The sequence below is a fragment of the Ruegeria sp. YTSA105 genome (assembly GCF_059610225.1).
Genome location: NZ_JBXWNE010000022.1, coordinates 1 through 43,574, shown reverse-complemented (window position 1 = coordinate 43,574; position 43,574 = coordinate 1). Strand labels below are relative to the sequence as shown.

Here is a 43,574-nt window from a genome sequence, read left to right as displayed (position 1 = left end):
CCAAAGGTATTCCTCTCGGCCATCGCTCTCGCTGCTACAGTCCTATTCTGGCTGTAAATCAATGAGTCTGGAGCCTAACCGAGACTGTGATTGCTTTTTTTGCGGGAGTAGCGAAAGTCTGCTTTCCGCCCATCAGATTACCTTCGCAGATGCAGCGCCGATTGAACGCTTGCTGCGAACGGCGGGTAGGTTCGCATCAACGAAACTGCAAATTACTGTTTTGAAGGTCCGCTTTGAGCTGCTAGCGGCCTATCGTGCTTGCTGCAGAGAATGGCAACACTGAACCCAAGGTGTTCATGTTGCAATAGGAATGAGCGGCGGCGACAAAATCAGGGTACAGACATCAACGTTGTGAGCAGCGGTTCGTTTTGACCATGCGACGTACTGATGTCACGCAGCGAACGTAGCTCCACCGCGATCTTAGAAATCGTTAGGCTTCTTGGTCGCTTTGTCTGCAAATTCAGGCGATGTTCAATGTCCCGAATTGGTTTTCGCTATACTGCAAAGCAGATCAACATGTTGATCCAACCAATCTTCGTCCAGTGCCTCGTGACGTATGAGTTTGCGGAAATAAGGTGCAGCGACTGCTAGTTCTATGAGTTGGTCAACCGGGACGTCGGCGGTGATCTCACCGCGGCCTATTGCGGCTGCAAATACTGCTTCAACACTTGCGAACCTGTCTTTCATAAATTCAGTGATCACCAACCGCGCTTCTGCATCGGTGGACGCAGCAGCGACAACTTGAGGCGCGATTTGACCCCATGGTGTGTCATTCAAAGCTCCCATCAGTACTCCGAGTAACCAGCGCAGATCAGATCGCAGCGGGCCATCGGTTTGGGGTGGTATGTTCGGCGGTGTTGCGATGCGCCTGAATGCTGCATCACGCAGACTGCGCGCATCTGGCCAGTGCCTGTAAAGTGTGCTGCGCGAAATGCCCGTTGCCTTCGAAACTGCGCCATGAGTTACGTGCAGCACGCCCTCATCCATTAGTATCTTTTGCGCGGCATCAAGCGCGGTCTGTCGTGTGGCGATCAGCCTAGGATCTTCTTTCAATCGTCCCTCCTATAGAACACCTTGTTGCATAGTAGAACATTTTGTTCTAAAAGTATGGTCGGTCAAAACCTAAATCCCACAAACACGTCTTGTCAAAACGGGAGCGTATCAATGTTCAAAGTGGCAGCAACCCCGCTGGTGGTACTCTTATCGATGGGCGCGACAACCGCATTGTCCGAGAGTGGCACTTACGAGTTGGATCCTGGACACAGCCAGGTATTGTTCAGCTACAACCACATCGGGTTCTCAGAAACATATGGAATGTTCTCAGGTTTTAGCGGTGAGATTGAGTTCGACGAAGATGATCCGTCTGCGTCATCTGTCACAGTGTCTATGCCTGTAAAATCCATGATCACGGGCTGGGATGCCCGTTTGCAACACTTCATGTCCGATGACTTTTTTAGCGCGAGTGACGGTGACGTGGTCACATTCGCCTCAACCAACATTGAAGTGACCGGGGACAACACCGCGAATATTTCTGGCGACCTGACCATGAATGGCATCACCAAACCTGTTGTCCTGGAAACAACGCTTAACAAGTCAGCGCCATACCCGTTTGGCCCAAAAGAGGGCACGCCAACCTTGGGGCTGGCAGCCACGGCGACTATCGTGCGGTCTGAATTCGGACTTGGGGCGTTTGCACCTGCGGTGAGCGACGAAATAGAGCTCTTGATCAATATCGAAGCGTTAAAGGCTGAATGATGTGTGCAAGTGCGCTGATACTGCACGGAGTGCTCTTTCTTAACTTTTGACGGGGTCGCCAACAATATGGATATTTTCCCGAAAATATTTGCTGTTGTCGCAGTAGCGGCGGTCACGAGCCCTTTGGCATATGCGCAAGAGTACGCGTTCCCAGAGCGCACCTCGCCCCGCCCTGAAACGACAAGCGGCGTACCGCATACTCAGATAGGTGTCGAAATTGATGCCGATTTGGCCCGGCTATTGCTGGAGCGAGTTGCGCAATTCCCAGGGGTCACACTTGGCCCCACACGCATATCACTACCTGGCGCGACTGGCTTTCAGCTTGATCCCGACATGTTGTTGTCTCGACCGAGCTCTATCGTCGGTGGGTTTGAGTTTGCGCATTTGCATCCTGACGGCAGTTTGCACGCTTCGCTCGACCCAGCATTGGCGCGAAAAGCAATTGAGGCTGGCTGGGCCGTAGCTCACCCTTGGGCCGATCAACGCCCCGGATGGAGCGGCTTTGTCATGATCTATACTCCAACCACACCAGAAGAGTTGGAAGTCGTCATCGATCTGGTCGAAAGTTCGTACACCTTCATCACCGGCAACACCTTGGGTTAAAACTGTTTTTCCCGAAAGTGTGCGGTGGCGCCTGTTTTCTGTCAGAGAGCAGTTTCAGCCACCTTGTTTCTCGCAGTCATTTTTTCTTAAATTGTCGCCGTGGCGAATGCTCGATACCTTCAAGCCATTCACACTAATGGTAGCTGCCGTCCGCTTGTTAGATTTTGCAAAGCTCGGAGTGGAAGTTCCGCTTCGGGCTGCGACCAACTAATTGAACTGATCGCAGAGAATGGCGTATCTGCGCCCAAAGCGACCATTCCGGTATCTAATTACAAAGTGGGTGTTCATGTCTTTGGGCTCACTTCACGGGTTTTTCGGTGAACCGGCGAACTGCGAGGACCGAAGCAGCATAATCCCCCAATGAAATCCCTCTGAAAGCAAAAGCCGCCGGTTTATTGCGTGCTCGGACGTCGACTTTGCCAGCGACCAATTCCGTCAAGTCGCCAGCAATTTGCTCGTATGGCAACATCGGCTTGTCGCTTTCCAGCTCCTGCAAACGGTCGTCGACAATTACCGTTTTGAAACCAATCATGTGCGCCGGCACCCACGGGATGCACGCATCAGTTATGGTGGCGAAGGCAGTCGGCTTCAGCCATCGGGCATCCAAGAAGGGTTCAATGGAGTAGTCCAACGTTATCGATGTCGCTATCAGATCGGCATCACTCAAAGCGTCCTTGGCATCGGCGCATGTTTCAGCTTCGAGACCCATGCCCAGAGCATAACGACAAAGCTTGTCGGCATTCTCTTTACCACGCCCGAACACGCGGATTCGTTTCAAGGGAAACAGTTCTGAAAACGCAGCTAGATGGGAGTGAGCCTGCACGCCCGCGCCCACAAAAGCTACCGTCTCGGCATGAGGGTCAGCAAGCCGTCGCGCTGCCACCACTGACAGAGCCGCAGTTCTGATTGCCGTAATCCAATTCGCTCCCAAGACCGCGCGAAGTAGTCCGGTTTGCGCATCCATAACCATGATGGCACCGTTTATCGCGGGAAGACCCCTCGCCGGGTTTTCCGGACACACTGTAACCTGCTTGGTCACGATGAATCCATCATCTCCCATAGCCAAAGTAGACATTGCGTAGCGCCCATCGCCGGGCAAGATGACTGTCTTGGGAGAAGTGTGAAGCTTTCCGTCTGCCTTGGCTATTAAAGCAGCCTCGATGGCATCGGCAACTTCCGAAGGTTGAATGCCTAAACCCCCGAGGTCGTCGTCAGACAGGTAAATTAAGGCGTTCTCAGAAGTCACAGAGTCCCTCACTTAAGCAATTTGGCTTTTTGACTGAATACATTGTCTTCGGCAGTTCTTCCTATCGGTTTACCTTCACAGAAGTATTTTGGCTGTAACTTTTGATCGCCCTATCCAATGCGCAAAAAAAATGCGCCTTCATTTTTCTGAAAATGTGAACCTAGCCGAACGCCTGATTTGTCCATTAGGCCGACTTTGTGCGGTCTGAACCAACCCGATGACCTACTGAGATCGTCAGACGACAGGTTCGGGCCCATTGGTAGTTAAAGTTGCGAATTGTTCAAACGACACTTTGCAGATCAGATTCCGGGCGACTTCAGGTCGGGATCACAATCCGACACACCAACCCACCCAGCGATTCAGAGCGGTCCAGATCTAGTCTGGCATCGTAGGCTTTCAGTAAGTCGACCGCGATCGCCAGCCCAAGCCCGCTGCCAACGACCGAGGTGTCCAGTCGTCCACCGGATCGCAAGGCTTCGCGGTGGGCGTCTTCTGGAATTCCGGGACCGTCATCCTCGATACTGATTTCGATACATTTCTGCTTACGTTTCGCGGTCAGCCGTACCGCGCTTCGACACCATTTGACCGCATTGTCCAGAAGGTTGCCCAAAATCTCTTCTATGTCCTGCGTATCCATGCGCACCCAAAGACCCGGATCGCCATCGATCTGCAGTGATTTACCTTCGCGGTCCGCCATGGCCGAGAAAAGCCGCGCCAGGCGCTCGATGGAGTTAGACAGATCGGTCCGCGAATGGGTCAGGTCCGCAGCGTTCAAAGCCCGCAGCCTGGCCAGAGATCGACCAAGTTGAGCATCGATCCTGTCCAGCGCCTCTTGTGCGGTATCTGTCACCGCTCCGGTGTCGGACAATGTCACAAGTTCATTGCGCAATATGGCTGTAGGAGTTTTCAATGCGTGTGCCAGATCTGCGGCCTGGCGGCGCGAACCCGAGACGATCTCGCGGTTCCGACGCAACAGCTGGTTCAGGTCCTCGACCAATGGCGAGACCTCTTCGGGGTAATCTGTTGGCCTAAGGTCTTCATCCTGATCCCAGCGATGGGCCACATCCGTACGCAGCTTTCGCAATGGTCCCAGAACAACTGAAATCAGAAACAACGAGCCGGCTAAACCGATCAGGCCAACTAGGCCAAACACCGGCAGCAGGCTTTTCTGCGCCGCGCGCCGCTCGGCCACGAGCTGAGCCTGACTTTCGGCGACGCTGACGCCCCATACCGTGCCATCTTCATAAGTGATCTTCTGAAAAGCGCTGCGCAGCACTTCATTCTCCGGACCGCTTGTGTCCCAGAGTGTGGGGATGTCAGGAATACCGGGGGGTTCCGCGATGACCTCATCAAACAGCGAGCGAGAGGTGAAGACCACACCGTCGGCGCTTCTGACCTGCCAGTATCGTCCGGAATATGGGGTGCCATAAGCCGGGTCAAATATCAGATCCCGTAGGGCATCCGGGTTTTCGGTTGTGACATTCAGCCCGACAACCAGCTGTGTGTGACGATCCAGCAGCGCAGAGTCGAACCGGTTGGACACCCGAGCATCAATGTATGAGAAAACCGCCAGTGTACCTACGCCCACAGACACTGCCCCAGATGCAATTCCCCCCAGCAATGCCCGTTGTCGCAGCGATAACATCAGGCCGAATCGATCATATATCCACGACCCCGAACCGTTGTGATCAGGTCAGTGCCGAGTTTCTTGCGCAGACGGGTAACAAATACGGCGATGGTGTTCGAATCCCGGTCTCCATCGTATTCATAGATATGCTCTGAAAGTTCTGATCGTGAAATCATCCGACCAGAATTATGCGCCAGATAAGTCAGCACCGCGATTTCTTGAGCAGTCAGGTCAACCGGCACGCCATCGGCTGTCACCCGGCCGTTACGGGTATCCAGAATGACGTTTCCCATTTCAATCACGGGATTCAGCTGTCCACTTTGCCGTCGCAGGATGGCGCGAACACGCGCGGCCAGTTCGGGCATGTGGAACGGTTTGGTCATATAGTCATCTGCGCCCGCATCCAGGCCGTCGACCCTTTCGCTCCAGCCATCGCGGGCAGTCAGAATCAGCACCGGTGTTTTGACACCCTCGTTGCGCCATTCGCGCAGAATCGAAATGCCGTCGCGCTCTGGAAGGCCGAGGTCAAGGATGATCATGTCATATGGTTCGGTCGCACCCAGATGCAGGGCGTCGAGCCCACTATTGGCGACATCCACAACGCGGCCTTCTGCGTTCAGGAGTTTTTTGATCTGTTCGCAGAGGTGCGGTTCGTCTTCTGCCAGCAATACTCTCATACTTAGGGACTATAGGCGAGCGAATGGAAGTATAACCATTACTTTTTGCCCCCGCCGTTACCTCCGCCATTACCACCGGAGTTACCACCGCCGTTACCGCCGCCGTTGCCACCGGAATTACCACCACCGTTACCACCGGAATTACCGCCACCATTGCCACCGGAGTTACCGCCGCTATTGCCTTTGTTTGCAGATTTCCCCTGCGAAGTGCCCTTGCCGGAATTACCCGGCGCAGCGCGGGCAGCTTCAGAAATCTGGCGGCCAACGACGGATCGGTTGGAGACAACAACACCCGTCTGAGCGTTGACGATGACACTGACGATTCTACCATCCGGTTTCTTGACGAGAATACGGTAATATAGCCTGTCAGCCTGAAAGGCGCGCGCGTCAACTGGCGTTCCACCAAAAGCCTTTTCAACGCCTTTGATTACTTTTTTCAAACGAATGGCACTGCCTGAGGTTGTCGCCTTGCGCAACTCGGATTGCGTCAACTCACGTGCAGAAGCCTGTCCCTCTCCGGGGTGGAGAAAGGCAAGTAGACAGGCAATGGCAATAAGCTTTTTCATCCTTGTCACTCATTACTGCGAAAACGCCGGCTCAATCTACCGATTTCTATGTGAACCTACGGTGAACAGCCAGTTACGCGTGGGTTCAACGATGATGGGTTTAGATCAGGGGTGTCGGACTCTGTTTTCGACACCCAGTTTTTGCGTCTGCTCGCCGCTGATTACCGTGACAGACGAGAATCGCACCTGACGAACGAGGACCATTATGAACACCAAACCGATCAACCTGCTAAAAGCCTCTGCTATTGCCATCGCCCTGCTGGGCTCGACCGCGATTGTCGGAGCTGTCGCGTTTCCTGATGCTGCTTATGCCAAAGGGGGCAACGGCGGCGGTAACGGAAACGGCGGCGGCAATGGCAACGGCGGTGGAAACGGCAATGGTGGTGGAAACGGTAATGGCGGATCTGGTGCGTCCATTAGCGATAGTGATAAAGCGGCCGGAAAATCTAACCGGAAATCTTCCAACGCTGGTAAGTCAAAGTCATCGGGAAAAAACAAGTTTTCCTTGAAAGACCTGTTTGGGGGCAAAAAGACCAAAGCCAAAACCGCAGCCGTAAAGACCGTACGCAAAAGTCAACCAGTGGATCAGGTGACCAAAGCAATTCGCCCCGCCCCGAAACCGAAAGGGTACAAGATGGCGGATCTGCTGGGCGTGCACCCATCTGAACTAGGCGCACTGAACGCCGCCAACGCTAATGAGAATGCTCTCAAGAACGCCTCTCCTAATTCCCGTGTGGGCCGCATCGCCGCATTTCGTGACGCGGTTCTGGCCGGAGATGAATTGCGTGAGGAGCTTGCGGAAACACAGGCAAAGCTGGATGGCATGACCCCGCCGGACCGCCCGGTCTCTGAGATCGAAGAGGACCTTGATGCGGCTCTGACAGATGTTCAGGAGAAGCAGGATCGCGTGAACGAGCTTGAGGACGCTCTTGCCGATGCCGGGGGCACAGATCCGGATATAGAAGCAGAGCTTAAGGACGCCAATGACGAACTTCAGGGAGCCCTCGATACGGCCGAAGACCTAGGCGCCGAACGGCAGGCTGCGGTCGACTACAACGATACGGTGGCAGAAGTCGATGCGCTGACTGAGGCTGTAGAAAATCAACCGCAGACCGAGCGTGAAGCGTTGGAGGCTGCCGCCAACAAGCCTGTGACGGATGAGGTCGAAGCTGCCGTAAAAACTCTGCTTGGTCTTGATAGCTGATTGCTGATTGTCCAATCAATCACCAGGTCAAATAGACCCGAGCCAGCAGGCATAACAACATCACAAATAAAAAAACCCGCTCCGATCCGGAGCGGGTTTCACTACATCCCAGACAACACCACGTGACTTGGGATATACGCAGACGTTCTGTTGAGAGATCAGACGCCTCGTTTCGCCTCTTTTAGCCGCTCTTTGTTGAATAGTTCAGACAGTGCATTTTCGATAGGAGGGAAGCGACCGTTGCTCGAATTCGTGATGCTTGACAATTCACCGCCTGAGACGGTGCGCGAGGATTGCATTGCTGTAGGAATGCTAGGCGCACCCTCATTGGCAGTATTGATCATGCTGTTCCCCTTCAGTGCATCCGGGCACGCATTGATCGGCCCTGAGTAAGGAAGTATGAACGATAACGGTTGAACACTCTGAGAATACATTGTTCACGTTCGGTTAATGTTGTTGCGTATGAGTGGACAAACTGGGGGGCATTGACCGCCATATAAGAAAATGCTGCCATTTTGGTTTTATTTCCCGATCGCAGCTTTGTCCGTATAGCCACTGTCCAAAGCTCCATAACACTGCATCTTGGATTAAGAGTCTGCTTCAAGTGCATTGCCGCCGTTTGTAGGGCTTGTTGATGCAAGCGCGGCGAAGGTCTGCCGTGTGGCCTTACTGCCAAGCAGCCTGTGGCACGGCGATTAGAGGCCATCGGTCTGGATGCACGTTGTCAACAAGATTGGGCGGCAACTTTATTGGGATTCGCGCGGCAATTCACTGGGAATACACAGAGCAGGCAGAAAAAGGCCTGAAAAGGGCGTTGGATCGTGAAGAACACCACAAACGGAAGCAAAATCGCGAGTATCAATCTCATCTTAAATTACCTTCTGATAGTTAGACCGCTATGTTCTCACGAACATGGGCGTTGTTGCATATCTCTCGCAGCGAGGGATTCACAACGCGAATCCATAAGGTTAAACGGTGTGGGTGAGTAAGCCATCTTCCGCCCGTTAACGCGTCACGTATTGGTCCGACTACAATGCTGCGCCTAAGGAGCGCGGCTCACTTCTTGTCTGGCTGGACAAGGACATGACCTGGCTCGCGGCGCACGAAGGTCGGCCTTGTCACAGCCGGTCTTTTCGAATGCGACGATTCAATTCTGCCTGTCGACCAAAGTGCTATTCAAGCTGCCGCTGAGACAGACAGCGGGGGTGACCGCCGGCGTTGATCAGCTTCGTTTCGTAGCCGGCTTCTCTGACTACATCGTTGATAAAATACGCAATCTTAGCCGTTTGGTCTTCTAGGGTACCGTAGGCAATCAGCACAGTCATTCCGATCCTTCTGCAAATCGGTTCGAAAAACGCACCAACTATGTCGAAACTGCTCGTTTCGGCCCTTGATCCCAATCAAAAGTGCCTGTCTTGCCAAGTTATTTGGGCGCGGGTGAGGCACCCGTTGGCTGGCTTATGCGGTTTTGGAAAGCGCGAAAGCTACAGTTAACCAGAATGCACTGCGTATGGTCATTGCGCCGACCGTTCGCCATTCAAACGGCGTTCCACTAAGTGCCACTAGTATCAGAACAACGAACACCAATAGCGTAGATAAGCCAAGCAACCAGGCAATTCGTTGTGCCCAGATTGTGGATTTATGGAGCGCGAAAGCGCCTAGCAAATAGATAAATCCAGCCAGAAAATTGAACCATAGCACGAATGTCACTGCATCTCCGACTGCAGCTCTGGCAGCAGCACCCCCAAACAGGGCTGTTCCTCCTGAGAAAATGGTCAGGAGACCAAAGAGTACTGCGGCTATCGTAACTGGGCGAACCCAAGGCGGAGAGGAAGGCATCGTTGTTTTCCTCAGAAATAAGATTGAATCTCATGTCGTGGGCAATCTGCCAACCTTGCCAAACGAACTGAAACGCACGTCCCTAATAGCAATTCTTCTCGCCATTTCCCTTGATCTTTATCATTGGGCTTAACTTGATACCCTGTTAAAAATGCAGCGTCTGCGCGAGGTTTTTCGCAATAATTATGCGCTGTCGCCCCTTTGGGATGACTCGTTTGCAACTCCTAACATTTCTTAAAGTTGGTTCGGTTACCGTGTATCTTCTGGAAATAGACGGACGACTACGCTCGAACCTGCAGTGAAAAGTGTTGATTTGAGTCAAAGTTAACTACTTCAAGCTCGCCCATACTAACCCCTCACTAAGGAGGGAGTGCAACATGTTCAAAAAGATCGTAGTTGGCTTGGATGGATCTGAGGCGTCAGAAGCAGCTCTGCGCGTTGCCTGTGATATTTCAAGCAAATATGGCTCCCAGATTCACCTTGTTCATACACCTCAGCCCCAAACCGTGGCGTTCGCAATGGGCGCATTGGCTGGCTATCACGCCGTCACGACAATGCCTTCAGACGAAGAGGTGCAGCAGGCAGCAAACAAGATTATTTCCTCTGGTAGAGAGATCGCCGAAGAGTACAATCAGACGGTTTCGCAAACGTATACCCAACGCGGTGATCCCGTAGACCAGATCATCGCATGTGCCGAGCAATGCACAGCTGACCTGATTGTGACGGGCCGCCGTGGATTGGGAAGCATTAGTAACCTAATTCAAGGGAGCACCTCTCTAGGCATCAGTCGGAATGCCACTTGTGCTGTTTTAACCGTTGCCTGAATTTCAAACTTGGCCCCAATCGGCGCTAAACGATGAGGATCGAAAAGTTCTGCGTTGAGATCTCGCGAAAGCGGAAGCTGAAGTAGACCTCATGGGTACCTATGGCCATGACCGCGCGCCAAACTGTGTTAGGTGGAACTATCCGAACTCAGAGGGAACAGATAGGCTTCCGGTTTTGTTTGCGCGTTAGTTCAAAGTCAGAAGACAGGCTTAAACTACCTGCTACGTAAACTCGTGCCAACTCTGGAGCGCCACATGAACCCCCCGGCCCTGTTCGATGCTCATAAACCCGCTGAAATTGCAACGTTAGTTGAGACTGCCGGGGTCGCAAAGGCAAAGCTGCCACTAGCACCCATGTTCGTTCTTGCGATGCTGGCTGGAGCATTCATAGGGTTTGGCGCAGCGGCCTATACGATGGCGGTCGCGGGGGCAGACAGCGCTTCAGGGCCGATCCGCGTTCTGGGAGGAGCAGTGTTTTCCCTGGGCCTTATCCTGGTGATCGCAGGTGGTGCAGAATTATTCACCGGCAATGTCCTGATGGTGATAGCAGCGGTCGATCGCAAGATACCGCTGCGGCTGCTTTTCCGAAGCTGGGGCATCGTCTACGTTGGTAACTTCGTGGGTGCCGTTGGGCTTGCATTGGCCTTCGCCCTGACCGGCTTGCTTGATGGGCCGATGGGTAGCACTGCCATAAGGGTAGCCGATGCCAAAGCGGGGTTGGAACCGATGGAGGCTTTCGCCCGCGGCGCATTGTGCAATGGGCTGGTTTGCCTTGCCGTATGGCTGTCCTTCGCCGCCCGCAGCGTCGCTGGAAAAATTCTAGCGGTCTTGTGGCCCGTCTCAGCATTTGTGCTGCTGGGGCTCGAGCATTCGATTGCGAACATGTATTTCTTCCCGCAGGGCTGGGCTGCGGGAGCAACTGTGCCGGTTTTCGCAGCGGCGGCCAATCTGCTATGGGTCACTCTGGGTAACATTGTCGGCGGGGCGGGAGGAGTTGCCTTGGCCTACTGGTTTGCTTATCTTGGCGGAACAAATCGGTAAGATCTGTTTCTTCGATTTCAGCACCCGCCGGAGAGAAATGATCGGAAACAGTTGGTTCTGAAGGCGTTGTCTAATAACGCACTGGCTGAAGACGACGCCGGAAATTGGGCCGCTCATTTCCACTGTGCAAGTCGTCCTCTCGATCCTGATCTGAATCCTTCGCGAACATCTAATTTTATTGATCCCTGTCAAGATTGGCAAAGGTACGATGTGATACAGTTGAGGCTGAAATTGGGGGGCTATCATGGAAGAAATAGTCGAGATTGGACGAACATTCGTTCAGGCAATGCGTGATCGCAGAGGTCTTGCAAACGTTGGTGAAATGTATGCCGAAAACGCTCAATCTATTGAGGCGGTTGTACCTCCGGTTCGACAGTTTCGCATCACCAAGGGCCGGGATGCTATAAAGGGAAAAAGAGAGGACTGGCTGGCAGCTCATGAAATCGTCGAATTCGACGTGGATGGCCCCTATGTTCATCCCCCAAACCGCTTCGGTGTACGATATAAGGTCAACGTAACGCAGAAGGCTACAGGGCAACACATGACCTTGAGCGAGATCGCAGTTTATTCGGTAGCAGATGGGAAAATTGTACTTGAAGAGTTCTTCATGTTGCCGAAGTAGGAACGACAGCCAGCAACGCTGACGCAGTGTTGGTCTTATCTACACGTTGGAAGCGTGACTCGTAAAAGCTTTGACACGACAGATGGACAACTGGGCATTTATTTCGACTACGGGATGCTTGCCCTTGCGCATCATTGCGACCAATTCGGCGCAGCTGTCATAGAGAGTCACACCCCGAAAGCCTCATTGGGCCATGGATGTGGGCCAACCACCAGACCTGTGCCTCAATTTCGTACCCGAAAAGCACTTGGACTTTCATCAGATAGAACCTGTTTGATCCAACTCAAGGCATCACGTCGAGAGCGAGCTAAATTAGAATAGAAAATTAACTAATGTGCGCGGGGCCATGAGAAAGAACGTACGCGCAATTCTGATCGCCATAGCGCTCCTACTTGCAGGTGCAGCTGTTTATTTTTTCGTCGCAGAAGACAGTGATGAATTGCCGGCTGGGTTTGTACAGGGCAATGGGCGGATCGAGGCTGAACAAGTAGAAATCGCTCCAACCTTTGCCGGGCGCGTTGCTCGGGTCATGGCAGCAGAGGGCAGCCTGGTTGCTTCGGGTGAACTGCTGGTTGAAATGGATACAGATGAATTATCTGCAGCCCTTGACCGTGCCAGTGCCGAGGTTGCGCTGGCGCGCCAAACCAAGGCCGAAGCCGAAGCCGTGGTCATCCAGCGAGAAAGCCAGCAGCGTCGCGCTTCGCAGGAGCTTGACCGGGCCAAGGCGTTGCTGGCCGGTCAGAATATCTCGATGACTGTCTTTGAGGATCGTGAAACCGCGTTTCAGGTTGCGGATGCCGTGCTGGGCGCGGCCAAGGCCCGGGTTGCAACGGCGGATAGCCAGATTGCCGCCGCAGAGGCCGAGGTGCGCCGGATTGCGGCACAAATAGAGGATGGTTCTCTCATCGCTCCCATGCCGGGGCGTATTCTGTATCGACTGGCCGAGCCCGGCGAGGTCGTTGGAGCGGGCGAACCGATCTTGACGTTACTCAGTTTGGAAAACGTCTATATGGAGGTCTTCCTGCCTGCACGCGAAGCGGGACTATTGCCCATCGGTGCCGAGGCGCGCATCGTGCTTGATGCGTTGCCGGAATTTGCCATCCCAGCAACCGTAACCTTCGTCTCTCCCGAAGCTCAATTCACTCCCAAGCAGGTAGAAACTTTGAGCGAACGGGAGCAGCTGGTTTTTCGCGTTCGGGTTCGCATTCCCAGGGATTTGGTTACGGCGCGGATTGAGCATGTGAAGACCGGCCTTCGCGGCATTGCAGCGATCCGACTTACTTCCGATGGCGCGTGGCCAGACGATCTGGATAGACGAATTCCACCCGAGCTGTTCGAATGAGCGCCGAGGGGGGCTCATCTGGTTTCTGCATCAACGGTGTCACACACACGTACCGACAGCATGTTGCGTTGGATAACCTTTCGCTGGTTCTGCCAACTGGCCAGCTTATCGGATTGATCGGGCCGGACGGGGTTGGCAAGTCAACGCTGCTGGGATTGATTACCGGCGCAAAGCAACTTCAGTCCGGGGAAATTGATGTTCTCGGGGGATCGATAGGTGACCGCGCGCACCGTCACCGCGTGTGCCCGGCGATCGCATTTATGCCGCAGGGGTTGGGCCGCAACTTATACGCGGAACTGTCTGTGCGTGAGAATCTCGAGTTCTTTTCACGTCTTTTCGGACAGGGGCAACAGGAACGTGAAATCAGGATCGCGGCCTTGCTGTCAGCGACCGGACTTGCGCCCTTTTCGGACCGGCTTATGGGCAAACTTTCGGGCGGAATGAAGCAGAAACTTGGACTGTGTTGTGCGCTGATCCACGACCCTAAGTTTCTGGTACTGGACGAACCGACGACCGGAATTGATCCCCTGTCGCGGCGCCAATTCTGGGCGCTGATAGACGCGGTCCGAGAAGAAACGCCCGGTCTCTCCATTCTGGTTTCAACGGCCTATATGGAGGAAGCCGAACAATTCGATTTTATCGTAGCGATGGATGCCGGTCGGGTGATATTTCACGGCCCCCCTGCCAAGCTGAAGGGTAAAGCCCGGGATCTTGAAACATCTTACAGGCAACTACAGGCACGAGGGGAACCCCGGTTTGTGTCGAACAAGGTACCTATGCATCATCAAGGTGCAGACCCGGTGATCACGGCGCGTGGGTTGACCCGGCGCTTTGGCGATTTTACTGCCGTCGACAACGTCGAATTCTCGATCCACCGAGGCGAAATCTTTGGCTTCCTCGGATCAAACGGCTGCGGCAAGTCAACCACCATGAAAATGCTGACAGGTCTTCTGCCAGCAAGTGAGGGAGAGGCGCTGCTGTTCGGCAGACCGGTGGATGCGCGCGATCTAAGGATGCGCCGCGAGATCGGGTATATGAGCCAGGCATTCTCGCTTTATGGCGAGCTGACCGTTCAACAAAACCTCCAGTTGCACGCCCGCATCTTTGCGATCAAGGATCGTGTGGAACGCATCGATGAATTGGCCGAACGTTTCGGCCTGAAGGCACATATGGGCACGCTGGCGTCGGCGCTTCCGCTGGGTATCAAGCAGCGTCTTTCCCTTGCCGTCGCCGTGATCCACCGGCCTCGGGTGTTGATCCTGGATGAACCAACCTCGGGCGTGGACCCCGAGGCGCGCGACTCGTTTTGGGCGCTGTTAATCGAGCTGTCGCGAGACGATGATGTAACGATTTTCGTCTCGACACATTTCATGACCGAAGCGGAGCGCTGTGATCGCGTTTCTTTCATGCATGCAGGCCAGGTATTAGCTGAAGGTACACCAGATGAGTTGATCGCAACGGCGCAGTCGGACAGTCTGGAAAGTGCGTTCATCGCTGTCCTGGAGGCGGTCGAGCCGCCCGCGCCGGTAGCAGCACCCAATGTTTCGGTTGATGCTGTCAACGCGGGCGCTGCCGGAAGTATCGGGCGCATACTGGCCTATGCACGGCGCGAGACAACCGAGGTTCTGCGCGATCGCGTCCGTTTGGCTTTTGCTTTCCTTGGCTCGGTGATCCTGATGTTGGTCTTTTGCTATGGGATCACTCTGGACATAGAAGACCTGGATTTCGCGGTACTCGACCTGTCTCAAACGCCTGAGAGTCGTACCTATATCGCCGAGATTTCTGGTTCGCGCTATTTCAACCCCACGGCGCCACTGGCCAGTTTTGAAGACGGCCGCGAGCTGTTGGCCAAAGGAGACATCTCGCTGGTTGTCGAACTCCCACCCGATTTTGGTCGCAATCTGCGCGCCGGCGAGCCAACTGAAGTCTTGGCAATTGTGGACGGTGCGATACCGTTCAAGGGTGAGACAATAGAGGGCTATGTGGCCGGGCTTCACAGTACGTTTCTGGAAGTAATGGCCCGCCAAAGTGGCGAGCAGTCGGTCGAAATCGCCCGCATCGAACCGCGCTTCCGATACAATCAAAGCTTTGAAAGTATCGCTGCAATGGCCCCTGCCATGCCTGCGATCCTGTTGATAATGCTGCCGGCCGTTTTGATGGCAGTTAGTGTCGCGCGGGAGAAAGAGTTGGGCACGATCACCAATTTCTACGCAACGCCAACGACGCGGCTCGAATTTCTGGTTGGCAAACAGATCCCCTACATCGCGATAGCGTTCGTCAATTTCCTACTTTTGGCAGCGATGACGATCTTCATTTTTGGCGTGCCCCTAAAAGGAAATCCGGTGCCTCTTGCAATTGGTGCTTTCCTATATGTTTGGGCAACCACATCTTATGGACTGCTTATTGCGACCATAACGTCGAGCCAGGTGGCCGCAACTTTTGCCACCGCTATCGCGTCGGTGGTGCCGACCATTCAATTCTCCGGGCTGCTACAACCGATCTCGACGTTGGAAGGCGGCGCCCAGACGATTGGATCGCTTTGGCCTTCATCCTATTTCCTGCATCTAAACGTCGGCGCGTTCACCAAAGGTCTTAGCTGGGATGCACTTGCCCCCGACCTTCTGGCCCTAGCCTGTTTCGGGCCCGCGCTAACCTTGATCGCTGCACTGTTACTCCGAGCGCAGGAGACGTGAATGCAACGATTGTCCCGCATATTCTGGCTTGGTTTGAAAGAAATGATGAGCCTTCGGCGCGACTGGGTGATGATGGCGCTGCTTGTCTGGTCATTCACGCTGGCGCCCGTAATGGAGGCTACGGGCGTTTCAAACTCGGTCAACAATGCATCCATTGCATTTGCCGACGAGGATGGCTCGCCTCTTTCACGCTCGCTTGCCTCAGCGTTTTTTCCGCCTGAATTCCAGCCCGTTGTCCAGATCGCACCGGGCACCGGGGCCGAAAAGATGGATGCAGGGCATTTCCTGTTTGTAGTCGCAGTACCACCAGGGTTCGAGAAAGATGTTCGAGCCGGGCGCGCGCCGGAAATTCAGGTTTTGATCGATGCGACAGCGATGGAGCAGGCCGGAATTGGAGCGAACTACATCATCAATATCTTGAGTGCCGAGATCCGGCGCTTTGCCATCGGTGCAGAATTTTTAGACCCGCCGCCCATCGATATCATTGTGCGCAGCGCATTTAATCCAAACCGCGACACTGTTCGTTTCGCCGGTATCGTCGCGTTGATCGGCCAGATCATGTGGCTGACCACAATCCTTACCGGTGCTGCCATGATCCGTGAGCGCGAGCATGGAACAATCGAACACCTGCTGGCGATGCCGCTTACCCCATTTGACATTGCGGTCGCCAAGATCTGGGCAAACGCGGCGGTGGTTCTGGTAGCGACCGCCCTATCGCTGACCTTTGTTATGCAAGACTTCCTGGGGATCAGCATCGCGGGATCGAAGGTGTTGTTTTTATTTGGCACAGTTCTCTTTCTCTTCACGGCGACGGCGCTTGGGGTGTTTCTTGCGACGATTGCGCGCTCAATGGCTCAATTCGCACTTTTGGTTATGCTGACGGTGCTTCCAATGTTGATGCTGTCAGGAGGAGAGACGCCAATCGAAGGGCAGCCCGGCTGGCTTCAGATTGGAACATCTATCCTCCCATCCCGTCACTACATGTCAGCCAGTCAGTCCATCATTTTCAAAGGTGCCGGGATCGAGACGGTCTGGGCAGAGTTTGTATGGATGGCGTGCTTGGGCGCGATCCTTCTGGCAACAAGTCTGCTGCTTTTTAGACGCTCGGTTGCACAAGAGACCTAAATAAGTTTTTGCACCTGAGCCAAACTAGGCGGCTGACAGAACACCCGCTTGCGTAAGATCAAGGTCTCATCCAAGTAAGCAAATTTGAAGCGCACGCACGTTCACCAAGATCGGGTCAACATGTACAGAAGGCTGGTCGGTCGGTGATTGGACTTCTCCTGATGGCATCACCTACTTGCAATTAACTCGACGGTAACAATTAACCGCCGGAGAACCGCTTCCGGGCATACTCTGAATGTGTGCTTTATTGCCAAACGTGGAAGTTTCGAGTTTGCCCATGATAGAGTGGGTATAGCGCTATTAAACAGAGATGGGCCATGCGGACACCGGACCAAAGCGACACAGGAGTTGATACCGGTAATGTCCGCGCATTCCTGGAGAGCTTGACTGGCCCGTCCCGCGGGACCGTAGTCTGGCTTGCCGACAACGCTGTGTCGGCCTCGGTCAGTCCGGACCGTACCTTGAGGCTGAGACCGAAAGAAGATGTGCCAGCTTATGACGAAGACATTGCGACTCTTCAGTGGTCAGATGACGGTTACACGTTAAACGCGTTGTCTGATCGGAATATCTGGGTCAACGGTCACAAGGTCGCTTCGGCTGACCTCAGGCACGGTGACATGATCGAATTCGGCGAAAAAGGCCCGATGTCCCGCTACAGGGTATGCGAACACTCATTCCCTGCACATCGCACGGTCGAGGATATCCTAAGCGACGCGTACGCATATGCGAGAACAAGCCGTCGACCCTTTCCAAGGAAAATTTCCGGTGCACTGCGCGACAGTGGGCGTCGGCTAACATCACAAACCACAATTCTCTTCAGGATCACCGTTATTGGCGCAATCCTTCTGATCGCCGTATTTGGGTATTTACTGTTTCAGAACGACAGGAAGCTGGCGGACAGCCTGGAACGAGAATCCCGAAAGATCGAAGCAGTTGCCGTTATGCTGGCACAGACCCGGGAAGACTCGTTGACGCCAGAGGATTTGGGTGCACTCAAAGACGCATTCGAGAGTCAGGTGCTGTCCACTGAGCAGCGTCTTGGCACGCTGGAGGAACGCGCAGGCGCATCAACGCGGATTATCACAGCCTCTACGCGTTCCGTCGCGTTCGTCCAGGGCGCCTATGGATTGCGGCAGATCAAAAGCGGGAAATTGCTGCGGCATGTGGTTGGCCCCGATGGAAAGAATCTGCAAACGCCATTTGGACAACCGTGGCTCGAACCAGATGCGATGGGCGAACCTGCTGAGTTTCAGTTTACTGGAACCGGGTTTCTTCTACAGGACCCGCCTCTGTTGGTGACCAACCGTCATGTTGCCTTGCCCTGGACGACTGGCGACCGTGCACAAGCCCTTCAGGCCGCAGCGCTGGAGGCCGAGATGCTGAGTTTGCTGGTCTATTTGCCTGATCAAACTGTGCCAATTAAGGCTGTCTTGCATAAAGCAAGCGAAACCGCAGATCTGGCGCTTCTCTCTATCGACGCCACACGCGTTCGGGGTCTTGGGCTGTTACTTGCAGATGAGCCACCGCGAGCGGGAGAGGAAGTTTTCCTGCTTGGATATCCAACCGGCCTGAAGGCTCTTATCGCGCAGGCCGGTCCGGGCTTTCTGAAAACGCTAGAGAATAAAGGCGCCGTGGATTTCTGGACAATTGCGACCCATCTTTCGGAACAAAATAAAATCCGACCCCTGGCCAGCCGGGGAATCGTAGCCCAGACCAGTCCCGGCGCCATTGTTTATGATGCAGAGACCACATCTGGAGGAAGCGGGGGACCTGCGTTGAACCGAAACGGTAAGGTGGTTGCGATCAACGCCGCGATCTTACCCGAGTTTGGTGGTTCGAATATTGGCGTTCCGGTGTCGCACCTCAAGACACTTCTCAATGAAAGCGACTGATCCGCGTATTCATTCGCCTGTCCGATATGGTGAATTTTGCACAAGAAAAACCATAATCAGTGGGACTATGACAGAGATCAGGCCCACGGTAATCAGCAAATTCCCCAAGTGGCTATAGTCAGCGATGGATGCAACTGTACCCGTTCTGGGTTCGGTCACGACACGAGTCACGACAAATACCTGGTTTAGGTATTTTGTGCCCAAGCTGCTTGCCGACAATGCCATGTTGGTGAAAGACGCCATGACAGCAAAAAAGGTCGCCTTGAGATGTGTCGGGGCGTTACGTGCGATCCAGGCCAGCATCGGGACCATCGCGATCTGACCCAGCGGTGACTCGACGGCTGTGTCGAGTATGGCGATGAATCTTGCATCCACAACCCCGCCTGTGTGCGCGGCCGTCCATTCATGCACTCCGTAGTATAAAGCAAGGTTAGGCAGGGCCAGCACTCCGGCGGCAATGGTGAGCAGTACCACCACCTGCGCGATGGAACGACTGGCCATAAACGGTCTGAGGATGATCAGGCCAAGCAGCGCTAGTAGTGAGGTCAGGAGCGCCAGAATTGCCAGAAACTGTTCGTCGAACCCAAGCTCGTCGATTTCGAACCAGGTCAATCCCGGACCAGGCAACGGGACCGCGCGAAAAACGAAAATGATTGTCGCCGTCCCGATCAGAACCTTGGCCTGTTTCGACTCCAGTTCCCTTAGCAGCCGTGACATGAGATAGAGAATGACCGTGAGCGAAACCGCAAAAACAGTCTCTTGCGCAAAGGCGAAATTTGCGGTTCCCAACACAACGCTGAGTACAACAAACGCGAGACCTCCCAGCAGTATTGGCCACCTTACTTCGGTGGCTTGATCCGGTTTGTGTAGAAGGTGCCCAAGACTAACGAGGCGACGCTGTATCAGAGCATGAAGAACCACTCCGCTGATCGACAGTAAGGGGACAACCAGAGCGACGAGATAGACCTGACCGTAGAGAACCAAACGATCGCTTTTCTCCAGATCCTCCGCGCCCGAAAAAATCCAGATGTTAACCGCTGCGACTCCCGCAAACCCGGATATGATCGCAATCCTGCCCAGGGTCTGCATGGTAGTGTGGCGGGCACGAACTTCTTCATGCGTAAACGCGAACCCATCTTGGTTGGTTTGTGGTACCGCTTCGACCGTCATGGCATCTGCCACGACGTCCTGAATGGCATAACCAGAAGGTGCCAGGATCAAGGCAACGACATACCAATGCTCAGGCAGCATGACCCCGGCCATCTGGGCAGGCGCGGACACAAGTCCATACATGATAAGCAACGAGGCCGTGATAAGAGACGCGCCAACCAATATCAGCAGCGATTTCCAACGCCAGAACAGATCCACCAGATGCCCAAGCGGCATTTTCAAAATCCAGGGCAATCCGGCCCAAAATGCCAAGCCCGCCACGAAAGCAGCAGATAGATTCAGATAGTCCTTGAGGAAAAACGCGCCAACGACGGATGTCAGTCCCGAAACTCCGGCCGCGAAGTACACCATCAACGGTGGCATGTAGGACCATTGTAATTGCGCGACCAGATCAACGAATGTCCGGTGCCACCAGTCAGAGAGCCGCCTTCCAAGTGTAGGTCGATCAGTGTTCATATGTCATTCGGATCCCGTTCTGGCGACCTAACGCCGTCGGATTTTCTCTCAAAGAAACCCGGCGCCAAAAAGCAGGGTGCTGGTCAGAACACCAAGGATTGGCACGACAAGAGGTACGTGGAAATGTTGTCGGGTTGAATCCGGTTTCAACTTCAAAAAGATCAGCGAGAAATTGACTAGCACAAACACCCCCAAGACGATCTGAGATGTGCGTTCTGCTAGGGTGCCGATCGGCAGTGTTTGGGTCAGTAGAAGGATTAGCACCACAACCAGCAGGGTTGCGACGACTGGTGTCTGGGTTACCTGCGGGACACTCGCCAGTATTTTCGGCAGATGATCCCGGTCGGCAAGACCGTAGATTACCCGCGACGCCATTATCATCTGGATCAGGACGCCATTGACTGTTGCAACGACTGCGACTGCGGCAAACCCCTGTTTGATTACTTCGGGTGCATTTGAAAAAACCAAAGCAAGCGGGGCAGTCGACGTCGACAAGGTATCGATAGGAACAACAAGCAGGACCGTAATTGAGGTCGCCAGATACAGACCCGTCGCCAGAACGAGCGTCAGCAGAATTGCCTTAGGAATTGTGCGAACTGGGTCTTTTACTTCTTCGGCGACGTTTGCCATGTCCTCGAATCCAACAAAGGCAAAGAAAGCCAGAAGCGACGCCGCAAAAATGCCCCGCCAAGCGTTGATCTCAAAACCTGGAATCGTCTCGCTGAACGCATAGCCTTGCGGATCCTGCACGGACATGCCCCAGCCAATCACAAACAGAAGCCCCGAAATCTCGATGATCGTGATCACTGCCGCCACAAATACTGATTGCGCGATGCCCCAGAGTGCAATCAGTCCCATAACCGACACGATGCCGATCGTAAGCAACGTGGTGCCAAGGTTGGTCAGGGTGTGAAGATAGGAGGCCGCTCCAATCGCAACGGCCGAAGCCGATATCACTCCCGAAGCAGCGACGGCGAGACCCACCAACACGGCAATCCAGTTTCTTTGAAACCCAGCTTCGACGTATGCCGCTTCTCCCGCGCTTACGGGATAACGGGTTGCGAGTTCGGCGTACGACAAAGCCGTCAGCGAAACGACGAGCGCTGCAATGAGAAACGAAACAGCGGCGTAAGGACCAGCGACCTCGGCGGTGGCACCGACAAGCACATAGATTCCCGCACCAACGGTGACACCTAGTCCGTAAAGCGTAAGCAACGGGGCAGTAAGCGCGCGTCGGAGTTTAGGTGTCGGTGGATCGGCCGTATGCATTGGCTTCACTCCTCAATGAACAAACGCCTGTGTACCGAGCTACAGCGCGGTTAAGTACACCAGTCACTAACGAGGGGCTCGCCACCATTCATTCCGAGCCCCTGCGGTGGAATTTCCACGCTTTTGCAATTCCGCTTATCACCATGTTTGATTTGGATGCAGGCGATGAACGGCAATCCCGCTGAAACATTCATGCTTTACTATGTAATGTACCTTTTTGAATTGATCTATGTCATTGGTCGCCAAGAACCGACCAGCCAAGCGGAACCGACTGCAGTGTACTTACTTTCGTCGCAGTTTTTCCCAGCTGGTACTCAAAGGCTGAATATGAGCGAGATCAATGAAGCGTTCGCTCAATACCGCGTAGTCTAAACGCGAAATGCTGACGTTCGAGGAGGAACAAATGCCAATTTATCGCGGACTTCTTTTGTCAATATTTGCTGCAAGTGCTGCACTGGCGCAGGATATTGACCTTCAAAACGGGCACAATCTCTACAGAACCTATTGCTGGCAATGCCATGGTTTCGAGGCCACTGGAGATGGTCCAATGGCGGAGATGCTGGCAATAAGGACGCCTGATCTGACCAGGCTTGCGGCCCAAAACGACGGTGTTTTTCCGATTGAGGAGGTGGCGCGTCAAATTGATGGTCGCGCACCATTGCTCGCGCATGGCGGAGAAATGCCCATTTTTGGACCAGCTTTGGATTCGGACCAAAAAGTTGCGCTGACCATGCCTGACGGCCAGCCAATGTTCGCAGGTGTGCCGTTGGCAAATGTGATTTATTATCTTGAGTCCATACAAATCGAGTAGGTTGGTACAAATGCTGCCATTAGATTGTAGAGGACCACTGCCCACGTTTGTTGACGCCGGTTGATCTACATTAAGGTTATTTTCTACGGGATTTGGTAACATTCAGCATTGGGAAGATGAGGAGGAATCTCCGATGCCTGAAGAGAAGCCAAAATCAAGTTACTCCAACCCACTTGTTGATGTTTTCAAGCAGATGCAGCCGACTACTACGGCCAATCCGTTTTTAGGCGCACAGCTTGAGCAATTCTGGGACACGCAGGAGAAATCACTGAAAGAGGCAGAGGCCTTTGCTCAACATTGGTTTGAGAGGCGCCACGAGGCTGTTCGAACCGCGCTAGAAGCTGCGCGCTCGGCGTCTGCTGCAGACCCGACTGATCCGGCGAAAGCACTGCAATCCATAGCAGAGTGGCAAAAGCATTCAGCCGAACGCCTCGTGGCTGACGCTCAGGAATGGTTCGAAACAGTTGCCCGATGTGCAGCATTTGCAGCGGAAACCGAAGACGAAGCTGTGGAAAAAACAATAGGTGATGTTGCAAGCACAGCAAAGAAAGCGGGTAAGTCTTCGAAATCCGAACCGGTTTAGAGTGCCGTATCACCGCGGAGGCCGGAATGATCGTAGCTGGAGCAATCGAAGGTCAATAACATGTATAAGAACATTCTGATTCCAGTCGCGCTGGACAACGATCACGATACACAGGCCTCATTTGAAGCTGCTCGTTTGCTAGCGAGTGCCGATGCGGAATTCACAGTGCTCCATGTGCAGGAGCCGGTCCCTGCATATGTGGCATCCCAGATACCCGAGGAAGTTCTGGCCAACACGCGAAAAGAGCTTCAGGAAGGCTTACATCGGAACGCTGCAGAGCTACCGGGGGCGAAACCGCGGCTTATCTCGGGGAGCGCTGGCCGAGCGATCGTTGATTTCGCAAATGAAAATGGCATCGATTGCATCGTGCTGGCCTCACACAAGCCGGGGATCGAGAACATTTTTATTGGGTCGACTGCGAACCGGGTCGTTCACCACGCCAATTGTTCTGTCCACGTGATCCGCTGAGTCGTTTTGAGGCAGGTGTCCAAGTCGAATGCTGGATGCCCAGCATGGGACACAAAGACGACGGAGTGAAATTGGCGTTGCGAGCACGCGCAGCGTGAAAATCGTATTCACGCTATGGGCTCTCAGCAGACATTCGAGAGTTCACAATGAGGAGCGCCGATGTCTGCTATACGGGACAAACCAGACATTAAACAATCAATGCCCAATGTCTGGTTCTCGGTATTTGCGTCACTCGCGCCCTGAGGTGTCCCACCAATGCGCTTGCATGAACTGAGGGATCGCCATCGTCGTGCCGTTCAAGCACTCGACCGTTCCGGCTGTCAGCTCAAGGGCCATCCTTGCTTCATGCGCCGTCAACAGATCAGGATAAGGCGTCTGTTTGTCAGTTGGGGCAAAACCATACCGGGGGTAGAAGTCGGGGACGCCCAGCACGAACACAGCATCCGTTCCAATGGACTTCAGGTGTTCGATACTGGTTTCCATCAGCTCCTTGCCGACTCCATGGCCTTGATACACCGGCGACACGCCGCAAGGTGCGAGCAGGTAGCATTTTGTGTCCGGATGGTCCTGGAAGACGAACGGCGTAAACACAGCACGTTGCCTGCAATCTGCCCGTCCGGTTTGACACTGATCGAGGTTCTGTCGCAAACTTTTTAGATGGCAAAGCATCAGTGGATTTGGCGAGCAGTTTATCCCGCCAGTTGGATGAACTGCTGAAACGGACGGAGTCCGGGCGTGAATTGACCTTTGCGGATCATGTTGACCAGTTCTATGCCTGCCAGGACAGATGCGGCTGAAGCGAAGGATTTGAATCCCAGCATGGGTCTGATCCGTCGTTTGATGAATCTATGGTCTTGTTCAATGATGTTGTTGAGGTATTTCCGCCTGACCATATCGATTGGGATCGGACAACCAAAGCTCTTGAGCATCTTGTTGATCGCTTTGATGCCAGCTGTATTGGCACCACTTTAGTCGATGACGATCTTGCGTGGCAATCCGTTCACCTCAAGGGTTCTGTCGCAAACTTGGCTCCCAACTGTCATTCCGACTGCGGTTCTGATAGTGCGCGCTCGGATAAGACATGAGCAAACGGTGACGATCTCATTCAAAGGCGCGCATTTCCCAAAGGACGTGATCCTACACGCGGTCTTCTTTTACCTGCGTTACGGTGTTTCCTATCGAGACCTGGAAGAAATCATGGCCGAACGGGGCGTCGACTTGGATCATGCGACGCTGAACCGATGGGTGGGCAAATATGCCGGGCTCGTGGCTGAAGCCGCGCGATATCGAAAGCATGCTGTGGATCGTTCTTGGCGCATGGATGAGACGTATGTGAAAGTGAAGGGTGAGTGGGTGTATCTCTATCGCGCGATCGACAAGTTCGGCAAAACGCTTGATTTCATGCTTTCCAAGCGCAGAAACAAAGCTGCGGCAACGAAGTTTTTTGCCCGCGCGCTCGAAGTCAACGGTCTGCCGCATAAGATTGTTATCGACAAAAGCGGGGCCAACACTGCCGGCATCAAAGCCATAAACAAGATGCTGAAAGGCTTTGGCTGCCCAATACCGATTGAGATGGTTAGGCGGAAGTACCTCAATAATATCATCGAACAAGACCATAGATTCATCAAACGACGGATCAGGCCCATGCTCGGTTTCAAATCCTTCGCATCAGCCGCATCTATCCTGGCAGGCATAGAATTGGTCAACATGATCCGCAAAGATCAATTCACGCCCGGACTCCGCCCGTTTCAGCAGTTCGCCGAGCTGGCACGCTAATCTGCCCACCAATTTCAAAGATGCTTAGCCATCCAAAAAGTTTGCGACAGAACCGTTTGCGACACATCCCTAGCGAGCACCTCCAAAGGATCTTGAATTCACAATGATCATTTATTCCACATTTTGATCATTACCATGACAGTAGTAGAACTCGCCTCTGCGAACCAATCCAGTCAGCTCTTTGATTTGTTTGGCGACTAGATCGATCTATCCCGGTCTCGTCAAAGGGCTAGCCCAGATGGTTGCCAATCTGGTCGATCAGTTTTTGAGCCTCATCAACTGAAATTTCCCGCCCGCGTATCCTGAGGCGGAGTTCCCCAGATGTCACCTCGGCCTGAATTGTGCCGCCTGTGGGAAGGACAACCGGTGTCAATCGTTGCACCTGCTGCGGGCGCCCGCCGCGCGATTTAGCTTTTTCCACGTCCGGCACGCCCTTGATCGCAGCTTCAAGCAGACCCCATTCGGATTTGGAATCCAACGGGCCGGCGCCAGCCAATGCCTGACGCAATCTGGTTTGTGCCCCGTCCCGCAATGCCGAAGCAAGCTTGAGTCCGGCCTTTTCTGACAACGACACGGGATGCTGCAGCAAATCCCCCAACGCTTCATGCACCATAGCAAAGCTACGGACCTTGGACCGTTTGGCTTTGGACGCAGCAGCAAAAAGCACATCGACAGCGGCCTCGGTTGAAGCAAAAACCCCCTGCCCTGCCGCCAGAACCGCGACGCGCCCGCGTTCATAAGGGCTGAGGTTCGAGCGCAGCTCATTCTCTTCCACCATCGAGACGTAAGCGCCCTGCCCTGTTCCAGCCTCACGGACAAATGCAGGAATCTCGATGAACCGAGCATCACTTTGGGACAGCCGCTTGAAGGCCTCCAGACGCCGATAGCCCGAGATCAGGCCAAAACTGTCACCGACCCGGCTCACCTCGATTGGCGTTCTCAAGCCGTGAACGCGCAGCGATTCCAACAGTTCCGCCATGGCTTCTTCGTCTTCAACCATCCGGTCACGGCGGATGAAATCCGGATCAATCTGATCCAGCGATATTTTTTCCGCAATCAAACCGGCAGTTTGTGCATCGCGCCATCGAGCTGCATCACCTTGGTCCTGGGCCAAAGCGACTCTGTCTGTCACGGACGCCATGCCACCCAAGGTAGCGGCCTCCGCTGCAACCTGAGCTATTGGAGGTGCGGACGAGCTTGCTTCAAACGGGCTGATCGACGGTTTCGCGGCGAAACCCGCTTCAAGCTGTTCGAGCTCTGTTGTGTCCGGTGCGGTCAGTCTTCTGCGTTTAGCCATCTGCCTCTCCTCCCATCTGAGCGTCGCGCCACCAGCAACCGATCAGAACCTCTTTGAATTCTGCGTAAGTCCGGTCAAACGTTTCCCGACCCCGAACATACGTATCCCGGTTAAAATCACGGTAGTCGGCTTCGTAGATCCCATTCACCTGCTCACCAGCCTGCCCGACCAAAGCAGTATAGTCCTGCCGGTAGGCATTCATGAAATCCCCGAAATAGGCCTGAATTACGTTCGCCATGTCTGTTTGCTGACTGGCATCAAACCGGGTGATGATTGCGCGTACAACATCCCATTCGAACTTGAGCTCAGGCAAGCCAGCTGCGCGTTGTGCCGTGTTTTCACCATCCTCGATACTGGCAAAGGTCGTATAGAGCATGTCAAAGAACCGACCCGTTGAATCAAACTCCAGAAACGAAGCTCCAAGCGGAACCAGAAGGATATCTGCTGCAGCCAGTGCATTGATCGTAAGGTACCCAAGTGCAGGAGGCGTATCGAGAAAGACGATGTCATAATCGTTGAGGATACCTTCATCCTCGAGGAAATTGGTCAGGCCGTCCCACAAAGGCCAACTTCTCAGCCCCATCCTCCACACTGGGATCTGGAACTCGGCCCAGTAAAGGTTCAACTGCGCACCTATCAGATCAATATTTGGCCAATGGGTGTTCTGAATTACATCGCCAGGGGTCGTTTTAAGCGCCTCTTGCAAGGTCTCATCCAATGGAATTTCAGGTTGACCTGCCGCATTGCGCACGCGGTTTTCCTCCTGCACCGCCCGAGCATAGTCCTTCGCGATCAAGGGGAACACAGTTTGCCATTCATCTGCGACGGACCCGCCAAGGATCGACGTCATGGATCCTTGGCTGTCGAGGTCGATGACCAGAACTTTGTATCCGTCCAAGGCGGCGGACATGGCCAGATGGGCGGCGGTCGAGGTTTTTCCAACACCGCCTTTGAAATTTGCAACGGAAACAACCTTAGCCGGAAGCCCTTCAGGCCGGTAGGGAAGATACTCCTTCGTGCTGACGCCTTCAGCCGCAAAATGCTGGCGCAAGGTCAGGACCTCTTCCAAAGTGAACCATTTTGAACCGGCTTCACCTTCGCCTTGAGGAAGATCAGGATGTGCTTTGAGGACACGGCGGAGATGCGCAGGTGCAACCGGAATTAGGTACTTAGTTATTTCCCAAATTGAAAACCTACGCAGCCGCTTTTCCCCATCAGGAGCATAACCTCGGCGAGCAAGATCCTCACGGCCTTTGGCGCAGAATGCCGCTGCTTTTGCGAATCGAGAGGTTCCTATAGGATCAGGTAACTTCCCGGCCGCTGTTGCGGGATCAAGATTCAAATATGGCGGTAGCGGAGGTTGGTTTGATTTGTTCACTGTCGTTGCCTCAGAAGATGTTCGCCTTAGCGGCGTATATTTAGGAATGTAGCGAACATTATCTTCTAAAGCTATCCTGCGATCGGAAGTTTTCCACAGTTTTTGCGCGCAAGGCTGGGTTTCGCCACGAAACTCTAGAAAAATGAGAGAGCACGCCAACAAAGAGTTTATTATTTATAGAGTCTTTAAGAGATTTAGATTAATAATATAGTAATTATAACAACAAGTTAGATCACTTTAGGGACCCATCTACAGTTCCTAGGGTGTCCGATTCCGGGATCAAAGGTGCCCAGATACGGGACCAAAGGAACCATTCGACAGGAACAAGGGCACCGATTCGCAGGGACGTGGATCTTCGACGCTATTAGACACTTACAAAGCCGTTTCCATTACGTTCGATCCTGTCTGAGTCGTTCTTATGACGGGCTCGCGATGATAGGTCTGGGGATAAGTTTAGGTATATCTGTTTAGGGTACCCGTTTTCGGGATGAGCCTGATCCTGTATTTGGGCACCTAATAGAAGTTGATTGATAGGTACCTTTCATGGCAGAAATACAAAAAAGAGCAGTCAGGCAGAATCATGCCGGAAACACAAATAGACATGGATCACCTATCCGGAGCCTTGCGAAGGGAAACGGTGAAAAAGAACGTCGCCGCGATTCACATCAGCGGTAAGTTGACATTGCTTCAGCGAAAGCTGTCGAATGTCCTGCTTCTCAATGCCTATGATGCGCTGACATCTGCACAGACCCATACCATCGATGCACGAACTCTGGCGATGATGGTTGGCTATAACTCGAACGATTTTGATACCTTGCGTGCAAGCCTGCGCGCCCTGGCCGAGACTGTCGCTGAATGGGACATGTTGGATGAGCAGGGGCGTCAGGAATGGGGTGTTTCCTCTCTGCTGAGTTTTGCCAAGCTCAAGAATGGTGTTTGTGAATATGCCTACTCACCGGCGCTGGCGCAGAAGCTGTATGATCCCAAAATCTATGCGCTGATCAACGTTCAGATTCAGCGCAACTTTAGTTCTGGGCACGGATTGGCACTGTATGAAAACTGCTATCGCTTTGTGCGCATCGGGTCGACAGGTTGGTTGGCCTTGGACGTTTTTCGAAAGCTCATGGGGGTAGATGGCAGCGACTATTATACCAGCTTCAAACATCTCAACGCCAAGATCATCAAACCGGCGGTTGCCGAGGTGAACAAAAGCTCGGACATTCTGATCGAACCCGAGTTCCAAAAGAAAGGCCGGACGGTCACCGATATTCGCTTTCGGATTAAGGGAAACCCGCAAAAGGCGATGTTCGAAATTGATGACAGTGACGGTGCTCGGAATATGCAGGTGTACACGAAGCTACGTGATCAAGGGGTCTCGGATCGTTTGGCCCGACAGTGGATTTCCGAACATGGTGAAGACTACGTCGCGCAGAAACTTGATTACGTAAGGCAAAAGGGCGGAGTGAAATCCACATTGGGCTATCTGTCGGCTGCATTGCGCGATGACTATCAGCCACCTGAACCGGAACAGCCAGCGAAGCCCAGCCCCGAAGCACTGGAAGAAGCGCAGGCGAGGCAGGCCCAAGTGGCGGTTGAAGACAAAGCCTATGCCGAACGGGTAGCCGAGCGGGAGGAGCGGGCGCGGAAACTCTCGATCGTAGAAGAGCTGGTTTCGCGGCGAAACCCGACACAGAGGGACGCAGATAAAAGACTGTTTCTTGCCGGTCTAGACAACGACCTGGACCGCGAGCATTTCCGAGCGCATGCGTGGCGCTCGGGGCTGAACGCAACCGCAATCTTCGAATTCTGGCAAGAGCTAGAGCCAGACGCTTTCGACTGATCGCGGTAAGGGCAGGGGGGTGCATACCCTTTAGCAGATTATTGTTTCTTGAACGCAGATTTCAGCGCATCTGCAAGTGCCCCCTGCTGCGCATTATTGCCGTTTTTTGCGCGTTGTGTTTCTTTTTGTTTTGTATGGCTTTGCCGCGATTGGTCGCTGCTTTGAACGCGCTTTTGCCGGGTTTCAATGCCACCATCCTTGCGCATCGTCAGACCGATGCGTTTTCGCGGCGCATCCACCTCGACGACCCGTACCTTAACTACCTGGCCGGTTTTGACGACATCATGGGGATCTTTGACAAACCGATCTGCCAGTTGGCTGATATGCACCAACCCGTCCTGATGAACACCGATATCAACAAAAGCGCCGAATGCCGCGACATTGGTTACTGTGCCCTCCAGGGTCATTCCAGGTTTCAAATCACTGATCTCTTCCACGCCATCAGCGAACGAGGCTGTTTTGAAATCTGGCCGGGGATCACGACCGGGTTTTTCAAGCTCGGAGAATATGTCCTGAACCGTGGGCAGGCCAAAACTGTCGTTAACAAACTGTTCGGCGCGCAGGCCGTTCAGGGCCCCTTCATTCCCCATGATTTGCCGAATGTCCCGCCCACATGCGGCAACAACGCGCCGGGCCACGGAATAAGCTTCGGGGTGGACCGAGGACGCATCAAGGGGCTCGGCCCCATCGCGTATCCGCAGAAAGCCTGCGCATTGTTCGAATGCGCGGGGGCCAAGGCGCGCAACCTTCAGTAGCTCTGCACGAGATTGAAAGGCACCATTCATGTCGCGGTGCAACACGATGGATTCTGCCAGCCCCGGGCCTAACCCGGACACATGCGACAGCAATGGGGCAGAAGCAGTATTCAGATCAACCCCAACGGCGTTCACAACGTCTTCGATGACAGATGCCAGTGATTGCGAAAGCTTAAATTGATCGACATCGTGCTGATATTGCCCGACCCCAATGGATTTTGGTTCGATCTTCACCAGCTCGGCCAGAGGGTCTTGCAAGCGACGGGCGATTGAAACCGCTCCGCGAAGGGAAACGTCCAGATCCGGGAACTCTCGGGCGGCCAGTTCGGATGCGGAATAGACTGACGCTCCGGCTTCCGAGACGACAACTTTGGTGGGGGTTTTGACAGTCTTGGGCAAATCCTTGAGCGTATCACCAACCAGCTTTTCGGTTTCGCGGCTGGCTGTTCCGTTGCCGATTGCAACAAGCTCAATGCCGTGCTGGGCGATCAGGCGCAGGATTGTGGCCTGCGCGCCTCGAAGGTCATTCTTGGGTTGGAATGGATAAATAGTTTCAGTTGCAACCACTTTGCCAGTTGCATCGACAACCGCTGCTTTGACACCTGTTCGTATTCCAGGGTCCAGCCCCAAGGTTGGGCGGGCGCCAGCTGGCGCAGAGAAAAGTAAATCTTTGAGATTGCGAGAGAAAACAGAAATCGCCTCGTCCTGGGCACGGCTGCGGAGGTCGGCCATCAGGTCAACCATCATCGTCAGCGAGAGCTTTACCCTCCAGGTCCAACCGGCCACCTTGCGTAACCAAGTATCGGCAGTTGAATCCGTGCGGGTTAGCAGATGTGATGCGACGATCGCTTCCGCCCGAGCAGCGCCGGTCTCGGGGTCCGGCGCGATGTCCAATGTCACGATGCCCTCTTTTGACGCGCGAAGCATCGCCAAAGCCCGATGAGACGGCGTTTTGGCCCACAGCTCGGAATGGTCGAAATAGTCGCTGAATTTCGCGCCATCCTGTTGTTTGCCATCAATCACCTTTGAGGTCAGCAGCGCCTCGCGCTGCATGAAGCTGCGCAGTTCGCCTAACAGGGTGGCGTTTTCGGTTAGTCGTTCGGTGACAATGTCGCGGGCACCGTTCAGGGCATCCTTGCTGGTCGGAACAGCCTCGGACAGGTAGGATTGGGCAAGGGTATCGGGATCGACAGACCGGTCTGCAAGAATTGCGTCAGCCAGAGGTTCCAACCCGTTCTCGCGTGCGATCATTGCCTTGGTGCGCCGCTTGGGTTTGTAGGGAAGGTAGATGTCTTCCAACTGTGCTTTGGTGCCAGCCAGCGCAATGGATTTTGCAAGATCATCTGTCAGCTTGCCTTGATCCTTGATCGAATTCAGGATGGTTGTGCGCCGGGCGTCCAATTCGCGCAGATAGGTCAGGCGTTCTGACAGGGTGCGCAGTTGGGTATCGTCCAAACCGCCTGTCGCTTCTTTGCGGTAACGCGCAACAAAGGGCACAGTCGCGCCTTCGTCCAACAATTTTACTGCGGCCCCTACCTGATCGGGTCGGGCGTTGATCTCGGTGGCGATGGTGCGGGCGATGCGGTCCAATGGTGCCTCCTGACAGTCGTTCGGAGAGACTTCTTAGCCAGCTGCTTTGCTGAGGGGAAGGGGGCTAAATCTGTTGGGCCAACTCTTGCAGATCGTCATAGAGGGTTTTGGCAATCTCTACATATCCGCGTTCCGTGTTACGGGCCCGGGCGGCAAACCGGCGTTGGGATGGTAGGCGCGCGCCCTGATCGGTGATGTCAGCGAACAGGCGTTCTGCCCTTGCATCGTTCGGGTCTATGCGGCCACCGCTGAAATGCCCCGGATCGAAGGCCAGAAGGATTTCACCATGATAGGGGGCGCCGCCTGAGTTGCCGGCAAACTCCATGCTTTCCAGGCTGGTCAGGTCGTCGATCAGCGGACCGGCCAAGAGTTCGATCATGATGGACAGGGCCGAACCCTTGTAGCTGCCGAAGGTCAACATCGCACCCTCCATCGCAGCCTGCGGGTCGTTGGTTGGGTTGCCGTCCTTATCGATTGCTACGCCATCGGGTAGGGGCTTGCCTGCGCGGCGATAGAGTTCGATTTCGCCACGGGCAAAGGCGCTTGTTGCGAAGTCAAAGGTGAAGGGATCCTTGCCCTGTCGCGGCCAGCTGAATGCCAGCGGGTTGGTGCCCAACGAACCGCGGGTGCCGCCGGCTGGGGCAACCCAGGAATGGCTTGGTACCATCGCCATCGCCGCAAGGCCGGCAGCAGATAGCCGCTCCACTTCGGGCCAGAGCGCAGAGAAATGAAAACAGCGATTGATGGCCATGGCTGCAATACCATGGGTTCGGGTTTTCTCGATCAGAATTGGAAGTGCCTCATGAAATGCCAGCAGGGACATACCTCCGCGAGCATCGACCCGAACGATGGCGTTATCCGATTGGGTAATGGCTGGCGCGACATTTCCGTCAATCTTGCCTGCCTTCATGGTGTCATTGCACATGAACAGTCGGAACAGGCCGTGCGACTGGCAATCATCAATTTGACAGGTGACCAGCATATCCGCGATGGCCGCTGCATGGTCCGGCCCGTATCCGGATCCGGACAGAATGGTCAGGCTTAGGTTTCGTATCTCATCCAGTGTCAGCTTGACCGCTTCGCTCATCTGCCGTGTCTCCCATTGCGTTGGCAGAAGAAGGCATAGCTTGGTCTGGCTGGCAAGGAGAACCCTTTGCAATTTGCCACTCATTTATGGTTAATGCCGTATTGGATTGGTCTAATAATGCAATATGTGAATAAGTTAACAGAAGTTCCCAGACCTTTTGTACTCAATCGAAAGTTGTGGTGGCGGCTCAGCGACTCAAGTTGATTTTTCAGATCAGCAGAGGTCGCACTCTGCGTGGCGCCCTACAAAATTTTCAGAAGTTTTTTGGATGGGGAATTTTATGCATAGTCCTTATGATCGTGACCGAGTGATCTGCTTGGAGTTTACACCGCGCCTTTTGTCCGAATTTCGCAGCATAGTTGAAAGGTCTATGGGATACCGCGTGTCGAACGATGCAGAAAGCACAGGCATTTCTCACCATGAAAAAGCAATCGTTGTACGTCAGTGCCTGAAGCGTTTTGTGCCGGCCAATGCCCCAAAACCTGCCGGGTCGCATAAGCGCCAGCACAGTTTTGCACTGATCAACCTGGGTTTGTCGACGGCGCGTGCCGAAGTATATTCGCAAGGATACAGCGACTATATTGCCTATCCATTTGTCACCAGCGAAATCCAGCACAGATTCAGTGCGGCGCGAGCATTGATGAAACAGAATGTCTCTGCCGAGTACTTTTCAAAAGATACGTTGGTCAATGCTGCTTGTAATTTCCTTTCTACCGAGCCCGAATTTACAGGCGGCATTGACGCCTTGGCGCAAGTGGTCGGGTCAAACCGGAACACCTTGTCCAAGCGGTTCAAGGAAGAGTTCGGCGTTGGCCCCATGGCTTGGTTTCGGCGCTACAGGTTGAACTATGCAGCGGCCCTGGTTCTTGAGGGGCAGCACAGCATTCAGGACATCGCCTTCAAGGTTGGCTACGAGGATGCGAATAACTTTTCGACCGCGTTCAAACGGGAATTCGACGTCTCGCCATCGGAGTATCGGCGCTATCGCAATTCGATGAACTAAGCATCACCCAAAACACGTCCTGGATGAGCACGCCCTGCGCGTGAAGGCTGCTTGCGCGTGCGCCCGTTTGCGCGGGCAGGGGGCTAACAGTGCAAAGATCAAAGGAAATGATGATTCCTGCAAAGATGGTCTGACAGAGTTTCCGGCTAGCATTGATTCACGATTTCGTCGTTCTCGACAAGAACCGCTAATGGAAGGAATCTGAAATTGGTTACCGAAAATATTCAACTCAGATTGGTCAATCACTCGGATGATGCCAATAATTCATCGATCGTTATTTTCCAGCAAAACGTGGCCGAAGATTTCGGCGAACTCGCTATCGCGTGGAAAGTCATCAAAAACCTGGGGCGGCTGGATTATCACCCCTTCAAATACCCGCTGAAATTCATGGTTTCGGCCTCGGACAGTTATGGGAACTATACGCCGCAGATGACGGCCTATGACGGTCAGGCCTATGAAATGGTCAAAGACACCAGCGGAGATATTTTGCGGCTGGCCAAAACCCCGGCAGTGTCACCCAACGAGGTTGAAATGCGTAATAACCTGACAATGGGGTCGATAAACGCGAATATCTATCGCGAAGGCAAACTTCTGGCCGCCAAGACCAATCTTGCGCCAGGGCAGAAGGGCGTCTTTCAGTTCCACCCGACCATCTATATCGGCGTGGTTTCGCAGATCGAAGAAGGCCAGGTCATGGACTCGGCGATCATCAGTCAGATCAACACCGAGATCAATCTGTTCGGTATCCAAAGCGCCGATATCGTGATGTCGGGCGGTGGTCCGGGCAAGAACTCGACGCCCTTCGATTTCCAGCTGGCAAACATCAATGCGTAAACGTGCCCTGCGGCGGATTACTCGCCGCAGGATGCACCCCGCTTGACGGAGCTATGGAAGGAGGAGGTGTGTCATGACCAAAAGTGCCGACACAACAATTGCCCTAAAGCGTAAACGTTCAGATGACGCCGAGGACAGTGATCAGAAGGCAACTGCAGATAACCCAAAGCCGGTTAAACCCGTGAATACGAAAAAGCCGGACTCAAAATCCACGGACGACGCAGACAAGAAAGACAGTTTGAAGCCTGTCAAACAGGTTTGGCAATCTGGCGATTTCCATAAGACCGGGCGCAACAAGCCCCCCTATAACGGGCTTCAGATCTCTGTTCAGTACAAGGTGGACGATGCCGGGAAATTTGAGGACGTGGCCGTCACCTTCACGGATTTCACATATTCCAAGGACGGGGTTTCATCCGAAATTCAGGCTCTGGCGGTCAGTGATGGCTGGGTTGAAGTTCCCAAACCGGCCAAACCCAAGCCCAGCAGTGATACCAAAGCGTCAACGTCCACGGGCGATAAGGGGAAAACAGATTTCACAGTGGTCGGCCACGTCAAAATCAGTGGCGAGCCGGATGGAAAGTTCTTGAGGTTGCGTCTGAAATCCGGCCTGGAGCCGGGGTTTCAACAGCTTGGTTTTATCATGAGGCTGTCGCCGCCGCCGTCGAGTTCATAACACAGATTCGTCAGGGTGGCGCGATGACAACCCAACTCGTATTTGAGAACCGATCATTAAACCCCAATGTGCGCAGGGTTGGCCTGTTCTGGGACTGTTTGGATCACGACCAGCACATCAGGCCATTAACCTGGCAGGTTGTTCTGCAATGCCCGTATCGCTGGTACCGAAGCTTTCAGATTGATCTGACCCTGTCGGTCAGGTTCGTCACCTGCGAGGGCAATATCTCGCCCGATGTTCTGGTGGATCGCAAAGTTGTCTGTGGCGAGGCAACGATCGAACCCCGGCGCAAAGGCGACGGGATTGACCTGACCATCACGGTTCCAAAAGGGCATCGGTTGCACAAGGTGCAGGTCGTGCGCTGCGGCTTTCCCCTGACCGAAACCCGCCTGCCTTTGCAGGGAGAATGCGTGCTCCGGGCTCCGGACCGGCTGAAATTTGCGGCCGATATGACAACGCGGCAGGGTTTTCGGATCGACCGCCGGGAAATAGGTCCGGGTGTGGCCAGTTTTGATCTGCACCAGGTCCAGGCAATGCGCGTTGCCATGTATGGCGGCACGCCGGGTCCGAATTCCGATCCGATCAATTTTGTTGGTTACGACATTCAATATTCATGACGCCCCAAGCGGGCGAAACTTTGGAGGAGTGAATTGATGGCTTACAGACGTACATCCGGAATCCTGACCAACGGCGGTGCTGATCCCAAGCTTGAAGCGGACTATATCGTTGCCGCCGCCATCGTAGGTCATTCGATCGAACAGATCCGCGCCAATGTCGATGTGCAGTTTTCAATGGAACCTTCTGACGAGATGCCCAGGTCCGACAAATGGTCCCGCGAATGGGATCAGCTTCAGCAAGCCGCCCAGAAAATCGGACAGCTGGCCGCTTTGGAAATCGACATGCAGGGTCATTCTGTTAGGGCAGGGACGGCCGTCGATCATAAAACCGGCGCTGTGATCGTTGGGGTTTATGGTTTGGCCGGGCATGAGCCTCCGACCGAGGGCGATATCCGCCACCCCGAACACCACCTCAGTGACAAGGGGCAGGTGCTATATGATGAGATCAAGCAAAGGGATCGCGACCCCGCTTATCAGTATATCGGGCTGGGGGCCTATACCGGGTTTGTCGATAACGGAAATGTCGAAGGCGACACCGATCCGGTCGGTCCGATGCCAAGCGCGCGGTTCCATATCCCTGATCTGGATGCGGGCGATCATGACGACAATATTTTCGAGGGATGGTACCCTCGGTGGTTGCCGCCCGAGGATTCTGCCCTGTGGAACCCGCGCGTTCGTCGCGATACCCATGACCATGACTGCGTTGGTTGGGGCATCATTGGCGGCGATCTGGCGCAGGATGCTCCGAAGGAAGGGGAACCCGATCACGGGGCGACAAACCGGTCGGACCAGATCACCAATATTATGCGCTTTGATCAGGGTATGAATTTCGTCGATGAAAGCGGGGACGAAGGCGTTAAGGGCTATACCCACGGTATGATCCAGGCGATCTACAAGGCCTATCATCTGGGCCCGCATTGCACGCCTTATGAAATTACGGTTGGTGACTGTACCACCAAGCTGGCCTCGTGTTTTGGCTGTACGATGTTCATGACCGCCAATGGCTATCCGCCCACCTCGACCCATCTGGGGCGCGCCGAAAGCTGGGTGCCACTTTACGAACCGTACAAGCCGTCGACCTCACCTAAATCCGAGCGGATCGTGATCAACGACCTGAACGCCAGCTTTGCCGCCTATTGCGACAAGGTTCTGCGTACTGGGATGCGCGCGCTGAGCGTCGACAATATCGCGGATGCCTATGACCACTGCCCGGCTGCGCTGGAGCATGTTCTGGGCGGGCAGTATTCTGCGGATAACCGGGTTGCGGTCTCTCTGTTTCTGGATGCTCTGACGGTTCATGACCGCGAGCTGAGCCGCGTCCGTCGCGTATTGGGTTTGGACTAAGTCACCGACAGCCCGAATTAACATATCGGAGGAGAAGACATATGGCCTTTCAGGTTTATGCACTCGTACATACCCGCTCTGGTCGGTTTCTGATGTTTCGCCGACCCATCCTGACCTATTTCCAACGCGGAAACGGCGGGCAGATTTTCCCTGAAGGTCAGAAATTACAGGGTGGTGGGCGCTATGCTTTGCCATACGCAAAGGTTGATCCTGAAATCGCGATTGAGCTTTGGGAGGATGATAATTTCATTGCCGAAGCCGGCCAGCAAATTCTGATTGATTGTTGCGGTGCGCTGATCGAGTTTCTTCCCCCAGAAGCGGCAGACAAGGGGCCCGTGTCAATCGAGGGCGAGCATGAAATATTGCTCGCCCCGGCGACCGAAGTCGTGACCCGTTTCGACGAAGATGGCACGCGATCCGCGGTTTATTTCGCCGAAGTGTCCGACGCGGATCTGGACCGCATTCGCGACTATATGGTTGAGGTGTTGGCCGAGGCTCGCGCGGCGATGTTGGCCGTGATTCAAGACAACCTGTATGAATACACCGAGATCGAGGTATTCTATCCGCATGCGCCTTTTGACAATATCCATACCGGTGTCGACGTCTGGCAACTCGACATCGAGCGTCTGGAAATCAGTGGCTTGAAATCCAGCAAGCTGACCAAGGGTTCACTGCAGGCGATCAGCGAGCTTGAGGTCGTGTTGGCGGTGGAAGACGCTTAACGGGCATGACCAGCCAGGACCCCAAACTCATTTGGATGGATGCCCCGTTCGAGGATTTGCGCAACCAGTTGGTTGCCAATTTCGAAACCCATCCCCATGGTGCCGATCCCCCTGAATTCGTGACCGTCCAGTTCTTTTTCACCAAGACACCGGGCAAGGCCGTGCGCGGCCCTGTTCTGAGGTACAAGGAAAGAACGCCGCTGAATGTGCTGTTCGAAACCGGTGAGCGGTTGACCGGTACCCTGACCTGGCAAAGCGGGTTGAGTACGCCGTTGTCTCAGCAAGTCCTTGGGGCCTTGGCTCTGCAAGAACCCGAGACCGGTCGTGTCTGGCGTTTTCAGGGTTTTATGTCTGAATTTGGCAAGCCAAGCCATATTCCATCGCCCGATTCCGGGGCAGGGGGCGGGGCCGATGATGGTGGGAACTCTGGCACCGGGCAAAACGGTTCAGGTGGACATGACGGGCATGACCCAGATCAGCCAAGCCACACTCACGGCGGTGATGGTGATAATCCATTTAGCGATGACCCGGATTCTGATGGGCTGAGCCCGGCCACTCAGGGCGCTAACCTGCGCTGGGATGAGCTGTTCCCCTTCATCTATATGAAACATTGGCCGTCGATAGCGCCGGGCGCGCTGGATGCGGGTTTCATGGAGGTTCCGCAAAAGATCCTGGCGAACAGCGTGTTCCTGCAAAGCCTTGTTTCAAAATCCGGGGACAGGTCAGGGCAGGAGGCTTTGGCGGTTACTTACGTGGATCCAAGCTCGAACACCGACAATACACCAGGTGGGAATAGTTCGCCCCATCCGGCATCGGATGCGGGGCAATCCGGCAAGGCTCAGCCTGCGGCCGAACCGGGCAAACCCAAAGGGTTCATCTCCTCGATTGAATCGCTTGGCCCGCCATTCAGTTCTTATCCTGAATTGTGGCCGGCTCTGCGAGAGCTGCCTGATTTTTCGCTGGCCCAGATCACAGATCTGATCAAGGCCCGTCTGGGCGGATGGGCCGCATTCAAGGTTCTGGCAAATGCACCGGATGCGCAAAAGGAACTGGCCCGCATCTGGGAAAGCATCGTTGCGCTGAACCTTTTGGCTGGCTGGCAAAAAGACGAACTTGCAGTTCTGATTCAGGTGTTGACTACCCATCACGTTCTGACCCGTGCGCTGGCTGCAACCGAAGGAGGGCAGGCCAGCTTGATGACCGATCCGGTCACCGGACAACAGATCAAAGCTTGGATGCATGCGACGCTGGTTTTGCCTGGCTCCATATTCGAGCCGAAAAAACCTGCGCCGGTTGCAGCAAAGGATACAGATCATCAGATCCCTCTGAAATTGACAAAGCCCGGCTGGGTGCGCGCCTATTCATACGGGCTTGCCCGTTCGATCCGGTATCAGCCGCTTGGGTATGAATTGGGCGACGTGCAGCGTATCGAAAATGTCCTGCGCGGTGAAATGCGCGAGACGCGAAACCGGAGATTGCAGCGCCGCGAAAGCCATGAGGCACATTCCGATGTGACCACCAAAATTGCCCGGCGGGACGAGGATACCTCGGTTTCGGACCTGATCAATCAGGTGCGAAAGACGTTGGCCGACCATGTCTCGACCACGCATGTCAACTCCTACGACACCCAGTACGGAATGCCGACAGATGGCAATAAGATGAGTGTTACCGGGAATTGGTGGGTGCAAGAGCAGCCAGCCGGAGGCTTTGCGAAAAACGACCTGAAATTTGCCCGCGACATCGTCGAGAAAACGGTGCGAAACCTGTCACGCGAAATGCGCCATACGCGCGAGTTATCCGAAGTTGAAGAAACCGAATACTCGGATGTGACGCGCTTTGACAATCGGCGGAACGGCACGGATATCCGCGGCATCTATCGTTGGGTGAACAGAAGCTTTCGCTTGCGCACGAAAAGTCTGGGCGAGGTTTTGATTTTTGAGATCATGGTCCCCAGCCCGGGTGAGAATCTTGTCCGGCATATTCGCCGGTCCTGGCAGCTTGATCTGCGCCCACCGAAGTCTCCAGGTGAGTTTGGGATAAGCGGGTTTCAGGATTTGACCGACGAGGCTGGCAAGACAGACGATGGCAAGATCTTTTATCTCGATGCGTTTCAGGAATTTGGCGTGGAAGAGACCCGAATGGCCCCGCCATCCCAGCTTGTGGTCAGCCAAACGGTGCAAAGCCACACGCCAGTGGCCGAAGGCGCAGTCCTGATCCCCAGAGGCTTTGTGCCCATCAAAGCAACAGCAACGGTGATGAGTGTCGGAACCCCCGCAGAAACCCATGTCATCGTGGGGTCTGTCGCCCTGCAACCTCAGCAAGCAGGGGGCAAATCCGCCCCGCCCGGTTCAAACGGCCATGCGGACAAGTCACCGCAGCCACTGCGCCTGCCTGTCAGCCAAGCCTCGGGCGCGCAGGTGCTGAGTGCCCAGCTGGATAAAGGGTTCGGAACCGGAACCTCTCCGGCGGATGAAGGCCATCCGCTTGGGTTCACCATTCTGTGCAGCCTCAAGCAAACCGCAGCCACACAATCGTCCGAGCCCAACTCTCCGCCGGATATGCCGGTTCCCGATCCTGCACCAATGCATCTGCAATCCGAATTGACCGGTTTCTTTGCGGCAACTCTTGAAGTGATGTGCCAACGGACGGCGCAGACTTATTCCGATTGGCAATTCGAAACCTATAGGCTGATCAAGGAAGCGTATGCGCGGCAGCTAGAGGGATACCGTCGCAAACTGGAACAACAGGTGGCTGCGATTGAGGCTCAGAACCCTGCGTTCCTGAACAAGGCGGTGACGACGGAAATCCTGTCCGCGGCCCAGGAGCAAATCTTGACCCTCAGCGGGTCCGAGAAGGATGCCGTGGCCCCGGATTATGCCAAGCCGCGTATCCGGCACTATTTGCAACAAACGGTCGGGTGGTCCGACATCGCCACATTCATGGATATCGAGGACGAAGTCAGTGATCTGACAGGCGACCCCGCGGATCTTGCCCTGCGCGAGACCGTACCCGACCTGCGGTTCCGGGATTTTCTGCGCGCTGACCGTGTGCGCATTCTGGCGCCGGTCGACAGAAAGCACGCGCGCAGTTTCCTGTATTTCCTGCGCACCGGCCGGATCTGGCCGGATGCAGACCATCTTGCCCCTTGCTTGCCCGAAGACGCCGAAATTGTGGCCCGGATTAAATCGGAACATACACAAGACGATGAAGGCAATGCGCAATCCTGGACGGTTCAGGTGCCCACGCATATGTGCATGCTGAGTGCGGATGGTGATCTGCCAGGTCAGACGGATTCAGAATGAGACCGCCAGGCTTTCCGACCCCGCCCCGACCAAACGCCCCCGGCGGACCGCTTGAACCACAACAAGGCTGGGGTCCTTCTCCGGGCCGGGTATTGGGAATGCCGGTTGGCGCGGTGATCGCTTTTTCCGGGGAGCTTCTGGGACAATCCAAAAAGCTGGCGGGCGGGACCACTGATCTGCAACATTATGGCTGGAAGGTTTGCGACGGCTCACCTCTGTTGATTTCCGCTTATCCGGAATTGTTTGCCGCCATCGGATATCTGTTTGGTAAAGGCAAGGACGGAGAGTTTCGACTGCCTGATTACCAGGGCTATTTTCTGCGCGGCGTCGACCCCGGCGGGAAAGTCGATAAGGATCAGGACCAGAGGTACCGAACCGACAAAAAGAACCAGAAATATGACAGCGTAGGGTCGCTGCAACTGTCTGCGCTCCAGCAACACCAACATGTGCTGGAACAAAGCGACAGCACGGTATCAAACGGAGTGTTAGGCCCGGAACCGGTTATCGCCCCCACACCCCAATCCAATTCGGGCAACGTCGTTAAAGGGTCGGCCCTGACCAGCGAGACCGAGACCCGCGCAATCAACATCTCGGTCTATTGGCTTATCAAATGTCGGTTGGATGCGGTGTTATGACAGATAGAAAAGGCCGATCTGATGGCATGTAGGCTGGGCAAAATTGTAAGGTCGTTTCGCAAACCATCGGGTCAGATTCTCAAGGCGGCGCCAGATAAGGCGCAGGCAAAAGGAATAGATGTCAGTGATCATCAGCGGGATATCAACTGGCCGCAAGTCGCAGCCTCGGGTGTTTCTTTTGCGCTGATAAAGGCGACCGAAAGCGTCAGCATCAAGGATGCCTATTTTCAGCCAAATGTACTGGGCGCGAATGAGGTGGGTATCCTGTGCGGCGCCTATCACCTGCTTCACGTCAGCCACCCGGCCAAGCCACAGGTCACGAATTTTGTCGATGCAGTGCAGGCTGTTCTTTCGAAAGGCCCGGTTGGAAAATCCGGCCTTCTGCACCTGCCATTTACACTCGATCTTGAAGGCGTCCCGACGGCACAGGGGGCCGCCTATCGAAGCCTCGCGCTGGAATGGCTTACCAGCGTTCAGAGGGCTTTCGGAACGGTGCCGATGGTATATGCCAATCTGAACACCTGGGAGACTGAGCTGACTTCGGGTTTCGGGAACTACCCGGTCTGGCTGGCAGAATACGCAGCCAGACCCGCACCGGATGCTCCGCAATGGGAGTTTTGGCAGCACTCTACGAACGAGCGAGTGTCCGGTATTGCCCCAGAGGTTGATTTGGACGTGTATTGCGGATCGGTTCAGCAACTGAAGGCGCAGTACGGGGTGCAAAGCCGAAACTTATAATTGTCACAGTTCGATTCACCAAAATGATCAGTTGCTAACTTGGGCAAACCCAAAAAACGGTAGTGCAACTCCGCAAAGAATTTGAGTGATCCCGTTGAGCAGCCTCATCTGACTGGTTCAATTTGATTGTTAGTGCATCATTGGCCTGTGATCCATTGAGATGATGGTTT

At 54.3% G+C, this 43,574-nt stretch carries 39 protein-coding genes and 2 pseudogenes; 27 read left to right on the top strand and 14 right to left on the bottom strand.

Annotation, left to right across the window (positions count from 1 at the left end; all coding sequences use genetic code 11):
- Positions 1-471: 471 nt before the first annotated feature.
- Complete coding sequence (locus AC2FH2_RS19290) at positions 472-1,053, bottom strand: TetR/AcrR family transcriptional regulator (protein WP_496824910.1); 582 nt, start codon at positions 1,051-1,053, stop codon at positions 472-474.
- Positions 1,054-1,164: 111 nt separating this feature from the next.
- On the opposite strand from AC2FH2_RS19290, the gene AC2FH2_RS19285 reads away from it, so the two are divergent.
- Both AC2FH2_RS19285 and AC2FH2_RS19280 read left to right on the top strand, forming a co-directional pair.
- Positions 1,165-1,755, top strand: a complete 591-nt coding sequence (locus AC2FH2_RS19285; RefSeq protein ID WP_496824908.1) for a YceI family protein — start codon at positions 1,165-1,167, stop codon at positions 1,753-1,755.
- A 66-nt stretch (positions 1,756-1,821) separates the two neighbouring features.
- On the top strand, positions 1,822-2,358 hold the full coding sequence (locus AC2FH2_RS19280; protein WP_142636056.1) for a luciferase domain-containing protein: 537 nt from the start codon (positions 1,822-1,824) through the stop codon (positions 2,356-2,358).
- Between the two features lie 298 nt (positions 2,359-2,656).
- Here AC2FH2_RS19280 and AC2FH2_RS19275 read toward each other — a convergent pair whose 3' ends face one another.
- The 4 genes from AC2FH2_RS19275 to AC2FH2_RS19260 all read right to left on the bottom strand — a co-directional run bounded on the left by AC2FH2_RS19275 (position 2,657) and on the right by AC2FH2_RS19260 (position 6,474).
- Positions 2,657-3,604, bottom strand: coding sequence for an ornithine cyclodeaminase family protein (locus AC2FH2_RS19275; RefSeq protein WP_496824906.1), 948 nt, complete (start codon positions 3,602-3,604; stop codon positions 2,657-2,659).
- Between the two features lie 316 nt (positions 3,605-3,920).
- Complete coding sequence (locus tag AC2FH2_RS19270; RefSeq protein WP_496824904.1) at positions 3,921-5,198, bottom strand: sensor histidine kinase; 1,278 nt, start codon at positions 5,196-5,198, stop codon at positions 3,921-3,923.
- A 50-nt stretch (positions 5,199-5,248) separates the two neighbouring features.
- Positions 5,249-5,908, bottom strand: coding sequence for a response regulator transcription factor (locus AC2FH2_RS19265; RefSeq protein WP_142636050.1), 660 nt, complete (start codon positions 5,906-5,908; stop codon positions 5,249-5,251).
- A gap of 38 nt (positions 5,909-5,946) precedes the next feature.
- Entirely contained in the window at positions 5,947-6,474 is a 528-nt protein-coding gene (locus tag AC2FH2_RS19260; RefSeq protein ID WP_281973007.1) for a PepSY domain-containing protein, read from the bottom strand.
- A gap of 205 nt (positions 6,475-6,679) precedes the next feature.
- Here AC2FH2_RS19260 and AC2FH2_RS19255 point away from each other — a divergent pair, with 205 nt between their 5' ends.
- The 3 genes and pseudogenes from AC2FH2_RS19255 to AC2FH2_RS19245 all read left to right on the top strand — a co-directional run.
- Positions 6,680-7,678: a hypothetical protein gene (locus AC2FH2_RS19255; protein WP_496824902.1), complete on the top strand. Its 999-nt coding sequence runs from the start codon at positions 6,680-6,682 to the stop codon at positions 7,676-7,678.
- Positions 7,679-7,933: 255 nt separating this feature from the next.
- Positions 7,934-8,071 carry a hypothetical protein gene (locus AC2FH2_RS19250; RefSeq protein WP_496691982.1) on the top strand — a complete coding sequence of 46 codons (138 nt, stop codon included), beginning with the start codon at positions 7,934-7,936 and terminating at the stop codon, positions 8,069-8,071.
- A 588-nt stretch (positions 8,072-8,659) separates the two neighbouring features.
- Positions 8,660-8,907: pseudogene (locus AC2FH2_RS19245) on the top strand (transposase); the annotation flags it as partial.
- Here the strand turns inward: AC2FH2_RS19245 and AC2FH2_RS19240 are convergent.
- Entirely contained in the window at positions 8,851-9,003 is a 153-nt protein-coding gene (locus AC2FH2_RS19240) for a hypothetical protein (RefSeq protein WP_496824912.1), read from the bottom strand. The pseudogene AC2FH2_RS19245 and the gene AC2FH2_RS19240 overlap by 57 nt on opposite strands.
- A gap of 891 nt (positions 9,004-9,894) precedes the next feature.
- Here AC2FH2_RS19240 and AC2FH2_RS19235 point away from each other — a divergent pair.
- From AC2FH2_RS19235 to AC2FH2_RS19205, 7 genes are all read left to right on the top strand, one after another.
- Positions 9,895-10,341 carry a universal stress protein gene (locus AC2FH2_RS19235; RefSeq protein ID WP_496824900.1) on the top strand — a complete coding sequence of 149 codons (447 nt, stop codon included), beginning with the start codon at positions 9,895-9,897 and terminating at the stop codon, positions 10,339-10,341.
- A 255-nt stretch (positions 10,342-10,596) separates the two neighbouring features.
- Complete coding sequence (locus AC2FH2_RS19230; protein WP_496824898.1) at positions 10,597-11,382, top strand: formate/nitrite transporter family protein; 786 nt, start codon at positions 10,597-10,599, stop codon at positions 11,380-11,382.
- A gap of 244 nt (positions 11,383-11,626) precedes the next feature.
- Positions 11,627-12,004: a SnoaL-like domain-containing protein gene (locus tag AC2FH2_RS19225; protein WP_496824896.1), complete on the top strand. Its 378-nt coding sequence runs from the start codon at positions 11,627-11,629 to the stop codon at positions 12,002-12,004.
- Positions 12,005-12,350: 346 nt separating this feature from the next.
- On the top strand, positions 12,351-13,346 hold the full coding sequence (locus tag AC2FH2_RS19220) for an HlyD family secretion protein (RefSeq protein ID WP_282027162.1): 996 nt from the start codon (positions 12,351-12,353) through the stop codon (positions 13,344-13,346).
- The gene (gene rbbA / locus AC2FH2_RS19215; RefSeq protein ID WP_496824894.1) at positions 13,343-16,039 is read left to right on the top strand and encodes a ribosome-associated ATPase/putative transporter RbbA; all 2,697 of its coding nucleotides are present in this window, start codon (positions 13,343-13,345) and stop codon (positions 16,037-16,039) included. The genes AC2FH2_RS19220 and rbbA overlap by 4 nt, the downstream gene beginning before the upstream one ends.
- Positions 16,040-17,164, top strand: coding sequence for an ABC transporter permease (locus AC2FH2_RS19210; protein WP_496824892.1), 1,125 nt, complete (start codon positions 16,040-16,042; stop codon positions 17,162-17,164). It abuts the gene before it with no gap.
- Positions 17,165-17,481: 317 nt separating this feature from the next.
- A complete protein-coding gene (locus AC2FH2_RS19205; protein WP_496693697.1) occupies positions 17,482-19,056 on the top strand; it encodes a trypsin-like peptidase domain-containing protein in 1,575 nt (524 codons plus the stop codon).
- Between the two features lie 9 nt (positions 19,057-19,065).
- Here the strand turns inward: AC2FH2_RS19205 and AC2FH2_RS19200 are convergent, their stop codons facing one another.
- Positions 19,066-20,682, bottom strand: a complete 1,617-nt coding sequence (locus tag AC2FH2_RS19200) for an MFS transporter (RefSeq protein WP_496690562.1) — start codon at positions 20,680-20,682, stop codon at positions 19,066-19,068.
- Between the two features lie 48 nt (positions 20,683-20,730).
- On the bottom strand, positions 20,731-21,951 hold the full coding sequence (locus AC2FH2_RS19195; RefSeq protein ID WP_496824889.1) for an APC family permease: 1,221 nt from the start codon (positions 21,949-21,951) through the stop codon (positions 20,731-20,733).
- A gap of 156 nt (positions 21,952-22,107) precedes the next feature.
- Between AC2FH2_RS19195 and AC2FH2_RS19190 the strand changes: the two genes are divergently transcribed.
- The 4 genes from AC2FH2_RS19190 (at position 22,108) to AC2FH2_RS19175 (ending at position 23,813) form a co-directional block, all read left to right on the top strand.
- On the top strand, positions 22,108-22,323 hold the full coding sequence (locus AC2FH2_RS19190) for a hypothetical protein (RefSeq protein WP_142636020.1): 216 nt from the start codon (positions 22,108-22,110) through the stop codon (positions 22,321-22,323).
- A gap of 31 nt (positions 22,324-22,354) precedes the next feature.
- Complete coding sequence (locus tag AC2FH2_RS19185; protein ID WP_496690561.1) at positions 22,355-22,762, top strand: c-type cytochrome; 408 nt, start codon at positions 22,355-22,357, stop codon at positions 22,760-22,762.
- Between the two features lie 133 nt (positions 22,763-22,895).
- The gene (locus tag AC2FH2_RS19180; protein ID WP_496824886.1) at positions 22,896-23,345 is read left to right on the top strand and encodes a phasin family protein; all 450 of its coding nucleotides are present in this window, start codon (positions 22,896-22,898) and stop codon (positions 23,343-23,345) included.
- Between the two features lie 60 nt (positions 23,346-23,405).
- Complete coding sequence (locus AC2FH2_RS19175) at positions 23,406-23,813, top strand: universal stress protein (protein ID WP_496824884.1); 408 nt, start codon at positions 23,406-23,408, stop codon at positions 23,811-23,813.
- A gap of 228 nt (positions 23,814-24,041) precedes the next feature.
- Here AC2FH2_RS19175 and AC2FH2_RS19170 read toward each other — a convergent pair whose 3' ends face one another.
- Complete coding sequence (locus AC2FH2_RS19170) at positions 24,042-24,482, bottom strand: GNAT family N-acetyltransferase (protein ID WP_496824882.1); 441 nt, start codon at positions 24,480-24,482, stop codon at positions 24,042-24,044.
- A gap of 20 nt (positions 24,483-24,502) precedes the next feature.
- Positions 24,503-24,829: pseudogene (locus tag AC2FH2_RS19165) on the bottom strand (DDE-type integrase/transposase/recombinase); the annotation flags it as partial.
- 76 nt (positions 24,830-24,905) lie between these two features.
- Between AC2FH2_RS19165 and AC2FH2_RS19160 the strand changes: the two are divergent.
- A complete protein-coding gene (locus tag AC2FH2_RS19160) occupies positions 24,906-25,589 on the top strand; it encodes an IS6 family transposase (protein ID WP_496824880.1) in 684 nt (227 codons plus the stop codon).
- Between the two features lie 229 nt (positions 25,590-25,818).
- On the opposite strand, the gene AC2FH2_RS19155 is transcribed toward AC2FH2_RS19160, so the two are convergent.
- Positions 25,819-26,886 carry a ParB/RepB/Spo0J family partition protein gene (locus tag AC2FH2_RS19155; RefSeq protein WP_496824878.1) on the bottom strand — a complete coding sequence of 356 codons (1,068 nt, stop codon included), beginning with the start codon at positions 26,884-26,886 and terminating at the stop codon, positions 25,819-25,821.
- Positions 26,879-28,264, bottom strand: coding sequence for an AAA family ATPase (locus tag AC2FH2_RS19150; RefSeq protein ID WP_496691397.1), 1,386 nt, complete (start codon positions 28,262-28,264; stop codon positions 26,879-26,881). Before AC2FH2_RS19150 ends, AC2FH2_RS19155 begins: the two co-directional genes overlap by 8 nt.
- Positions 28,265-28,844: 580 nt before the next feature.
- On the opposite strand from AC2FH2_RS19150, the gene AC2FH2_RS19145 reads away from it, so the two are divergent.
- A complete protein-coding gene (locus AC2FH2_RS19145; protein ID WP_281995019.1) occupies positions 28,845-30,104 on the top strand; it encodes a replication initiation protein in 1,260 nt (419 codons plus the stop codon).
- 38 nt (positions 30,105-30,142) lie between these two features.
- Here AC2FH2_RS19145 and AC2FH2_RS19140 read toward each other — a convergent pair whose 3' ends face one another.
- Together AC2FH2_RS19140 and AC2FH2_RS19135 are read right to left on the bottom strand one after the other, a co-directional pair.
- Entirely contained in the window at positions 30,143-32,449 is a 2,307-nt protein-coding gene (locus AC2FH2_RS19140) for a Tex family protein (RefSeq protein WP_496690556.1), read from the bottom strand.
- 64 nt (positions 32,450-32,513) lie between these two features.
- Entirely contained in the window at positions 32,514-33,536 is a 1,023-nt protein-coding gene (locus AC2FH2_RS19135) for an Ldh family oxidoreductase (RefSeq protein WP_496824875.1), read from the bottom strand.
- 370 nt (positions 33,537-33,906) lie between these two features.
- Between AC2FH2_RS19135 and AC2FH2_RS19130 the strand changes: the two genes are divergently transcribed.
- The 9 genes from AC2FH2_RS19130 (at position 33,907) to AC2FH2_RS19090 (ending at position 43,404) form a co-directional block, all read left to right on the top strand.
- Entirely contained in the window at positions 33,907-34,539 is a 633-nt protein-coding gene (locus AC2FH2_RS19130) for a helix-turn-helix transcriptional regulator (protein WP_496714442.1), read from the top strand.
- Between the two features lie 207 nt (positions 34,540-34,746).
- Positions 34,747-35,373 (top strand): hypothetical protein, encoded by a 627-nt coding sequence (locus AC2FH2_RS19125; RefSeq protein ID WP_496824873.1) that lies wholly within the window; start codon positions 34,747-34,749, stop codon positions 35,371-35,373.
- Between the two features lie 73 nt (positions 35,374-35,446).
- Positions 35,447-36,046: a hypothetical protein gene (locus AC2FH2_RS19120; protein WP_496824871.1), complete on the top strand. Its 600-nt coding sequence runs from the start codon at positions 35,447-35,449 to the stop codon at positions 36,044-36,046.
- Between the two features lie 23 nt (positions 36,047-36,069).
- Positions 36,070-36,663, top strand: a complete 594-nt coding sequence (locus AC2FH2_RS19115; RefSeq protein ID WP_496824869.1) for a hypothetical protein — start codon at positions 36,070-36,072, stop codon at positions 36,661-36,663.
- A gap of 36 nt (positions 36,664-36,699) precedes the next feature.
- Positions 36,700-38,007, top strand: a complete 1,308-nt coding sequence (locus AC2FH2_RS19110) for a hypothetical protein (protein ID WP_496824867.1) — start codon at positions 36,700-36,702, stop codon at positions 38,005-38,007.
- A gap of 41 nt (positions 38,008-38,048) precedes the next feature.
- Positions 38,049-38,729 carry a hypothetical protein gene (locus AC2FH2_RS19105; RefSeq protein WP_496714440.1) on the top strand — a complete coding sequence of 227 codons (681 nt, stop codon included), beginning with the start codon at positions 38,049-38,051 and terminating at the stop codon, positions 38,727-38,729.
- A gap of 5 nt (positions 38,730-38,734) precedes the next feature.
- Positions 38,735-42,031, top strand: a complete 3,297-nt coding sequence (locus tag AC2FH2_RS19100) for a hypothetical protein (protein WP_496824865.1) — start codon at positions 38,735-38,737, stop codon at positions 42,029-42,031.
- 98 nt (positions 42,032-42,129) lie between these two features.
- Positions 42,130-42,666, top strand: a complete 537-nt coding sequence (locus AC2FH2_RS19095; protein WP_496824863.1) for a tail fiber protein — start codon at positions 42,130-42,132, stop codon at positions 42,664-42,666.
- Between the two features lie 21 nt (positions 42,667-42,687).
- A complete protein-coding gene (locus AC2FH2_RS19090) occupies positions 42,688-43,404 on the top strand; it encodes a glycoside hydrolase family 25 protein (protein ID WP_271952468.1) in 717 nt (238 codons plus the stop codon).
- Positions 43,405-43,574 lie beyond the last annotated feature (170 nt).

Coding starts and splice junctions, on each gene's coding strand:
- AC2FH2_RS19285 (WP_496824908.1), top strand. CDS start 1,165: ATGTTCAAAGTGGCAGCAACCCCGCTGGTGGTACTCTTATCGATGGGC.
- AC2FH2_RS19280 (WP_142636056.1), top strand. CDS start 1,822: ATGGATATTTTCCCGAAAATATTTGCTGTTGTCGCAGTAGCGGCGGTC.
- AC2FH2_RS19265 (WP_142636050.1), bottom strand. CDS start 5,908: ATGAGAGTATTGCTGGCAGAAGACGAACCGCACCTCTGCGAACAGATC.
- AC2FH2_RS19260 (WP_281973007.1), bottom strand. CDS start 6,474: ATGAAAAAGCTTATTGCCATTGCCTGTCTACTTGCCTTTCTCCACCCC.
- AC2FH2_RS19255 (WP_496824902.1), top strand. CDS start 6,680: ATGAACACCAAACCGATCAACCTGCTAAAAGCCTCTGCTATTGCCATC.
- AC2FH2_RS19250 (WP_496691982.1), top strand. CDS start 7,934: ATGCTTGACAATTCACCGCCTGAGACGGTGCGCGAGGATTGCATTGCT.
- AC2FH2_RS19240 (WP_496824912.1), bottom strand. CDS start 9,003: ATGACTGTGCTGATTGCCTACGGTACCCTAGAAGACCAAACGGCTAAG.
- AC2FH2_RS19235 (WP_496824900.1), top strand. CDS start 9,895: ATGTTCAAAAAGATCGTAGTTGGCTTGGATGGATCTGAGGCGTCAGAA.
- AC2FH2_RS19230 (WP_496824898.1), top strand. CDS start 10,597: ATGAACCCCCCGGCCCTGTTCGATGCTCATAAACCCGCTGAAATTGCA.
- AC2FH2_RS19225 (WP_496824896.1), top strand. CDS start 11,627: ATGGAAGAAATAGTCGAGATTGGACGAACATTCGTTCAGGCAATGCGT.
- AC2FH2_RS19220 (WP_282027162.1), top strand. CDS start 12,351: ATGAGAAAGAACGTACGCGCAATTCTGATCGCCATAGCGCTCCTACTT.
- rbbA (WP_496824894.1), top strand. CDS start 13,343: ATGAGCGCCGAGGGGGGCTCATCTGGTTTCTGCATCAACGGTGTCACA.
- AC2FH2_RS19210 (WP_496824892.1), top strand. CDS start 16,040: ATGCAACGATTGTCCCGCATATTCTGGCTTGGTTTGAAAGAAATGATG.
- AC2FH2_RS19205 (WP_496693697.1), top strand. CDS start 17,482: ATGCGGACACCGGACCAAAGCGACACAGGAGTTGATACCGGTAATGTC.
- AC2FH2_RS19200 (WP_496690562.1), bottom strand. CDS start 20,682: ATGAACACTGATCGACCTACACTTGGAAGGCGGCTCTCTGACTGGTGG.
- AC2FH2_RS19195 (WP_496824889.1), bottom strand. CDS start 21,951: ATGCATACGGCCGATCCACCGACACCTAAACTCCGACGCGCGCTTACT.
- AC2FH2_RS19190 (WP_142636020.1), top strand. CDS start 22,108: ATGCAGGCGATGAACGGCAATCCCGCTGAAACATTCATGCTTTACTAT.
- AC2FH2_RS19185 (WP_496690561.1), top strand. CDS start 22,355: ATGCCAATTTATCGCGGACTTCTTTTGTCAATATTTGCTGCAAGTGCT.
- AC2FH2_RS19180 (WP_496824886.1), top strand. CDS start 22,896: ATGCCTGAAGAGAAGCCAAAATCAAGTTACTCCAACCCACTTGTTGAT.
- AC2FH2_RS19175 (WP_496824884.1), top strand. CDS start 23,406: ATGTATAAGAACATTCTGATTCCAGTCGCGCTGGACAACGATCACGAT.
- AC2FH2_RS19170 (WP_496824882.1), bottom strand. CDS start 24,482: ATGCTTTGCCATCTAAAAAGTTTGCGACAGAACCTCGATCAGTGTCAA.
- AC2FH2_RS19155 (WP_496824878.1), bottom strand. CDS start 26,886: ATGGCTAAACGCAGAAGACTGACCGCACCGGACACAACAGAGCTCGAA.
- AC2FH2_RS19145 (WP_281995019.1), top strand. CDS start 28,845: ATGCCGGAAACACAAATAGACATGGATCACCTATCCGGAGCCTTGCGA.
- AC2FH2_RS19135 (WP_496824875.1), bottom strand. CDS start 33,536: ATGAGCGAAGCGGTCAAGCTGACACTGGATGAGATACGAAACCTAAGC.
- AC2FH2_RS19130 (WP_496714442.1), top strand. CDS start 33,907: ATGGGATACCGCGTGTCGAACGATGCAGAAAGCACAGGCATTTCTCAC.
- AC2FH2_RS19120 (WP_496824871.1), top strand. CDS start 35,447: ATGACCAAAAGTGCCGACACAACAATTGCCCTAAAGCGTAAACGTTCA.
- AC2FH2_RS19115 (WP_496824869.1), top strand. CDS start 36,070: ATGACAACCCAACTCGTATTTGAGAACCGATCATTAAACCCCAATGTG.
- AC2FH2_RS19110 (WP_496824867.1), top strand. CDS start 36,700: ATGGCTTACAGACGTACATCCGGAATCCTGACCAACGGCGGTGCTGAT.
- AC2FH2_RS19105 (WP_496714440.1), top strand. CDS start 38,049: ATGGCCTTTCAGGTTTATGCACTCGTACATACCCGCTCTGGTCGGTTT.
- AC2FH2_RS19100 (WP_496824865.1), top strand. CDS start 38,735: ATGACCAGCCAGGACCCCAAACTCATTTGGATGGATGCCCCGTTCGAG.
- AC2FH2_RS19095 (WP_496824863.1), top strand. CDS start 42,130: ATGCCGGTTGGCGCGGTGATCGCTTTTTCCGGGGAGCTTCTGGGACAA.
- AC2FH2_RS19090 (WP_271952468.1), top strand. CDS start 42,688: ATGGCATGTAGGCTGGGCAAAATTGTAAGGTCGTTTCGCAAACCATCG.